Annotated in this window: 38 protein-coding genes and 7 pseudogenes (1 of these 45 running past the window's edge); 31 read left to right on the forward strand and 14 right to left on the reverse strand. The window is 69.7% G+C overall.

What is annotated here, in order from left to right:
* Positions 1-478: 478 nt before the first annotated feature.
* The 10 genes from ACFYNL_RS05680 to ACFYNL_RS05725 all read left to right on the forward strand — a co-directional run bounded on the left by ACFYNL_RS05680 (position 479) and on the right by ACFYNL_RS05725 (position 16,103).
* Positions 479-1,027, forward strand: a complete 549-nt coding sequence (locus tag ACFYNL_RS05680; RefSeq protein ID WP_388796879.1) for a hypothetical protein — start codon at positions 479-481, stop codon at positions 1,025-1,027.
* A gap of 77 nt (positions 1,028-1,104) precedes the next feature.
* The gene (locus ACFYNL_RS05685; RefSeq protein ID WP_388796882.1) at positions 1,105-3,237 is read left to right on the forward strand and encodes an FG-GAP-like repeat-containing protein; all 2,133 of its coding nucleotides are present in this window, start codon (positions 1,105-1,107) and stop codon (positions 3,235-3,237) included.
* A gap of 630 nt (positions 3,238-3,867) precedes the next feature.
* Positions 3,868-5,361, forward strand: coding sequence for an FG-GAP and VCBS repeat-containing protein (locus tag ACFYNL_RS05690; protein ID WP_388796885.1), 1,494 nt, complete (start codon positions 3,868-3,870; stop codon positions 5,359-5,361).
* Positions 5,362-6,050: 689 nt separating this feature from the next.
* Positions 6,051-7,097 (forward strand): LacI family DNA-binding transcriptional regulator, encoded by a 1,047-nt coding sequence (locus tag ACFYNL_RS05695; protein WP_388796888.1) that lies wholly within the window; start codon positions 6,051-6,053, stop codon positions 7,095-7,097.
* 125 nt (positions 7,098-7,222) lie between these two features.
* On the forward strand, positions 7,223-8,470 hold the full coding sequence (locus ACFYNL_RS05700; protein WP_388796891.1) for an extracellular solute-binding protein: 1,248 nt from the start codon (positions 7,223-7,225) through the stop codon (positions 8,468-8,470).
* A gap of 31 nt (positions 8,471-8,501) precedes the next feature.
* The gene (locus tag ACFYNL_RS05705) at positions 8,502-9,491 is read left to right on the forward strand and encodes a carbohydrate ABC transporter permease (protein WP_388796894.1); all 990 of its coding nucleotides are present in this window, start codon (positions 8,502-8,504) and stop codon (positions 9,489-9,491) included.
* Positions 9,488-10,321: a carbohydrate ABC transporter permease gene (locus ACFYNL_RS05710; protein WP_388796897.1), complete on the forward strand. Its 834-nt coding sequence runs from the start codon at positions 9,488-9,490 to the stop codon at positions 10,319-10,321. Before ACFYNL_RS05705 ends, ACFYNL_RS05710 begins: the two co-directional genes overlap by 4 nt.
* A 52-nt stretch (positions 10,322-10,373) precedes the next feature.
* Positions 10,374-12,137, forward strand: coding sequence for an amylo-alpha-1,6-glucosidase (locus ACFYNL_RS05715; protein WP_388796900.1), 1,764 nt, complete (start codon positions 10,374-10,376; stop codon positions 12,135-12,137).
* Positions 12,138-12,199: 62 nt separating this feature from the next.
* The gene (locus tag ACFYNL_RS05720; protein ID WP_388796903.1) at positions 12,200-14,080 is read left to right on the forward strand and encodes an RICIN domain-containing protein; all 1,881 of its coding nucleotides are present in this window, start codon (positions 12,200-12,202) and stop codon (positions 14,078-14,080) included.
* A gap of 169 nt (positions 14,081-14,249) precedes the next feature.
* Positions 14,250-16,103 carry an RICIN domain-containing protein gene (locus tag ACFYNL_RS05725; RefSeq protein ID WP_388796906.1) on the forward strand — a complete coding sequence of 618 codons (1,854 nt, stop codon included), beginning with the start codon at positions 14,250-14,252 and terminating at the stop codon, positions 16,101-16,103.
* Positions 16,104-16,384: 281 nt separating this feature from the next.
* Here ACFYNL_RS05725 and ACFYNL_RS05730 read toward each other — a convergent pair.
* Positions 16,385-16,708 (reverse strand): annotated as a pseudogene (locus tag ACFYNL_RS05730) (ATP-binding cassette domain-containing protein); the annotation flags it as partial.
* 493 nt (positions 16,709-17,201) lie between these two features.
* Here ACFYNL_RS05730 and ACFYNL_RS05735 point away from each other — a divergent pair.
* Positions 17,202-18,200: a YdcF family protein gene (locus ACFYNL_RS05735; protein WP_388796909.1), complete on the forward strand. Its 999-nt coding sequence runs from the start codon at positions 17,202-17,204 to the stop codon at positions 18,198-18,200.
* Between the two features lie 92 nt (positions 18,201-18,292).
* Here the strand turns inward: ACFYNL_RS05735 and ACFYNL_RS05740 are convergent.
* A pseudogene (locus ACFYNL_RS05740) lies at positions 18,293-18,544 on the reverse strand (nuclear transport factor 2 family protein); the annotation flags it as partial.
* Positions 18,545-18,672: 128 nt separating this feature from the next.
* Between ACFYNL_RS05740 and ACFYNL_RS05745 the strand changes: the two are divergent.
* Positions 18,673-19,251, forward strand: coding sequence for a PadR family transcriptional regulator (locus tag ACFYNL_RS05745; protein WP_388796912.1), 579 nt, complete (start codon positions 18,673-18,675; stop codon positions 19,249-19,251).
* Positions 19,252-19,294: 43 nt separating this feature from the next.
* Complete coding sequence (locus ACFYNL_RS05750) at positions 19,295-20,155, forward strand: SGNH/GDSL hydrolase family protein (RefSeq protein WP_388796915.1); 861 nt, start codon at positions 19,295-19,297, stop codon at positions 20,153-20,155.
* A gap of 1,161 nt (positions 20,156-21,316) precedes the next feature.
* Here the strand turns inward: ACFYNL_RS05750 and ACFYNL_RS05755 are convergent.
* Positions 21,317-22,342 (reverse strand): AraC family transcriptional regulator, encoded by a 1,026-nt coding sequence (locus ACFYNL_RS05755; RefSeq protein ID WP_388796918.1) that lies wholly within the window; start codon positions 22,340-22,342, stop codon positions 21,317-21,319.
* A gap of 206 nt (positions 22,343-22,548) precedes the next feature.
* On the opposite strand from ACFYNL_RS05755, the gene ACFYNL_RS05760 reads away from it, so the two are divergent.
* From ACFYNL_RS05760 to ACFYNL_RS05770, 3 genes are read left to right on the forward strand one after another with little or no spacing between them, the layout of a single operon-like run.
* Positions 22,549-23,673, forward strand: coding sequence for a TauD/TfdA family dioxygenase (locus ACFYNL_RS05760; protein WP_388796921.1), 1,125 nt, complete (start codon positions 22,549-22,551; stop codon positions 23,671-23,673).
* Positions 23,670-25,199, forward strand: a complete 1,530-nt coding sequence (locus ACFYNL_RS05765) for a long-chain fatty acid--CoA ligase (RefSeq protein ID WP_388796923.1) — start codon at positions 23,670-23,672, stop codon at positions 25,197-25,199. Before ACFYNL_RS05760 ends, ACFYNL_RS05765 begins: the two co-directional genes overlap by 4 nt.
* Positions 25,196-26,314 (forward strand): YeiH family protein, encoded by a 1,119-nt coding sequence (locus ACFYNL_RS05770; RefSeq protein ID WP_388796926.1) that lies wholly within the window; start codon positions 25,196-25,198, stop codon positions 26,312-26,314. Before ACFYNL_RS05765 ends, ACFYNL_RS05770 begins: the two co-directional genes overlap by 4 nt.
* Positions 26,315-27,127: 813 nt before the next feature.
* On the opposite strand, the gene ACFYNL_RS05775 is transcribed toward ACFYNL_RS05770, so the two are convergent.
* From ACFYNL_RS05775 to ACFYNL_RS05805, 7 genes are all read right to left on the reverse strand, one after another.
* Positions 27,128-29,122, reverse strand: coding sequence for an acetoacetate--CoA ligase (locus ACFYNL_RS05775; RefSeq protein WP_388796928.1), 1,995 nt, complete (start codon positions 29,120-29,122; stop codon positions 27,128-27,130).
* Between the two features lie 37 nt (positions 29,123-29,159).
* Complete coding sequence (locus ACFYNL_RS05780) at positions 29,160-29,762, reverse strand: RBBP9/YdeN family alpha/beta hydrolase (RefSeq protein ID WP_388796931.1); 603 nt, start codon at positions 29,760-29,762, stop codon at positions 29,160-29,162.
* Entirely contained in the window at positions 29,759-31,228 is a 1,470-nt protein-coding gene (locus ACFYNL_RS05785) for an MFS transporter (RefSeq protein WP_388796934.1), read from the reverse strand. The genes ACFYNL_RS05780 and ACFYNL_RS05785 overlap by 4 nt, the downstream gene beginning before the upstream one ends.
* Before the next feature lie 32 nt (positions 31,229-31,260).
* Entirely contained in the window at positions 31,261-32,175 is a 915-nt protein-coding gene (locus ACFYNL_RS05790; RefSeq protein ID WP_388796938.1) for a TauD/TfdA dioxygenase family protein, read from the reverse strand.
* A gap of 60 nt (positions 32,176-32,235) precedes the next feature.
* Positions 32,236-33,210 carry a quinone oxidoreductase family protein gene (locus tag ACFYNL_RS05795; RefSeq protein ID WP_388796941.1) on the reverse strand — a complete coding sequence of 325 codons (975 nt, stop codon included), beginning with the start codon at positions 33,208-33,210 and terminating at the stop codon, positions 32,236-32,238.
* Positions 33,211-33,402: 192 nt separating this feature from the next.
* Positions 33,403-34,611 carry a 3-keto-5-aminohexanoate cleavage protein gene (locus ACFYNL_RS05800; RefSeq protein WP_388796944.1) on the reverse strand — a complete coding sequence of 403 codons (1,209 nt, stop codon included), beginning with the start codon at positions 34,609-34,611 and terminating at the stop codon, positions 33,403-33,405.
* A 595-nt stretch (positions 34,612-35,206) separates the two neighbouring features.
* Complete coding sequence (locus tag ACFYNL_RS05805) at positions 35,207-36,460, reverse strand: hypothetical protein (RefSeq protein WP_388796947.1); 1,254 nt, start codon at positions 36,458-36,460, stop codon at positions 35,207-35,209.
* 473 nt (positions 36,461-36,933) lie between these two features.
* On the opposite strand from ACFYNL_RS05805, the gene ACFYNL_RS05810 reads away from it, so the two are divergent.
* Both ACFYNL_RS05810 and ACFYNL_RS05815 read left to right on the forward strand, forming a co-directional pair.
* Positions 36,934-37,119, forward strand: coding sequence for a hypothetical protein (locus tag ACFYNL_RS05810; RefSeq protein WP_388796950.1), 186 nt, complete (start codon positions 36,934-36,936; stop codon positions 37,117-37,119).
* A pseudogene (locus tag ACFYNL_RS05815) lies at positions 37,079-37,606 on the forward strand (RNA polymerase sigma factor); the annotation flags it as partial. The gene ACFYNL_RS05810 and the pseudogene ACFYNL_RS05815, both read left to right, overlap by 41 nt.
* A 138-nt stretch (positions 37,607-37,744) precedes the next feature.
* Here ACFYNL_RS05815 and ACFYNL_RS05820 read toward each other — a convergent pair.
* A pseudogene (locus ACFYNL_RS05820) lies at positions 37,745-38,702 on the reverse strand (IS481 family transposase).
* A gap of 322 nt (positions 38,703-39,024) precedes the next feature.
* On the opposite strand from ACFYNL_RS05820, the pseudogene ACFYNL_RS05825 reads away from it, so the two are divergent.
* Positions 39,025-39,656 (forward strand): annotated as a pseudogene (locus ACFYNL_RS05825) (transposase family protein); the annotation flags it as partial.
* A 92-nt stretch (positions 39,657-39,748) separates the two neighbouring features.
* Positions 39,749-40,090, forward strand: a complete 342-nt coding sequence (locus ACFYNL_RS05830; RefSeq protein WP_388796953.1) for a hypothetical protein — start codon at positions 39,749-39,751, stop codon at positions 40,088-40,090.
* 7 nt (positions 40,091-40,097) lie between these two features.
* On the opposite strand, the pseudogene ACFYNL_RS05835 reads toward ACFYNL_RS05830, so the two are convergent.
* Positions 40,098-40,193, reverse strand: a pseudogene (locus ACFYNL_RS05835) (IS5/IS1182 family transposase); the annotation flags it as partial.
* 18 nt (positions 40,194-40,211) lie between these two features.
* Positions 40,212-40,352, reverse strand: a pseudogene (locus ACFYNL_RS05840) (IS5/IS1182 family transposase); the annotation flags it as partial.
* 584 nt (positions 40,353-40,936) lie between these two features.
* On the opposite strand from ACFYNL_RS05840, the gene ACFYNL_RS05845 reads away from it, so the two are divergent.
* Entirely contained in the window at positions 40,937-42,781 is a 1,845-nt protein-coding gene (locus ACFYNL_RS05845) for an RICIN domain-containing protein (RefSeq protein WP_388796956.1), read from the forward strand.
* Between the two features lie 106 nt (positions 42,782-42,887).
* Positions 42,888-43,229 carry a hypothetical protein gene (locus ACFYNL_RS05850; protein ID WP_388796959.1) on the forward strand — a complete coding sequence of 114 codons (342 nt, stop codon included), beginning with the start codon at positions 42,888-42,890 and terminating at the stop codon, positions 43,227-43,229.
* Between the two features lie 747 nt (positions 43,230-43,976).
* On the opposite strand, the gene ACFYNL_RS05855 is transcribed toward ACFYNL_RS05850, so the two are convergent.
* Positions 43,977-44,744 carry a BTAD domain-containing putative transcriptional regulator gene (locus ACFYNL_RS05855; RefSeq protein WP_388796962.1) on the reverse strand — a complete coding sequence of 256 codons (768 nt, stop codon included), beginning with the start codon at positions 44,742-44,744 and terminating at the stop codon, positions 43,977-43,979.
* Positions 44,745-44,904: 160 nt separating this feature from the next.
* Between ACFYNL_RS05855 and ACFYNL_RS05860 the strand changes: the two genes are divergently transcribed.
* The 9 genes from ACFYNL_RS05860 to ACFYNL_RS05900 form a co-directional block, all read left to right on the forward strand.
* On the forward strand, positions 44,905-45,534 hold the full coding sequence (locus ACFYNL_RS05860) for a hypothetical protein (RefSeq protein WP_388796965.1): 630 nt from the start codon (positions 44,905-44,907) through the stop codon (positions 45,532-45,534).
* A complete protein-coding gene (locus ACFYNL_RS05865) occupies positions 45,531-45,845 on the forward strand; it encodes a hypothetical protein (protein ID WP_388796969.1) in 315 nt (104 codons plus the stop codon). Before ACFYNL_RS05860 ends, ACFYNL_RS05865 begins: the two co-directional genes overlap by 4 nt.
* Positions 45,846-45,848: 3 nt before the next feature.
* Positions 45,849-46,991, forward strand: a complete 1,143-nt coding sequence (locus tag ACFYNL_RS05870) for a hypothetical protein (RefSeq protein WP_388796972.1) — start codon at positions 45,849-45,851, stop codon at positions 46,989-46,991.
* Between the two features lie 42 nt (positions 46,992-47,033).
* Positions 47,034-47,531 (forward strand): phage baseplate assembly protein V, encoded by a 498-nt coding sequence (locus ACFYNL_RS05875; protein WP_388796975.1) that lies wholly within the window; start codon positions 47,034-47,036, stop codon positions 47,529-47,531.
* A 316-nt stretch (positions 47,532-47,847) separates the two neighbouring features.
* The gene (locus ACFYNL_RS05880) at positions 47,848-48,225 is read left to right on the forward strand and encodes a GPW/gp25 family protein (RefSeq protein ID WP_388796978.1); all 378 of its coding nucleotides are present in this window, start codon (positions 47,848-47,850) and stop codon (positions 48,223-48,225) included.
* Positions 48,222-50,852, forward strand: a complete 2,631-nt coding sequence (locus ACFYNL_RS05885; RefSeq protein WP_388796980.1) for a hypothetical protein — start codon at positions 48,222-48,224, stop codon at positions 50,850-50,852. Before ACFYNL_RS05880 ends, ACFYNL_RS05885 begins: the two co-directional genes overlap by 4 nt.
* Before the next feature lie 92 nt (positions 50,853-50,944).
* Positions 50,945-53,314, forward strand: coding sequence for a hypothetical protein (locus ACFYNL_RS05890; RefSeq protein ID WP_388796983.1), 2,370 nt, complete (start codon positions 50,945-50,947; stop codon positions 53,312-53,314).
* Entirely contained in the window at positions 53,311-55,539 is a 2,229-nt protein-coding gene (locus tag ACFYNL_RS05895; RefSeq protein ID WP_388796987.1) for a hypothetical protein, read from the forward strand. The genes ACFYNL_RS05890 and ACFYNL_RS05895 overlap by 4 nt, the downstream gene beginning before the upstream one ends.
* A 5-nt stretch (positions 55,540-55,544) precedes the next feature.
* Positions 55,545-57,671, forward strand: partial view of a DUF6519 domain-containing protein gene (locus ACFYNL_RS05900; protein ID WP_388796990.1) — the 5' portion only. Its footprint extends 1,500 nt past the window's final position; 2,127 of the gene's 3,627 nt are visible here — the first part of the coding sequence; it begins with the start codon at positions 55,545-55,547; its stop codon lies off the right edge, out of view.

Genomic DNA, 57,671 nt, shown 5'->3' on the forward strand with positions numbered 1-57,671 from the left:
GCGCATGCATCGCCTGCACATTGCAGGGACGATACCAACGGCATTTCACGCGACATCAGTGCGGTGCAGCGAGAAATTACGATGCGCCCTCAGAAGTGTCTTTTTCAACAAAGAGGGATCACTCCAATGTTCTTTACGGATCATTCACAAATTTTCATGCAACCCCCTCGCGGGCGTGAGGCAGACCACACAAGTACCGTGCTGTTTGCCGGACTTGTGCAAGTTTATTCAGTGGACAAAGATCAACAAGAGGAGGTTTCATGGCGAGACTGAAACTGCCTCCCGAGGGCATGGACTCGACTTTTTCCCTTGCGGGAGAAGGCGATTCTTCCCGCGTGTAGGGTGAAGCGGAAACCGTTGGAGAACGGTTATGCTCGCGTCGGGGAGTGGGGGGAAACGTTTCAATTCTGGTCGCCTTCACGCCCGTCTTGGACCACGTTTCGGCCATCGGCCGGCACCGGACAAATTTAGGACTGTGATGAAGGCACGTACCGCATATACGGCGAAGCCGCAGCGGAATAGATTCATAGGGCGGACGCTCGGCGCTGCGGCAGTCGCCGGCGCCCTGGCGTGGCTCACGCTGGCCGGCGGCATCAGCGGCGGGCACGGGGCAAAGGCCGAGGCGGTCACGCCCGTCGCCGGCGAGGCCCCCGGTTACGCGGTCGAGGACTTCAACTACCCGCAGGCTGACAAGATCCTCGCTGAGAAGAACATCGTCCTCAAGCGCGGCGACGGCCACATCACCCTCGCCGACTGCGCGAGCGGCACCGGCCTCCTCGAGGTCATGGCCCGCGACAAGGACGAGAAGATCTGCTTCAAGGTCGTCGGCGACTCGGGCTGGCTGACCATGGAGATCCCCGCAGTGTTCGCCGTCAGGGGCAACGACTACGCCACCCAGGTCGACATGACCGTCGGCACGGAGGAGAAGTCCTTCGACATCGCCAAGAACACCTGGACATCGGTGGGCGAGAGCGCGGACGAGCAGGGCCGCGACCACATGCTGGTGGAGATCAGGACCTCCAAGTAACACCGGCCAGCGCCCGAACGCCCGTACTCACGCGCTCCGGTGACGGTTGCGCGTACTGCATCAAGGAAACCGAGGCCATGAAACACACCAGACCCCTGCGCTCCCTCGTTGCGCCGGCGGCCGCAGCCCTGGTCGCAGCGCCACTGGCAGTTACCGCCGGCCCCGCCCACGCGGTCACCGGCCCCGCCGTCAGTGATACCGCCCACGCGTTCACGGCACGGCTGGAGATCGGCGAGGGCGATACCTACCGTGCCTGCTCCGGCGCCCTCGTCAGCTCGCAGTGGGTGCTGACTGCCACGTCCTGCTTCACCGGCGGGTCCGGCGAGCTCACGCCCGGCAAGCCCGCCGAGAAGACCGTTGCCACCATCGGCCGCGCCGATCTGACCGGCACCGACGGTCACGTCGCCGAGATCACCGACCTGGCACCCCATGCGGGCCGCGACCTGGTGCTGGCCCGACTGGCCACGCCCGCCACCGGCATTACCCCGGTCAAGATCGCCACGACCCCGGCGGCTCAGGGCGACACGCTCACCGTCCCGGGGTACGGCCGCACGAAGACGGAGTGGGCACCTCTCAAGCTCCACACCTCCGCCTTCCAGGTCAACTCGGTCACCGGAACGGAGGTGAACATCGCCGGCAAGTCCACCAACGACGCGATCTGCAAGGGCGACACCGGAGCGCCACTGCTGCGTGTGAACAACGGCACGCCAGAGCTTGTCGGAGTCAGCAGCCGCTCCTGGCAGGGTGGATGCTTCGGCACCGACCCCGCGGAGACCCGCACCGACGCGATCGCTTCGCGCGCCGACGACATCAAACTCGGCTCCCGCCTCAACGCCGGCCAGCAGCTGCTCCCCGGTGAGAGCCTCGTCTCCGCCACGGCACGCGTGACCATGCAGGCCGACGGCAACCTCGTCATCGCATCCAGGACCGGCAAGACCATGTGGTCCACCGGAACGGCCGGTAACGCAGGGGCCACTGCCAAGCTCGACGTCAACGGCAATCTCCTCGTCCGCAACGCCTCCGACTCGGCCACGCTCTGGGAGTCGAAGACGTCCGCTGCGGGTGGCTACGCCGTCCTGCAGGACCGCGGCAACCTGGTCATCCACAACGCCCAGGGTGGCTCCCAGTGGTCCAGCAACAGCACACCGCGCCACGACTTCAACGGTGACGGCCGCAGCGACATGGGCGCCTGGTACGCCTTCTCCGCCGGCACCGACGCCACGTACACATTCGCCGGCCAGACCGACGGAACACTCGGCGCGCCGCTGAAGTCGTACGCCGCCGACGCCGGTGGGTGGGACGCGCGTTACATGAAGCGGGTCACCGGTGACTTCAACGGTGACGGCCGAGGCGACATGCTGGCCCTGTACGGCTACAGCGACACCAGCGTGAAGGCATGGATGTTCCTCGGCAAGCCCGACGGTGGCTTCGCCGCTCCCTTCACCGCATGGACCGGCGCGGCCGGCAGCTTCCACATCAGCTACATGACGCCGCAGGCGGGCGACTTCAACGGCGACGGCCGCGACGACCTCGCCGTCTGGTACAACTACGCCGACGGCGCCACCAAGCTGTGGACGTTCACCACCACGCCCTCCGCGACGCTCAACACGCCCTTCAGCTCCTGGAACGCCCCTGCGGGCACCTGGCTGCGCGACCGCAGCAAGTTCACCACCGGCGACTTCAACGGCGACGGCCGCGACGACATCGCCAACTTCTACGGCCAGGGCGACAACTCGGTGAAGGGCTACGTCTTCCTCACCGCCGCGAACGGCGCCTTCTCCAACCCCGCTTCCTGGTGGCACAGCCCCTCCATGGACTGGAACCGCGCCACTGTCGAAGCCGGTGATTTCAACGGCGACGGCCGTGACGACACCGCCCTCTGGTACGACTACGCCGACGGCAGCGACAAGGTGTCCACCATCCTGTCCGAGAACGTCTCGGGCACGAACCGCTTCGGCTCCGCCTTCGTCACGCTCTCCAGCGCCGCCGGCAACCTGGACATCGCCCGCATGCAGCTCGTCATCGGCGATTACGACGGTGACGGCCGCGACGACATCGGCTCGATGTACCACCAGCCGGACAACTCCGTGAAGATGTGGACCTGGACCGCCAGGCCGGACGCCATGTTCAACGGCGCCCGCGCCGGTTGGACCGCGCCTGTTACCAGCTGGGTCTACGCCTCGACCAAGTTCTTCGAGTCCTACAGCTGATCCCCGGCGCACACGTGCCCGGCAGCCGGTCTCCGACTGCCGGGCATCGCGCTGTGTGCCTGCCGGAAAGTCGCGGTGACCGGGTCGGGAAGAGTACTCATGGTCGCCTGACCGATGCCTGAAAGCCCGAGGAGTTGGCGGCCTCATTGCAGGCCGGAGACGAAGGCCGCCGCCACGCCGCGCGAGGCGGGGCCAGGAAGCGAGCCCTCCGTGGAGTACAGGTACACGACTTCTCCTGCCCGCGACTCGGCCGAGGCGATCACCCACGTGTGCACGCACACGCCGGGTATGGGCGCGACGGTCGTCCGCTACTTCCGTGCTCACGTACTGGACCGTGATGATCTACAGGGCGCGGCAGTCCCGGCTGGGAGCAGCTGCCACCGGCGAGGAACCCACCGGGAGCGCCTTGCCCGGCGTCGGTGGTGCCGCCGTCGGCGGAGCCGGCCCGAGCCGGAGCTGGACGGCGCCCGGCCGCTCCGGCGGACGGTCGAGGGGCTCAATGGTTGTGCCGTGCTAGGCAATTGACCGCATGAGAACGATCACGCTCGAAGCGAGTGACGTTCCAGGAGGTCGGTCCGCTTGGTCGGACGGAGAGAGACAACTCTCCCGTTCTCCGAGACTGGAGCAGACTTGCGCGTACGCACCCTGGCCATCGCCGCGGCCGTAGCCGCGGCCTCCGCGGGCCTGTCCGTGACCCTCGTCCCCACGGCGAGTGCGGTCACCACCACGGCCGACGACTTCAACGGCGACGGTGTCGCCGACCTCGTCGTAGCCACACCCGGAGCCACCGTCAACGGAATCACCGACGCGGGCTCGGTCACCGTTCTCCACGGCTCCGCCGGCGGTGTCTCCCCGACCCGTTCGGCGACCATCACCCAGAACTCCTCCGGGGTCCCGAGCACCGCCGAATACGGCGACCGCTTCGGCAGCACCTACGCCACCGGTGACCTCGACGCCGACGGCTACACCGACCTCCTCGTCGGCGCCCCCGGCGAACGTCTGGACTCCAGCAGCGCCAACTTCGGCAGCCTCACCGTCCTGTGGGGCGGTGCGAACGGTCTGGTCAACGGCACAGAGATCGGCAGCCCGCTCGCCGGCAGTGAGTGGGAGGCCGAGAAGGACTTCGCCAAGAAGGTCGTCGTCGCCGACCTCGACGGCGACGGAACCGTCCAGCCGGCCGTGCTCAGCCGCAACAAGCTGTGGGTGTACGACGACCTCGCGGGCCGCACGGCGCCGACCGGGCCGAAGTACTCCAACTACTTCAACGCCTACATCGAGCCCCAGACCCTGACCGCGGGCGACTTCACCGGAGCCGGACGTGCCCAGCTGGTCGTCACGGGCACCCAGAGCTGTGACGGCACCGCGGACTGCCGGCACACCGGCGTCTACACCTGGGGTGCCGAGCGGCTCGACCCGGTCTTCCTCGCGGACCCGAGCGCCGGTGCTTCCGGCGAGAACGAGGCTCCCACCGTCGCGGCCGCCGCCGGGGACATCGACCACGACGGCTACACCGACCTCGTCACCGGCCACATCCCGTACTCGGCCACCACCACGGGCGAGTACTCGGACGCCGCGGGCTTCCTCCACGTCCGCTACGGCAGCGCGGAGGGCCTCGGCGCCCACCGCACCGCCACCCTCGACCAGGACACGTCCGGTGTCCCGGGCGTGAACGAGTCCGGCGACAACTTCGGCGCGTCCCTCGCGGTCGGCGACGTCACGGGTGACGGCTACGCGGATGTCGTGGCCGGCGTCCCGGGTGAGGCGGTCAGCGGTGTGACGCAGACCGGCTCCGTGGCCCTGCTCAAGGGCACGGCCACCGGCCTGACCGGCACCGGCGCCCAGACCTGGCACCAGGCCACCAGCGGCGTGCCGGGCACCGCGGAGACGTACGACTGGTTCGGCTCCGCGGTACGCATCGCCGACGTCGACGGCAACGGCGCGGCGGACGTCGCGATCGCCGGGAAGGGCGAGGACGTCTTCTCCGGGTCGACACGCGACGGCGGTGACTGGGTGCTGCGTGGCTCGGCGACCGGGCTGACGGCGAGCGGCGCGATCTCGTTCAGCGAGAAGGCCTTCGGGTTCACCTACCCCAACGCCGAGTTCGGCTCGGTCCTGGGCGGCTGACACTCCCTGTGCCGGGTACTGCGCGTACGTGCAGTACCCGGTGCCGGTGCGGTAGGTGCACGTACCGCGCCAACCAGCGGATCCGCTGTCAGAGCATCAGCTCCGACATCACGGTCAGCGGCAGCGACGAGTTGGCGGCCGCCGCTTCCACCGCCCGTCATGGTCGTCGGTGAGCAGGTCGACGATGACGGGCGGTGGCAGAGCTGGGTGGCCCGCTGCTAGGGGCGTCGAGGCGTACGAGGACCCGGACTTCCGTGCCCACCTCCTCGGCGGGATCAACTGGTCGGCGAAGCCGGCCACGACGTGACGCCTCGGTTCAGCGAGCAGCGTCTCCAGTTCCGTGTCCTCGAAGGAGCCGCCGTAGGCCTTATGGCCGAGAGGCTCCGCATCACAGGTGGTGTCGAACCGGTTCGCAGGAACCTAGCAGCGAGCAAAGCTCCCAGCAACACCTCCGACGCGAGCCCGGTCCGCAGAACATCCGGGTTACGGGATGGTTTCGAGAAGTTCCGCCACAGGCGTTGACAGCCCTCTGCGTCGTTTCTATCTTCGCTTCACCGAACCGGTTCGACGACCGGTGATCGGTTGAGTTGCCACCGAAGTGCCGAAGTGCCGAAGTGCCCCCTCCACCATCTACGCGTTTCGAGGATCCGTTGCACGGAACATCGAATCGGTTCGACGAAGGAGTCGCCGTGAACATCGGTGAGATCGCCAAGCGGGCCGGTGTCTCGCGCTCCACCGTCTCGTACGCGCTGAGCGGCAAACGCCCGGTGTCGGACGACACGCGCCGGAAGATCCAGGAGGTCATCGACGAGCTGGGCTACCGCCCGAACGCCAGCGCCCGCGCCCTGGCCAACGGCCGGACCAGCACCATCGGCCTGGTCTTCCCGCCGGCCGGGAACCACTACACCGGGATGCAGCTGGACTTCATCGGCAGCGTGGTGGAGGCAGCCGCGGCCCAGGACTACGACGTACTGCTGTCCCCGAGCGGCGTGGACAGCGACCGCTCGTTCCAGCGGCTCCTGGGCGAGCGGCGGGTCGACGGCGCGATCCTGATGGAGATCAGGCTGGAGGACGACCGGGTCGACCACCTGGCCGCCCTGGACTTCCCCTCGGTTGCCATCGGCCGCACCGCCCATCCGGAGAGTGGCTGGTGGGTCGGCCTGGACCACACCGCACTCGCGGCGGCGTGCGTCCACCACCTGGCGGACCTCGGCCACAGCCGGATCGCGCTCGTGAACCGGCCCGAACAGCTTCTGCGGGCCGGCTACGAGTCCGCCCACCGCGGCCTGGACGGCTTCACCAAGGCCGCGGCCGAGCGCGGGCTGACCGTGCGGACCTACTGCTGTGGCGACGACGCCGCGTCCGGCCAGGCATGCCTGGAGCGGATCCTGCACGACGATCCGGCCACCACGGCCCTGGTCACACTGAACGAGGCCGCGCTCGGTGGCCTCTACCGGGGGCTCGCCCAGGCGGGCCGTCATGTGCCGCGCGACTTCTCCGTCACCGGGGTCGTGGCCAGCCGCTGGGCGGAGACGGTGACTCCGCAGCTCACCGCGGCCGATGTACCCGCGGAGGAGATGGGCCGCCGCGCCGTCGAACTGCTGGTGGAGCGGCTCGACCATCCCGACGCACCGCCCCGGCACCATCTCCTCGCACCGCCGATCTCCCTGCGGGCGAGTACGGGGCCCGCGCACGCCACGCCCACCGCGGGCGCCGGGCCCGCCACCACCCTCTGACCCCTCCACGCACACCACCCCTCACCACCGCGCCCGAACTGCTCGGCGGCGCCGTTCTCCGTGCCCGCCTGCCCTCCCCACCCCGCGCCCTCGGCACCCGCATGTCCAGAACAAGGGAACCCTCAATGAACCGCTTCTCCAGACACCGCCGTCTGACCGCCGCAGCCCTGACCGTCCTGACCGTGACCGCCGGGGCCACCGCCTGCGGCTCCGGCTCGGGCAGCGCCGACGCCAAGGGCGCGGACAGCGGCACGTACACGATTTGGGACCCGTACCCGCAGTTCGACAAGACCTCGGCCTGGGCGAAGCTGCTGGACGACTGCGGCACCAAGGCCGGCGTGAAGATCAAGCGGACCGCCTTCGACACCAGCGACCTGTCGAACAAGGCCCTGCTGGCGGCGCAGCAGGACAACTCCGCCGACATCCTCATCGTCGACAACCCGGTGGTGTCGACGCTGGCCGAGGCGGGCGTGCTCACCAGCACCGACGAGAACAAGCTGGACACCTCGAAGGTGGACCCCAACCTCCTCGCGGCCGGCCAGTCGGGCGGCAAGACGTACGGCACGCCCATCGGCGCCAACACCCTGGCGCTCTACTACAACAAGAAGGTCCTGAAGGACGCCGGGGTCGACGTCGCCTCGGTCAAGGACTGGAAGTCGCTGACGGCGGCCCTCGCGAAGGTCGAGAAGGCCGGCAAGAAGGGCATCACCTTCTCGGCGATCGGCACGGAGGAAGGCAGCTTCCAGTTCCTGCCGTGGTTCTGGGGATCGGGTGCGAAGCTGACCGAACTCGACTCGGCCGAGGCCGCATCCGCGCTGGAGCTCTGGACCGACTGGCTGAAGAAGGGGTACGCGCCCAACTCGGTCATCAACAACACCCAGACGACCAGCTGGCAGGAGTTCGCCGGCGGTGACTACGCCTTCGCCGAGAACGGCACCTGGCAACTCGCCAACGCGAAGAAGGCCGGCTTCGACTACGGCGTCCTGCCCATCCCCGGCGCCGACGGAGGCAACGCCGCGGCCCCGACCGGCGGCGAGTTCGTCACCCTCCCCGTCCAGAGCGACACCGGCCGCTACGCCACCGCCCAGAAGCTGGCGACTTGCCTGACCAGCACCCAGAACCTGTACGACACCGACACCACCCTGTCCTACGTCGCCCCCACCGCCGAGGTCCAGGACAAGCAGGTGGCGGCCGACCCCGACCTCAAGCCCTGGGTGGAGGCGGTCAAGGCCGCCAAGGGCCGCACCAGTGACGACCTGGGCACCAAGTACCCGAAGATCTCCGAGCAGTTGTGGAAGGCCGTCCAGTCCGCCCTCAGCGGCTCCAAGTCGCCCAAGGACGCGCTCACCGCGGCACAGGAAGCCGTCAAGTAAACCGTCAGGCAACCGCGACCCAGGGCCTTTGATGAAGCGCACGACACAACTGGCGGACCCCCGGCCGGTGCGTGACCGGAACGGGGCGGCGGCCATCGCCGCCCCGCCCCCGGCCCCCACCCGCCCCCGGCGCCGCCGCCCCACCTCCCAGCAGTGGGCCGCCTGGGCCTTCCTCGCCCCGGTGACCCTCTACCTCGTCCTCTTCTACGCCTATCCGCTCTACCGCAACCTCGACCTGAGCCTGCGCAACTACACCGTCCGCTCCTTCGTGCAGGGCGACGCTCCGTTCACCGGCCTCGCGAACTACCGGACGGTCTTCGACGCCCCGACCTTCGGCCCGGCCCTGACCCACACCGTGGTGTTCACCGCCGTGTGCCTCTTCTTCCAGTACGCCATCGGCCTGGCCCTCGCGGTCTTCTTCAACCAGCACTTCAAGCTCTCCGCGACCCTGCGGGCGCTGTTCCTGGTGCCGTGGCTGCTGCCGCTGATCGTGTCGGCGTCCACCTGGTCGTGGATGCTCAACAGCGACTCCGGCATGGTCAACGCCGCCCTGAACGCCCTCGGCCTGGGACCGGTGAACTGGCTGACCTCACCGGACTGGTCGCTCACCTCGGTGATCATCGCGAACATCTGGATCGGCGTCCCGTTCAACCTGGTCGTGCTCTACAGCGGCCTCCAGTCGATACCTGGCTCACTGTACGAGGCGGCGGCCCTCGACGGCGCGAGCGCCTGGCGACGCTTCTGGAGCATCACCTTCCCGCTGCTGCGTCCCGTGTCCGCGATCACCCTGCTGCTGGGTCTCGTCTACACGCTCAAGGTCTTCGACATCATCTGGATCATGACCAAGGGCGGCCCGGCCGACTCGTCCACCACCTTCGCCACCTGGTCCTACCAGCTCGGCTTCGGCAACCTCCTGCCCGCCTTCGGCCCCGGCGCGGCCGTCGGCAACCTGCTCGTGGTCGCCGCCCTGGTCTTCGGCCTGGTGTACCTGAGGGTCCAGAGAAAGCAGGCATCGGCATGAACGACCTGCCGCGCCGGTTCCGCGCCACGGGGTGGAAGACCGCCCTCGGCCTGGTACTCACGGCCGTCATGCTCTTCCCGGTCTACTGGATGCTCAATGTGTCCTTCACTCGCGACCAGGACATGCGCAAGTCCCCGCCCGACCTGTTCCCCGTGGACGGCACGCTGGCCGGCTATCGCGCCGTGTTCGACCAGCAGTTGCCCTACCTGGGCACCAGCCTCGTCGTGGGTCTCGGCACGGTCGTGCTGACCGTGGCGCTGGCGGCGCCCGCCGGATACGCGCTGGCGAAACTCCGCCCCCGCGGCGGGGGAGTCCTCAGCTTCCTCTTCCTGGTGGCCCAGATGATCCCCGGCATCATCATGGCGATGGGCTTCTACGCCATCTACCTCCAGCTCGGCCTGCTCCAGTCCGTTCCCGGACTGATCGTCGCGGACTCCACTCTCGCCGTCCCCTTCGCGGTACTGATCTTCACCGCGTTCATGTCCGGCATCCCCGGCGAACTGCTCCAGGCCGCGCAGATGGACGGCGCCGGCCCGCTGCGTACCTTCCGGTCCGTGGTGCTGCCGATGAGCCGCAACTCGGTCGTCACCGTGTCGCTGTTCGCGTTCCTGTGGTCGTGGTCCGACTTCGTCTTCGCCAGCACCCTCGCCAACGGCGGCGCCCACGAGCCGATCACCCTCGGCATCTACCACTACATCGGCAACAACAACCAGGAGTGGAACGCCATCATGGCCACCGCCGTCGTGGCCTCGCTGCCCGCCACGGTGATCCTCGTCCTCGCCCAGCGCTATGTCGCCGCCGGCGTGACGGCCGGAGCCGTCAAGGACTGACCACCGCACGATCCCCGTCGGTCACCCCTGCTGAAGAAACGAGTCACACCACATGACCGCCGCCCGATCCGGCCCGGCCTTCTCCATCCATGACATCCCGTTCAGCACGCACGGCTCCTGGTTCGGCATCTCTCCCGTGCTCGCGGAGAAGACCCGGGCCGAGGACCTCCATCTCGTCTCGCACCAGAACGGCATGCACGCGGTCCTGCGCTTCACGCCTCTCGACGCGACGACGGGCGAGCGTGCGGGGACCCGCGTCGAGGCGACCGCGGGCCTGCTCAGCTGGACCGGTGAGCAAGGGCGCGTCCGTCTCGCCTACGCCTCACCGGACACCGTCCGCCTGCGCGGTGAAGGACTCGGCCTGCGCATCACCGCGGCGGCGGACACCCTGACCCCCTTCACGGGCACCTACTTCTACCGCGACCCGGTGGACGGGGCGTACGTGTTCACCTCGTACGAGACGGGGCGCCGTTACCGGGTCACCGTGCTGTCGGGTTCCGTCGCCGAGGTGTCCGGCGGTCAGGCCCTCGGCACCAGTGCACGAGGCGTCACCGTCACCGTGGACCTGGGCGGAGTCTGGGAAGCGGCGATCGAGGAACTGGACAGCGCACGCCTGCCCTGCACGTCCTCGGAGACGTTCGACGCCGTCGTGGCGAGCGCGGAGCACGCCTTCGCCGCGTTCGTCGACGCGGTGGCCCCCTGGCGCTCGTCCGCCACGCCCGCCGCTGAACTCGCCGCGTACGTGGTGTGGTCGGCGACGGTCCGTCCGGCGGGGCTGGTCACCCGGCCCGCGGTGCTGATGTCCAAACACTGGATGGACAAGGTGTGGAGCTGGGACCACTGCTTCAACGCCCTGGCCCTGGCGCCCGGCGCCCCCGCCCTGGCCTGGGACCAGTTCTCCCTGCCCTTCGACCACCAGGACGTCACCGGTGCCCTGCCCGACTCGGTGACCCACTCCGAGGTCCTCTACAACTTCGTCAAGCCGCCCATCCACGGCTGGACCCTGTCCCACCTGCGCAGACGACTCCCTGAGCCCCTCACCAGGACCGAACTGGCCGAGATCTACCGCAGGTTGGCGCGGTGGACGGACTTCTGGCTCACCGCCCGCCGCGCGCCCGGCGCCGCCCTGCCCCACTACCAGCACGGCAACGACAGCGGCTGGGACAACGCCACGACATTCGACACCGAGCGCGTGATCGTCACCGCCGACCTGGCCGCCTTCCTCACCCTCCAGCTGCGCGAACTGGCCGTCCTGGCCACCGAACTGGGTCTTGCCGACGAGGCCCGCCACTGGACCCGTACCGCCGACGCGACCCAGACCGCGATGCTCGACGAGCTGTGGACGGGGGAGCGGTTCGTGGCCCGCGGCGTCGACACCGCTGCGACCTGGACCACCTCCAGCCTGCTGGACCTGATGCCGATGGCTTTGGGCGAGCACCTGCCCGAGCACATCGGCAAGACCCTGGCAGCCCGGATCGAGAGCCACCTGACCTCGTACGGCCTGGCCACCGAACTGCCCACCTCACCCTACTATCTCTCCGACGGCTACTGGCGCGGCCCGATCTGGGCCCCCGCCACCGTCCTCATCGAGGACGGCCTGCGCCGCGCCGGCCACCACCGCCTCGCGGACGAGATCAGCGCCCGCTTCCGCGCCCTGTGCGAAACCCACGGCTTCGCCGAGAACTTCGACGCCCTCACCGGAACGGGCCTGCGCGACCGCGCCTACACCTGGACCGCCGCCGCCTACCTCCTCCTCGCCGAAGCCCACACACTCCGGCACACCGCGCCCGCACCGGCCGCGCACACCGGCGGCTGAACGACCCCCTGGGCACCCCTCCTCCGCCCAGGCAGCACCCACCCCTCCCCGGGAGACCCGCCATGCACCACGTACCTCGCTCCCTTCCCCGATCCGGACACGCGAGCAGACTCGTCCGGACCGGTTCCCACCCGCGCACGGCCACCGCGCTCGCAGCCCTGCTGGCGTCGGTCGCGGCCGTAGCCCTTCCCGGTACCTCGGCGCAGGCCGCCGACACGACCGTGGCCGTGGACTTCGCCACCGCCGGGGGTGCCCCCACCTACCGTGCCTCGGGCACGATCTACGGGATGTCCGAGAACGGTTCGCTGCCCCAGGAGCACTTCTACAAGGACATCAAGTGGAAGTTCATGCGGGCCGGCGGCGCCCAGCTCGACAACCCGGGCGGCTGGGTCGCCGGCAAGTACGACCGCCGCTGGAACTCCACCCTGGCCCAGTACAAGCGCACCAAGGCGTTGGGCGGAACCTTCGTCATCCTGCCTCACGACCTGTGGGGCGCCGACGGCACCACCGACCCCACCTACCCCGGTGACAACGGCGACTGGTCCCGCTTCGACGCCTTCTACGACCGTCTGCTCGCCGACGCACAGGCGGCCGGCATGAGCGACATCCAGTGGGACATCTGGAACGAGCCCGACTGGCACCCCTTCTGGGACCGGTCCCAGGCCCAGTACCTGGAGATGTGGAAGCGTGCCTACCAGAGGATCCGCGCGGTCTTCCCGAACGCGGTCGTCGTCGGCCCCAGCAGCGCCTTCAAGCCGGGGTCGAACGGCTCGGCCTGGTGGGACACGTACCTGGACTACGTCAAGGCCAACAACGTCGAACCGGACATCTACAGCTGGCACAACCTCCCCGGTGACCCGGTCGCGGACGCGGCGGCGGTCCGGGCCAAGCTCGCCGCACGGTCGATGACGACGAGCCGTCCGTTCCAGGTCAACGAGTACGAGAGCCCCACCGAGCAGAACCCGGGCCGGGGCGGCTGGTACATCTCCCGCCTCGAGCGGGCCGGGGCCGACGGCCTGCGCGCCAACTGGGCGTCCGCGAACAACCTGCACGACTTCCTGGCGAAGCTGCTCACCAAGAACAGCGCCGGCCAGTACCTGCCGCTGGGCGAGTGGTTCCTCTACCGCTACTACGGCTCGCAGACCGGGAACGTCGTGAAGGTGACGGCCGGGACGAACACCGACGCCCTGGCCACCAAGGACAACACGGCCCGCAACGCCAAGATCCTGCTGGGCAGCAACGGCAACACCGGCAACGTCACCGTCGCCCTCAACCGCCTCGACACCACCTCCCTGGTGGAGAGCGGCCGGGTCCGCGCGATCGTCCAGCGCATACCGAACAACAACGGCGGCGCGGTGACGGGTCCGGTCACCGTCTCCGACCAGACCCTGACCGTCAGCGGCGACTCGGCGTCGGTGAGCGTGCCGTGGACGAGCGCCGTCGACGGCTACACGGTCACCCTGCTCCCGCCGTCGAACACCACCGTCTCCACGGTCGCCGTCGCTCAGCACAGCGGCCAGTGCCTGGACGACACCAACCTGTCCACCGCCAACGGCACGCAGTACCAGCAGTTCTACTGCGAGGGCGGCTACCAGCAGATGCTCGACTTCAAGCCGGTCGCCGGACGGACGAACACCTACACCATCGTGAATGAGCACAGCGGCAAGTGCCTGGACGTCTCAGGCGCCTCCACCGCCGACGGCGCCGCCGTCATCCAGTACACCTGCAACGGCTCCACGAACCAGATGTTCACCCTGAAGCCCGTCACCGCACTGGGCAACAGCAAGGACTACCAGCTGGCCGCCGTCCACAGCGGCAAGTGCGTCGACGTCAGCCAGATCTCGACCGCCGCCGGAGCCAAGATCCACCAGTGGACCTGCGACCCGGAGAGCGCGATGACCAACAAGAGGAACCAGATCTGGCGACTCCAGGGCATGGGCTGACCCACGCCCTCCGTCCCCCAGGGGGTCCCGGCCGGCCACAGCCGGGCCCCCAACCCCCTCCTCGCCGAGGCTCACGCACACCGAGAGAACCACTGACCGGCTGTCTCCCCACACCCCCGGGGGCGTTCCGATCCGGGCCGTCCCCCCCCACTCACCAAGGAGCCGCAGTATGAAATCTCGATGGACACGTCCCGAATTCGCATCCCGCACCGGACGCCGAGCGACCTCGTCCGTGGCCGTCCTCCTGGCCGCCCTGGCCACGACCCTGGTGCCGGCCGGCCCGTCGCAGGCCGCGGACACGAGCGTCACCGTCGACTTCGCCACCACCAAAGGTGCCCCCGGTTACCGCGCCTCCGGCATGATCTACGGGCTGACCGCCGACGGGTCGCAGCCGCCGGACCACTTCTTCACCGACATCAAGTGGCGCTTCATGCGGGCCGGCGGCGCACAGCTCAACGGGGGCGGCTACGCCACCAGCCTCGCCGACTACCAGACCCGCTGGAACGCCACCCTCGCCCAGTACAAGCGCACCAAGGCGCTCGGCGGCACGTTCGTCATCCTGCCGCACGACCTGTGGGGCGCCGACGGCACCACCAGCCAGCCCTTCCCCGGCGACAACGGCAACTGGACGCAGTTCGACAATTTCGTCAAGCAGCTCATCTCCGACGTCAAAGCCAACAACATGACGGTGGAGTGGGACCTCTGGAACGAGCCGGACCTCAGCGGCTTCTGGGATCGGCCCCAGAGCCAGTACCTGCAGATGTGGTCGCGGTTCCACGCCGCCGTGCGGGCCGACCTCCCCGGACAGCTCATCGTCGGCCCCAGCACGGCGAACCCGCCCAGCTCCTCCAACACCTGGTGGACCACCTACCTGAACCACATCAAGGCCAACAATGCCGCCCCTGACATCTACAGCTGGCACGCCATACCCCACGACCCCGTCCAGGCAGTCGGCAACGCCAACTCGACCCTTGCCGCGGCGGGCCTGACCAACACCCGCCCCTACCAGATCAACGAGTACGCCGGGCGCGAGCAGCAGCACCCCGGTGGCGGCGCCTGGTTCATCAGCCGTCTGGAGCGAGCCGGCGCCGACGGCATGCGCGCCAACTGGGGAGGGGGCCCCAGCCTGCACGACTACGCGGCCAACCTGCTCACCAAGAACAGCTCCGGCCAGTACCTGCCGCTCGGTGAGTGGTTCATGTACCGCTACTACGGCTCGCAGACCGGCAACGTCGTGAACCTCACCGCCGGTACGAACACCGACGGGCTGGCGACGAAGGACAACTCCGCGCGCAACGCCAAGATCCTGATCGGCAGCAACGGCAACACCGGCAACGTCACCGTCAACCTCAACCGCCTCGACACCACCTCGGTCGTGGAGAACGGCCGGGTCCGCGCCGTCGTCCAGCGCGTTCCGTACGACAGCGGCGCCGCCGTGACCGGCCCGACGACCGTTTCCGACACCACCCTGACCGTCAGCAACAACGCCGCCTCCGTGACGGTCCCCTACAGCAACGCTCAGGACGGCTACACCATCACCCTGCTCCCGCCGTCCGACACCACCGTCTCCACGGTCGCGGTCAGCGAGAACAGCGGGCAGTGCCTGGACGACACCAACCTGTCCACCGCCGACGGCACGCAGTACCAGCAGTACTACTGCGAGGGCGGCTACCAGCAGATGTTCGACTTCAAGCCGGTCGCCGGACGCCCCGACACGTACACGGTGGTCAACCAGCACAGCGGCAAGTGCCTGGACGTCTCCGGCGCCTCCACCGCCGACGGCGCCGCCGTCATCCAGTGGACCTGCAGCGGCACCACCAACCAGATGTTCACCCTCCGTCCCGTCACCGCGCTCGGCAACAGCAAGGACTACCAACTCGTCGCCGTCCACAGCGGCAAGTGCGTTGACGTCTCCGGCGTCTCCACCCAGCCGCGCGCCGTGGTCCACCAGTGGACCTGCGACTCCGGCGGCACCCTCAGCACCAAGAAGAACCAGATCTGGCGGCTCCAGGGCATGCGCTGACCCATCCCTTGAGCACGGGGCTCCCAGCAGGACAGGGAGCCCCGTCATCTTCTTCGCGGTCCTGGAAGAGGGCTGCCGGCCTCAGGGCTCGGCATGACTTTTTCGTGGCCGCGAGCGCATGCCATGCGGGGCTGGGGGAGAGGGCTCGAAGGGTGCGTCGGTTCTCATCGGCGTGGGCCCGTAGGTGTGCGAGAGCTTTGGGCCGGGCCTGATGTGTGGCGGCGGCAGTTACGTGCGACAGCGGCAGGTGAAACATCATGGCCATGGGCGGGGCCGTCACCTCACGCCGGTTGCCAGATCTGGGCGAGCGTCGAGGCGGTGAGAAGTTGCTCGGGGCGACCCTGCCCCACCAACTGGCCGTCGCGGAGCAGGAGGCAGGCGTCCGCCGAGCGGGCGGCTTCCAGGTCGTGTGTGGCCTGGACGACGGGTTTGCCGTCGGCGACCAGCTCCGTCAGCAGCACGGCGATCCGGTCCCATGCCTCGGGGTCCAGGCCCGTGGTCGGTTCGTCCAGGAGGAGCAGGTCCGACTCCTGGGCGAGTCCCTGGGCGATCAGGGCGCGTTGCCGCTGTCCGCCGGAGAGCTCTCCGAGTTGAACGCGGGCCACTGAGAGGTGGTCCGAGCGGACCCGTCACCTGGGATCCGTCGCTGCGAGGGGCAGGCCACCGGGGGTTCCCCGGTTCCCGGAGGCCGTGAGTTCACGTCCAGGACGAACGCCGCGTACACCCAGCCGGACCACGTCCCGTACACGTCATGTCCGCCACCCCGCGTTGGTCCGGGCGGCGGCCGTGAAATGGCGGCGACCACGCCCTGCGGGTTTCTGGGTTCGGTGTGGACTGCGGCATCTACAACCGGCACCCAGGAGGCCCTCAGCTGCCCGCAGTGCGTGGCGTCGTGAACGGTCGGGGTCGTACGTCCTGCCTCGGCAACGTGCGACTTCCCGTCCGCCGCAAACAGGCCTGGCACAGGCGGCGCACCACTGCAGGTCTGAGAGGATGGTCGGCGGCCGTCCGTACCGGGTCCGTGAACCCGCGGGCGGCGAGAGGCAGGCGAGGTACGGGCAGCGGCCCGGCGGGCGGGAGAGCGGAGCGGTGCGGCACATGCCGGAGTACCCGGAGTACCTCGCCGCGGTCGTGTTCGCCGTGGGCGGCGTCTTCAGCGCCTGGCGGGCACCGCACCGGTTCTCCACCGCCGTCCTGTTCTGCCTCGCGGTGACCTCTGTCGGCCTCGGCGTGGCCGGTCGCAGTGCGGCAGCCCACCCGACCATCGCCACCGTTCTCGCCGTCGCCGCTGTGCTCCTGGCGCTCGTGCTGGGCCTGCTGTTGCTGGTCGACGGTGCCCTCCTGGTCCGGCGCTACGGACCGCAGGCAGCCCTGCTGGCGACCGGGGCCGCCGGCTGCGCGGTGCTGGCGGTGCTCGGTCTCAACGCGGTCTTCCATGTGGTCGGCGGTGAGGCGTTCGGTTCCCTCCTGGTCGCGGTGAACGCGGTCGCGGGATACCTCACTTTGCTCTTCCTCGTCTTCGCCGGCTACGTGTGCGTCCGGGGCCGCAGCACCCCCCTGCCGGATACCTCCCATGTCGTCGTCCTGGGCGCCGGGCTCGACGGCGACCGGCCCGGCCCGCTGCTGGCCCGCAGGCTGGAGCGTGCCCTTGCGATCGACGCCGCCCGCGCATCGGACGCGCAGCGTGTGGTGTTCGTCGTCTCGGGTGGCCAGGGAGAGGACGAGGTCCGCTCCGAGGCGGAGGCGATGGCCGACTATCTGCGCGGGCGCGGAGTGCCCGCCGACCAGATCGTTCGGGAGGACCGCTCGGTCAACACCGGGCAGAACCTCCGTTTCAGTGCGGCCCTCGTGGACGGCACCGCTCCGGGCCACCGTGCCACGGTGGTCACCAGCGGCTTCCACGTCTACCGCACGACCCTGTTGGCCCGCCGCGTCGGCGTGTCGGTGCACGTCGTGGGCGCGCCGACCTCCCCCGCCTACTGGCTGGCCGCGACGCTGCGCGAGTTCGCCGCCGTCCTGTGGCTGGACCGCCTCCCTCTGGTCGGACTCAGCCTGCTGCTGACGGTGCCGGTGGCGACGGCGGTCTTCGAGCACTGAAGCGCCGGCTGCAGACCTCTGAGAGGTCCTGACCAAGGCGCCGTGCCTGGCGAGGGTGAGGCGGTGACTCTAGGGTCCAGTCGACGGCGTAGAACCATCCCCCTGAAGTCGTCGATCTTGCCGGCCTCGTCGAGGTGTAGGAGTCGCAGCCCTGGAGCTTCTTCCGGCGACGCTCTGAAGTTCTCGAAAACCTGTGTCACAGCGCGCAGGATCGCGGTGGTGATCGCCTTGCCCGGATCCGGATACGGCTTGAAGGCGACGGTGCTGAAGACGACGTCGTCGGCCAGAAGGGCGGCCACAACGTCCAGGTCACCGTTCTCAACGGCCTTGCGGAAGGGGTGCATGATCGACCCCTGTACTCAACAAGTTGAATAGGTGTAGAGGTGGGTGGAGGCGACTCCGGTGGCTTGTCGAGGGTGCGGTGCTCGGGAGGGCTCATCAAGGAACACTCGCTGGGCCGTACCTTGCTCCTATGGCATTGCGGAACGCGGTGATGGCCGCGCTGCTGGAGGGCGAGGCGTCCGGTTACGACCTCGCAAAAGGCTTCGACGCGACGGTCGCGAACTTCTGGACGGCGACGCCTCAGCAGCTCTATCGGGAGCTGGAGCGTATGGAGGCCGAGGGGTTGGTCACGGCTCGCCTCGTTGAGCAGCGGCGTCGTCCCAACAAACGGCTGTTTTCCCTGACGGAGGCTGGGCGGGAAGCGGTGTGTGCATACACGGCCGAGCCGCCGGGTCGGCCCGCGGTCATCAGGGACGAGCTGCTGGTCAAGGTGCAGTGCGCGGACGCCGGCGACGTCGAGGCAGTGCGCGCCGCAGTCCTCGAACGCATGGAATGGGCCACGGCCAAGTTGGCCCGCTACGAGAGAATCCGGCAACGACTGCTGGGCGGCCGCTCAGAGGAGGCGTACTTCGCCGAGGCCGAGCGTATCGGCCCGTACCTCACTCTGCTGCGCGGGATGTCGTTCGAGCGGGAGAACCTCCAGTGGGGTGACATGGCGTTGCGCAGGCTCGACCAACGCGCCAAGACTATTATTCAAAAAATTGACTAGAGTGGTGGCTCTTCCGGTGATCGCAATAAGGAGCCAGCCGCTCATGTCAGGCACTGAGACCCGCTATCTGCGCTTCGTGGCCCTGGGTGACAGTCACACCGAAGGGGTCGGCGACGGCGACGATGTGACAGGCCTGCGCGGGTGGGCCGACCGGCTCGCCGAGCACCTGGCTCGGCACAACCCGCAGCTCCGGTACGCCAATCTCGCTGTACGGGGCCGTCTGGCCGGGCAGGTCCACGCGGAGCAGTTGCCCGCGGCGCTCGCGCTGCGGCCGGACTTCGCGACGGTCGTGGCCGGAGTCAACGACATGCTGCGCCCCCGCTTTGATCCGGATGAGGTGGCCGCGCATCTGGAGGCGATGTTCGCCGCGCTCACCGGCCAGGGGGCGCGCGTGGCGACGCTCACCTTTCCCGACATCGCGCGGGTCACTCCACTGGCCCGTCCGCTCCGGCCGCGTCTTGAGGCGCTGAACCACCGTGTTCGCGCGGCGGCGCACCGGCATGGTGTCGTCGTCGCCGACGTCACCCTGTATCCGGTGGCCACGGATCCACGCCTGTGGAGTCAGGACCGCCTCCACTCGAGCCCACTCGGCCACCAGCGGATCGCGGCGGCGCTCGCTCACTCGCTCAACGTGCCGGACACTGACGACTCCTGGACGCACCCGTTGCCCGTCCTGCCTGTTGGTCGGGCACGATTCTTGCGTGCCGCCTCAGCCGAGGTGCGCTGGGTCGCCGGATTCCTGGGTCCGTGGATCGGCAGGCGCGCGCGTGGGCGTTCCTCCGGAGACGGTCGCGTGGCCAAACGCCCGGACCTCCTGCCCGTCGGCAGCTCCGGCCAACACTTCGGCCGTGGCTTCCAGCGTGGACAAGAGCCCTCCGTCGACCTGGCAGACGCCTCGGAGTAGCGAGATCCGCTTGTCCGAGCATGAGTAGCGGTCGGTGCCTGCCCGAGTCGGGAACGACGCACCACGCCCACTGCGTTCTTCAAGAGCACGCGGACGCCCACGGCAACCTGCTGTGCATCCAGGTGGCCAAGAGCAAGGACGACCCGAACCGGTTAAGGTTCCACGGCACCGGCTCTACCTCAAGACCGCCGCTGGATGGGGGACCTGTTCGTCGAACTGCCCGAGACGTGCGACAGCACAAACGTCTTCTGCAGCGCGGACATCACCTAAGTCACCGTTCTGGATGCCCTGCCGTACGCGGGGCATGTCGAGAACCTGGGGGAGGCGTTCCTCGACCCCCAACTGAACTTCGTCGAAGGCAACATCCTCGACGCCGAGCTGGTGGACCGCCTCGTCGACCGGCACAGGGGCCACGGGCGGAAGAGACGTGTGAGCCCTGGTCGCCGTGCTGCCGTCGCCGTCTTCCTGATCCTGGCGGCGACGGTCGTGCTGTACTTCGCCGCTCTCTGGCTCGTCCCGCAGTTCTGAGACGCGGTCGCGGGGGAGGGGTCGGGGCGGATGCGGTGCCGGCGTGCGGGAAGGCGCCACCGGCCGGAGGCGTCGCGGGTGAATGTGACGCTGACTTCTCCCACTGGCGTCCAGTGTCTCCCGGCTGCCTCACCCGGCCGAGGACGACCTGCTCGTCCGCGGATGATCGCGCCGCAGCGGGCAGGCCACCGTCCGCAGCACCTGCCGCTCGAGTGAGGGCGGTGGTACGGCTGACGTACTGAAGGCCCTCGGTCGGGAGAGGAGCCAGGTGGCTGATGGCACGGGCGACGGCCCTGGCGCACGAACTCCTGCCGGCCGCTTCGCGGCACTCTGACACGGTGCTGGTCTCGTACGGTTATGGCCGGGGTGGTGTGGAGTCCCGGGTGATGTCGAGGCGTGGTCCAGCCGGCTGTCAGGGTTCGGCGTCGGTAAGGGTGTTGACGTGGTCCGACCGCATGCCGGGGTCTGCCGGTAGGCATCGTTCCCGGCAGACCCCGGCCGGCGTTGGCAGGCGGTGGGCAGCCGCAGGCCGTAGTGGCCGAAAGCGAGGCGGCCGACAACGGCCCATGTCAGAGCCGACGGCTCATCGGTCCGGGAGCCGACGGATCTCCGTGCCCGCAAGCCCCTCCGGGGTCACCGTCCCTCCGGCCCCGTCCGTTCGGCGCGCCGGGCGCGCCACTCCCGCGCGCTGCAGCCGAACTGCTCGCGGAACCAGCGTGAGAAGGCGCTCGGCGCGGAGAACCCGAGCAGGCCGGAGATCTCCGTCAGCGAGCGCCTCGGGTTGGGCACGAGCTGTTCCGCCAGATGTGTGCGCGTCGCGTTGAGGACGGAGGAGAAGGTCTCGCCCGACGCCGCCAGGTGCCGGTGCACGGTCCGACGGTCGACGCCCAAGCTTCCCGCGACCTGTTCGATGGAACACCGGCCGGTCGGCAGCAGGACCTCGATCAGGTCCCGCACCCGGTCCAGCACCGTCGTGTCCCGCGAGGTCGCGATCGCGTCGAAGAACTGCCGCGCGTAGGTCCGCAGCATCGGGTCCCCCATGGGGTTGGGGGTGTGGAGGTCGCTGGCGTAGAAGACGATCCCGTCGAACTCGCTGTCGAATTCCACGACGGGACCGAAGAGGCGCTGGTGGCTCTCGGGATCCTTGGGCGCGCCGTGCGTGAGGCACACGGACAGTGCCTGCCAGCGCGCGCCGAGGAACGTGCGCAGCACCTGATGGAAGGCACCCACGGCCAGCTCCACGGCCTGGCGGGTCGTCGCCGTCTCCGTCGGCTCCAGGCTCACCTTGAGCGTGGCCAGGCCGTTCACCTCGGACAGCCTGCTGTGCAGCAGCTCGTTGTACATGTGCTCGTGCCGGACGAGGAGTTCCAGCGCGCTGCGGAGGTCCGGTTCCTCGCGAACGACCAGGCTGATGGGCCCCAGGCTGGAGAAGCGGCGCCGCTCGGCGAGGAGCAGGCCGAAGTCCTCGCGGCGGGCGGCCGCCGCCGACAGCTCGAGCAGCTGGATCACGGCCAGGCCGGAGATCCACCGGTCCTGGACCGCGAGACCGGCGGGGTCCAGGCCGACCCGCTTCATCAGGGCTCGCGGGTCGATGCCGAGCGACTGGCTCAGCTCCACGTAACCGCTCAGGGCGGCGTTGCGGACGAGGGGCTTCATCATGGGCGCGCTCCCTGGCGTGTGTCCCTGATTGATAAGTCAGACGTCACGCCACGTCAAGCGACGCGATACGGGCTGCCCTACTGTGGCACCACTCGCGATGGAGTGAATCCCCCGGAATCCGGCGCCGAGACAGCGGGGGACGCAAGGACATCCGTATCGCTCCGTCGAAATCCATCAGACGCTCGAAGGGGAGAAGTGTGTCCGCGGTGCACACGAACGTGATCGAGGTGCTGCGCCGGCCCTGCACGGGACCGGCCGTGTGGAGCGGGGCGGACCTGGCCGACCGTGAGGAGTGGGTCCTGCGGCTGTCGCCCGAGCAGATCGACGAGCTCGAGTCCGCCCTGCGCACGGTTCGCGAGCGCGGTGTCCCGCTGCTGAAGGTGGGCTCCGCCGACTTTCCGCTGCCGACCCTGGCCGGTGTGCTGGAACGCGTCGTCGACGTGCTGGAGAACGGCCGGGGGTTCGTCCTGGTCAGACGCATCCCCGTCGAGCGGTACAGCCGGGCGGCGGCGAGCACGCTGTTCTGGGGGCTGGGGCAGCACTTGGGCGTCCCGGTGTCGCAGAACGCGGCCGGCCACATGCTCGGGCACGTCCGCGACACCGGACGCACCCTGGCAGACCCGTCCGCGCGCGGCTACCAGACGAGAGCGGCGCTGCCCTTCCACACCGACGGGTCCGACGTGCTCGGGCTCCTGTGCCTGACTCCGCCCCGCGCCAGCGCGCGCACCTCGCTCGTCAGTGCCGGCGCGGTCCACAACGCCGTCCTGGCGCGCCGCCCCGACCTCGTCGAGCGGCTGTACCGCACCCACTACCTCGATCGCCGGGGTGAACACGCCCCCGGCGAGCGCCCCTACCACGCGGCCCCCCTCGCCACCTGGCACGGGGGAAAGCTCAGCATGCGCTACCACCGCCCCTACCTGGAGTCCGCCCAGCGCCTGTCCGGGGTCCCGCGACTGGATCGGGCCGACCTGGAGCTGTTCGACCTCGTCGACGAGGCGGCACGCTCCCCCCGGCACCGCCTGGACCTCGACTTCGAGCCCGGTGACCTGCTGCTGGTCAACAACTATGCGGTCCTGCACTCCCGCACGGAGTACGAGGACTTCGCCGAGCCCGAACGCAAGCGCCACCTGCTGCGGCTCTGGCTGACCCTGCGCCAGGGACGCGACCTCCCCCCGCACTTCTGGGGCGACCTCCCGCACGCCGAGGACGGCTCCGGCCGCGGCGGAATCACCCCCCGCGACGTGGTCACGATCCCCGGCACCGGCGACACCGGCGGCTCCTGCCGTCCCCACACCCACCCCTCAGGCCCCGACGGAACGGACGACGAATGAACAACCTTGCGGCAGCCCTGGCGGAATCGGCCGGAGCCCACGGCGACCGCATCGCCGTACGCCAGGACGACACCGTCCTCACCTACGCCCAACTGGACGACGCCGCCGCGCGCGTCGCCGCCCTCCTGCGGGAGCGGGGCGTCCGGCCCGGCGATCGCGTCGCGCTGGTCATGCCCAACGTCACCCTCTTCCCGGTCACCTACTACGGCATCCTGCGGGCCGGCGGCGTCGTCGTCCCGATGAACCCGCTGCTCAAGTCCCGCGAAGTGGCCCACACCCTGGCGGACTCCGGCTCCCGGATCGTGCTGACCGCCCCCCTCTTCGCGGCGGAGGTGACGAAGGCCGCCGCCGAGACCGGCGTGGAATGCCTGGTGACCGACGCGGAGTTCGACGCCCTGACCCGGGCGGCCCAGCCACTGGCCGAGGTCGTCGAGCGGGCCGACGGCGACACCGCCGTCATCCTCTACACCTCCGGGACGACGGGCACCCCGAAGGGCGCCGAACTGACCCACCGCAACCTGTCGTCCAACGCGGTCACGACGGTGGAGACGCTGATCCGGATCGGGCCGGACGACGTCCTGTTCGGCGGCCTGCCGCTGTTCCACGCCTTCGGGCAGACCTGCGCCCTCAACGCCGCCGTCGTCGCCGGCGCCACCTTGACCCTGCTGCCGCGGTTCGAGCCGGCCGCGGCGCTGCGGATCCTGCACCGGGACCGGGTCACCGTCTTCCTCGGCGTCCCCACCATGTACACGGCCCTGCTCAACGCCGGGGTGCCCGGGGACCACGACCTGTCCCGGCTGCGCCTCGCCGTGTCCGGCGGCGCCTCCCTGCCGGTGGAGGTGCTGCACGGCTTCGAACGGGAACTCGGCGTCACGGTGCTGGAGGGCTACGGGCTGTCGGAGACCTCGCCGGTCGCCGTGTTCAACCCCCCGGACCGTCCCCGCAAGGCCGACTCGATCGGGGTGCCCATCCGCGGGGTCGAGGCCCGGCTCGTCGCGGACGACGGCACCGACGTGGGCCCCGGCGAGGTGGGGGAGATCGCGATCCGCGGCGAGAACGTGATGAAGGGCTACCGCAACCGCCCCGAGGCGACCGCGGAGGCTGTCCGCGATGGCTGGTTCCACACCGGCGACCTCGCCCGCGTCGACGAGGACGGCTACTACTTCATCGTCGACCGCAAGAAGGACCTCGTCATCCGCGGTGGCTACAACGTCTACCCGCGCGAGATCGAGGAGGTCCTCTACGAGCACCCGGCCGTCGCCGAGGCCGCCGTGGTCGGTGTGCCGCACGACGTCCACGGCGAGGAGATAGCGGCCGTGGTGGCCCTCCGGGACGGTGCGGAGGCCACCGCCGAAGAGATCCGGAACTTCGTCAGGGAACGGGTGGCCGCCTACAAGTACCCGCGGATCGTCACCTTCACCGACGCGCTCCCCAAGGGCGCCACCGGCAAGATCCTCAAGCGGGAGATCGTCGTCGTGGAGCAGGCGGCCACGGGGCACACCGGCGGACGAGAGTCGGACTCGTGAGGAAGGAGACGGACGCCCGGGGCCCCCGGTCCACCCCGGACCGCGGCCCCGGCCCGGCCGACCCTGCCCCGGCCGACCCCGCCCCGGCCGCGGCGGCCGCCGCCCGGCCGGTGCGCGGGTCCTGGATACCCGGGCTGGCCGTGGCCCTGGTCGTCGCGGTGGTGGCCATGGCGGTGGGCGAACGGCTCCCCGTCCTCGGCGGTCCGGTGACCGCCGTGATCCTCGGCGTTCTGGTCGCCGCCGTCCGCAGACCGGCCCCCCGCCTCACGCCCGGCCTGCGCCTGGCCGGCAAACCCGTCCTCCAGATCGGGGTCGCCCTGCTCGGCGCCCAACTGTCGCTCTCCCAGGTGCTCCACGTGGGCGGCAGCTCCCTCCCGGTCATGCTCGGCTCCCTGGCCGCCTGTCTGCTCGCCGCCCGGGTCATCGGACGCCGGCTCGGTGTCGGCGGCGATCTGCGCACCCTCATCGGGGCGGGCACCGGGATCTGCGGCGCGTCGGCGATCGCCGCGGTCACCCCGGTCATCGGCGCCGCGAGCGCGCAGGTCGCCTACGCCATCTCGACGATCTTCCTCTTCAACATCGCCGCGGTCGTAGTCTTCCCCTTGGTCGGCCACCTCTTCGGCATGGATCCCCAGGTCTTCGGCCTGTTCGCCGGGACCGCGGTCAACGACATGTCGTCCGTGGTGGCCGTCGCCACCGCCTACGGCCCCGGCGCGGTCGACGACGCGGTGGTCGTCAAGCTCACCCGCACCCTGATGATCATCCCGGTCTGTCTGGGCCTGGCGCTCCTGACCGGACGCCGCGCCCGCTCCATGCCCTCCGCCCCCTCCGCGCCGGTGCGGTCGGCCGGGCTGGTGCCCTGGTTCCTCGTGGCCTTCCTACTGGCGGCCGCAGCGAACAGCGCCGGTCTCGTCCCCGCCGCGGCGCATCCGGGCCTCAAGGAGCTGTCCGTCTTCCTCATCACCGTCGCGCTGTCCGCCGTCGGCCTGTCCACCGACCTCACGGCCTTGCGCCGCACCGGCCCCCGCCCCCTGCTGCTGGGCGCCTGCCTGTGGGTGGTCGTCTCCTCCTCCAGCCTGGCCCTCCAGTACGCCTTCGGCGGCGGCCTGTCGTAGCGGCCTCGCCGATACGGATCCGGCCGCCGGCACCCCGGCCCGCGCCCCCACCGACAGGGCCGGGTCTCCGGGGTGCCGGCGGCGCGGTCGTGACGGAGCCCGCCCTTCGGTTACGAGACGTCATGGCTCGCGGTGCGGGACGCAGGGCCGGAGAAGGTGGCCGACGCCCTCGGCCTCCGGCACCGGCCGAGCATCGACCGGACGGCACCGAACTGGCCTACCGACAGGGGGATTTCGTCGCCAGACCCGTCCCTGGCGGGACCCCCGCCCATGGCCGGATCCATCTGACGCCGGAGACAGACGCCACTCGCCCGGACTTCCCCGCCTGCCTGCGGACGCCGGCCGCACGCGTCGGGGACCTCCAGTACTTCGGCACGCACCGCATCGTCGACCACCACGCCTGGGCCAGGGGCGTCTCCGGTGAGCTGACCCGCGCCTACTGCTACATCGGCTACATCGGCATGAGTGGCGCAGTCCCGCTGCGTCTCGGGGAACCCACCGCCGTCGAGAGGGAACTCGGCGTCGGACTGGTGGGGCGCGAAGAGGTCCGGCAGGACTGGGGAGACGCCGAAGGGGACGTCTGGCGCGCCGCCATGCCCACCGGACAGCACGTGATGTGCATCGCCGCGGTCTGGAGCGTCAGTCCCCCCGGCCATCGCGGATGGCGCCGTCGGCACCCAGGGATCCACGGATTCCCGGGGTGCCGACTGTCGAGCCCGAGCGCACCTCCTGACCATCACCCGGCGACCACGAAGACGCCTCGGCCCATGGGTGTGGGCCGAGGCGTCTTCTCCGTCCGCGGGAGGGCGCGGCTCACCCGCCCGTCGCGGAACGGCCCGCGAACTCCGCGAACCAGGCCAGCATCTCGGGATGGGTGACGGCGCCCGCGCTGCTCACCTCGTCGACGCGGGCGCCCTGGAGGATGCGCTTGACGGGCACCTCCAGCTTCTTCCCGGTCAGGGTGCGGGGCACGGCGGCGATCGGCAGGATGACGTCGGGCACGTGGCGGGGGGACAGCCGGCGCCGGACGGCGGCCGCGATGCGCTCGCGCACTGCGTCGTCCAGGTCGGTCCCCTGGGCCGGGACCACGAACAGGGGCATGAAGTAGCCGCCGTCCGGGCGTTCCACGCCGACGACGAGGCTGTCGGCGACCTCGGGAAGCTGTTCGACGACCGCGTAGAGGTCGGCGGAGCCCATGCGCACGCCCATGCGGTTGAGCGTGGAGTCCGACCGGCCGGAGACGACGACCGACAGGTCGTGATGGACGGTGACCCAGTCGCCGTGCCGCCAGACACCGGGATACGTGTCGAAGTAGCTGTCGCGGTAGCGCGCCCCGTCGGGGTCGCCGACGAAGTGGAGCGGCATGGACGGCAGGGGCGAGGTCAGCACCATCTCGCCCTGCTCCTCGGTCAGCGGCCGCCCCGCGGGGTCCCAGGCGGCCAGCGCGACGCCGAGCGCGGGGCACTGGATACGGCCCACTCGCACGGGCAGCAGCGGGGAGCCGCCCGCCAGCACGGAGCACACGTCGGTCCCGCCGCAGACCGACTGGAGCCAGACACCGGGCGCGAGCCGGTCGTGTACCCAGCGCCAGGTGCCGGGCGGCAGCGACGAGCCGGTCTGGAGGATCGAGCGCAGTGCCCCGAGACCGAGTTCGGCCGTCGGGTCCCCGCCCGCCTTCTCCCCGGCGGCGAGGTAGGCGGCCCCCACCCCGACCATCGTGGCGCCGGTCCGCTCGGCGACCCGCCAGGCGCCGTGGACGTCGGGGAACGTGGGGCTGCCGTCGTAGAGGACGACGGTGCTGCCGTGCAGCAGTCCGCCTACCAGGAAGTTCCAGACCATCCAGCTGGTGGACGTGACGAACAGATAGCGGTCCTCGGCGCGCAGGTCGGCGCCGAGCCCGAGGGCCTTCAGCAGTTCCACGACGATGCCGCCGTGTCCCTGGACGATCCCCTTGGGCACCCCGGTGGTCCCCGACGACCACAGGATCCACAGGGGGTGGTCGAAGGGCACGTCGGCGAACTCCAGGGGCCCCTCCGCGGCCGGCAGCGCGGACCAGGAGTGCTGCCGTACGTCGGCCCGTGGTGCCCAGGGCTCGTCCGGCGCGGGGAAGAGGTGGCCGACCGCGAGCACGTGCCGTACGGAGGGCAGCCCCTCGACGAGCTCGGCGACCACGGGGCGTTTGTCGTATTGCTTGCCGCCGTGGCGGTAGCCGTCCGCCGCCACCAGGACGGTCGGGCGTGCCTGCCGCAGTCGGGCGAGGACGCTGGGCGTGCCGAAGTCCGGGGAGCACACCGTCCACACCGCGCCGAGGGAGGCCGTGGCCAGCAGCGCGACGACGGTCTGCGGCAGGTTGGGAAGCCAGCCCGCCACGCAGTCGCCGGGCCCCACACCCATCCGGCGCAGTGCCGCGGCGACGTCCGCGACCTGCTGGCGCAGCTCCTCCCAGGAGGTCTCCACGGGGGCCCTGCCCTCGTCCACGAAGACCAGGGCAGGGCGGTCGGGGGTGGCGTGCGCGAGGCACCGTTCGGCGAAGTTCAGCCGGGCGCCGGTGAACCACCTGGCGCCCGGCATGGAGGCGTCCGCCAGCACCTCGTCGTAGCCGGACACGGCGTCCAGGCCGTAGAACTCCCATACGGCGGACCAGAAGCCGGGCAGGTCGGTGGAGCTCCACCGCCAGAGCTCGGCGTAGTCGCGGAAGTGCAGCTCCCGGTGGGTGCCGAGCCACCGCAGGAAGGACGCGACGTTGGAGTCCCGCGTCTCGCGGAGACCGGGCGACCAGAGGAGATCGGGGTCGGTGTCGGTGTTCATCGATGCCTTTCCGGGAGGCGCCGGCCGGGGCGGTGTCTCAGCCGTGCTCGGGGGCGGGGTCGGGGGCGGGGTCGAGTTCGCGGAGCAGTTCCTCCGCCTCCGGCCACGGGCCGTAGCCGGAGGCGGGGTTGAGGTGCCCCACGGCTCCCAGCTCCACGAACCCGCTCTTCCAGGCGAGGGCCAGCGCACGGACGCGGTCCAGGCCGCCCAGCGGGTCGTCGGAACTGGCCGCCACGATGCTGGGGAAGGGCAGCGCCGACCGGGGGACGGGCGTCCAGCCGTTCTCGGCCAGCACGTCGGGGGCCGGGTAGCCCTCGGGCAGCGGGGTGTCGAAGTCCGGCGGGGTGACCAGCAGTGCGCCCCGGACGTCGGCCCGGTGCTCCTGGGCCCAGTGCACGGTGGTGATCACGCCGGCGCTGTGGGCGATCAGGACGACGGGTCCCGCGAGCCGCGAGACCACTTCGTCCAGTGCGGCCACGCGGGCCTTGCGGCTGAGTCCGTCATGTGTCAGCGGCGGCACCGTGCGGACGGTGCGGCCCGCCTCGGCCAGCCGGCCGGCGAGCAGGGTCTGCCAGTGCCCGTCCACGTGGTCGCGCAGGCCCGGGACGATCACGATCGCCGGGGTCGCGGTGCGGGTCATGAGGACACCTCCGTTCGCGTCCGCTCCGGGCCGGCCGGCCCGGACAGTTCGGTGATGCGGAGCAGATCCCGCTCGTAGTGGTGCCGGCCGACCACGAAGGCGACGGTGGCGCCGAGCGCGACGAGCGGGACGAGCCGGAGGGCGTCGAGCAGGCTCGTCCGGTCGGCGAGCATGCCCGTGACCGCGGGGCCGGGAGCCAGGCCGAGCAGGCTGTTGGCCAGGGTGAGGGTGGCGAATGCCGTGGCGGCGATGGTCGCCGGGGTCAGGTTGGCCACCATGGCGGCGGCCGGGCCGGCCGTGCCGGCCGACAGCATCGCTCCCGCCGCCAGCGTCATGATCTGGAGTGGGCCGGTGGGGAGATGGAAGGCGGTCAGCAGCAGGACCAGTGAGCCGAGGCTGCAGAAGATCGCGACGGACCACTTCCTGATCGGCCGCGCCTTGCTGATCCGGTCCGAGACGATCCCGCCGCCGATCATCCCCACGCCGATGATCAGGGCGAAGACCCCGGCGGCGGCCCCGGCCTGCGCCGTGGGCAGGTGGTAGTAGCGGTCGAAGTAGCTGGGCAGCCAGGCGATGAGGGCGCCCGCGATGAACAGCTGGAGTCCGCTGCCGACGTACGCGCCGATCACCGAGGCGGAGGAGAACAGCCGCGGCAGGAGGGCCCGCAGATGCTCGCGCGGGGCGGTGGCCGCGTCCTCGCCGGTGTCCGCCTTCGGCCGGGCGCCGGAGGCCGCACCGGCGTCCGCCGCGTTCCTCGTGTCCGGGTCGGTGTCCGCCGCGTTCCTCGCATCCGCGTCCGTCTCCGCCGCGTTCGTGCCCGCGTCCGTCTCCGCCCGCGGCCGCAGCCGCTTCTCGGTGACCACGACGCCGTAGCACGCGGCGAGCACCAGCCCGAAGACGCCCATCACGCCGAACGCCCAGCGCCAGCCGAACGCCTCGGCCACCGCGCCGCCGATCGCGACGCCGAGGACGGAGCCGAAGGCGCCGCCCGCGATGAAGGCGCCGGAGAGCGTGGCCCTCAGTACGGGCGGGAAGACGCTCAGGACCACCGCGATCCCGACGCTGCCGTAGGCTGCCTCACCGATGCCGACGAAGAGCCGTCCGATCATCATCTCGCCGTAGCCCGCGGACACCGCGCACCCCAATGTCGCCAGGCTCCACACGGTGGCGGCGATCAGCAGGCTCCGCACCCTGCCCCAGCGGTCCGCCAGCAGGGACAGCGGGAAGGCCAGCACGCCGACCGTCAGCGCCACGACCCCGCTGAGCGAGCCCAGTTCGGCGTCGGACAGCAGCCATTCGGCCTTCAGCATGGGAAAGACGGCGTTGAGGACCTGCCGTGACATGTAGTCGGACAGCAGCAGGCCGAAACTCAGGGCGAAAACGACCCAGGCATAGCGCCGGGACACCGGCCAGACGGACGGGGACGTCGTCTCCGGCGGGGACTGCTCAGTGGTGGGAAACGCCATTGTCATCACCTCGCGAGCTTCTGAAGGAAAGGTCAGAACGGTCTGTCGCCCGTGATCCCGGCGCGCTCCATCTTGCGGACGGCGGGCCAGTAGTCCTGGACGGCGTAGTGCTGGGTGGAGCGGTTGTCCCAGATGGCCACGCTGTTCGGCTGCCAGCGCCAGCGCACCTGGTACTCCGGGACCGCGGCCTGGCTGAGCAGGTAGTTGAGCAGCAGGTGCGCGCCGGGGGCGTAGTCCTGCCCGAAGCGGACGTTCCCGGGCGTGTGGAAGTTGACGAAGTGCGTGGTGAAGCTGTTGACGAAGAGGATCTGCTCCCCGGTCTCGGGGTGCGTGCGCACCACCGGGTGTTCCGCGTCCGGGAAGCGGGCCTTCAGCTCGTGGCGCTTCTCCTGCGGCATGACGGCGCCGAAGGACGCCTCGATGCTGTGCCGGGCGCGCAGGCCCTGGATCTGGGTCTTGACGTGGTCCGGCAGCCGGCGGTACGCCTCGACCATGTTGACCCAGATGGTGTCCCCGCCGACCGGGGGCGACTCCACACAGCGCAGCACGGCTCCCATGGCGGGCGCCTCACGCCAGGTCCCGTCGGTGTGGAGGGCGTTCTCGTAGTGCTCGGCGGGGGAGTCGAGGTCCTTGTAGATGCGGACCAGGCCGGGGTGGTCGGGGTCGCTGCCGGCCACCGGGTGGTCCTCCAGCGCGCCGAACCGCTCGGCGAACGCGACGTGTTCGGCGCGGGTGATGTCCTGGTCGCGCAGGAACAGGACCTTGTACTGGAGGAGCAGGGCCTTGATCTCGGCGAACAGGTCCTCGTCGCGCGCGGCGTCGCCGAGGTGCACGCCGGACAGTTCGGCGCCGATGGTGCAGGTCAGCGGCTCGACCTTGATCGAGCCGAGGGAGTGGGCGCGCACCGTTGCGGGTGCGCTCTCCACCGGGGCAAGGGTCTTCTCCACGGGACTTCCTCCTGGTGAGGGACGTGAACGGGAGTCAGGTGATCTGCGCGAAGGGCGTGTTCAGAGGACGAAGACGGACGACCCCGTGGTCCGCCCCGCCTCCAGGTCGCGGTGCGCCCGGGCGGCGTCCTCCAGCGCGTAGCGCTGGTTGACCTCGACGGTGATCCGTCCGGAGGCGACATGGCCGAAGAGCTCGCCGGCCAGCTCGGCCCGTTCGGCGGGGTCCGCGATGTAGTCGGCGAGGGCGGGCCGGGTCACGAACAGCGAGCCCTTGACCGCCAGTTGCATGGCGTCGATGGGCGGCACCGGCCCGGAGGCGGTGCCGAAGCACACCAGCAGGCCGCGCCGCCGCAGCGAGGCGAGGGAGCCGGCGAACGTCGTGGCGCCGACGCTGTCGAAGACGACCGGCACCCCGACGCCGTCGGTCAGTTCGCGCACCCGCTGGGCGACGTCCTCGCGCCGGTAGTGGACGACGTGGTCGCAGCCGTGGGCGCGGGCCAGCTCGCCCTTGGCCTCGGTGGAGACCGTGCCGATCACGGTCAGCCCCAGCAGTTTCGCCCACTGGCAGAGGATGAGGCCGACACCGCCCGCCGCCGCGGTGAGCAGGATCGTGTCGCCGGCCTTCAGGGGGTGGATCCTGCGCAGCAGGTAGGCGGAGGTGAGGCCGCGCATGGTCATCGCGGCGGCCGTCTCGAAGCCGATCGCGTCCGGCAGCCTGATCAGGGAGTCGGCCGGCATCACCCGCTCCGTGCTGTACGCGCCCAGCGGGCTGCCGGTGTACGTCACCCGGTCGCCCTCGGCGACGTGCGTCACCCCCTCGCCCACGGCCTCCACCACACCGGCGGCCTCGACACCGAGCCCGGCGGGCAGCGGCGCCGGGTACAGGCCGGTACGGAAGTAGGTGTCGGCGAAGTTGAGTCCGACGGCCGCGTGCCGGATCCGCGCCTCGCCCGGGCCGGGGTCGCCGACGACGACCTCTTCCCAGTTCAGGACGTCGGGACCGCCGGTCTCCTGGAAGCGAATGGCGTGTGCCACGGGGTTGCTCCGTTGTTCGTCGCGGACGCCTGCCGGGTGTGCGGGGCACGGCGGCCGCGGGGAGTGGGATGGGAGGAGGGGGCCGCCGGAGTTAGGGGATTGCTCCGGCGGCCCTGGGGCCGCGCGCGCCGAGCGGAGCGCTGCGCGGTGGTCCGGTGGGGTGGTGGCGTGCCCGGAGGCGAAGGGACGCGATCAGACGTCGCGGAGCATGAAACCGCGCTGTCCGGGACGGCGGTTCGGCACCATGCCGAGCCGGGCCAGGGTCTCGTCGGCGTCCGCGTAGTACTCCCCGAGCCGGTAGATCTTCTTGGCTTCGGCGCCGGTGGCAATGTCACGGCCCAGCGCCTCGGAGATCTGGACCATCTGCTCGATCTGCTCGACGGTGGTCATGCGCTCGCCCTTGCGGCGCCACAGGTTGTCCTCGTTGCCCACGCGCACATGGACGCCGAGCGCGATGCCGATCGCGTTCATCGGCGCCACGGCCCGCATGGAGCTCTCGATGGTGAGGACGGCGCCGTCCGGGGTGCGGCGGACGAACTCGATCAGGTCCGCGGGGTGCCGGCCGGCGAAGCCGCCGCCGATGGCGACGTAGTTGAGGATCAGCGGACCGGTGTGGACGCCGGACCGGATCAGCCGCTCCACGGTCTCCAGCTGGGCCAGCGTGGCGAGCTGGAAGTGCGGCTGGATGCCGCTGGCGTGCAGGCGCTTCAGGTGCTCCAGGTAGAAGTCCGGGCCAGCCTCGACCACCATGTCCCGATAGGCCTTGTAGTACTCCGGCTTGGCGATCGAGGTGCCCTCGAGGTCGTCGTCGTTCATGATCTCGACGATGTTCATCTGGCTGGTGTTGATCGCGATCGTCACCTGGTCCGGCGCCGGTGTGAGGTCGGCCAGCAGGTGACGGGTGTCGTAGCTGAGCCACTTGGCCTCGCTGCCCTCGTCCTCGGGGGCGAACGAGATCGAACCGCCGATCTGGAGGACCATGTCCGGCACGGCCTCGCGCAGCCGTCCCAGCAGCTCGTTGAACATGGACATCCGCTTGGAGCCCTTGCCGTCGAGCTCGCGTACGTGGATGTGCAGCACGGTCGCGCCGGCGTTGTAGCAGTCGACGGCCGCCTGTACGTGCTCGTCCATGGTGAGGGGGAGGTCGTCGGCGTCACCGGGCAGCCACTCCGGCCCGTAGGGAGCGGCCTGGATCACCAGCTTTTCCTGGTTCTCGGGGAAGAGTGAGTCGTCGTGGAAGTGCACGGTCCGTACTCCTGTCGGATCGGTGGTCACCCACCTCGCGGGCGACCCGCGCGAGGTGTGCGCGGGCAGCGACTCGGGGCTAGGGGTCGATGCGGGGCCGAGGACGCGGGCCGTGGTGAGCCGGTCGTGACCGGCCCGTGCGAAGGGGACGTGCACGGGGGAGTGGTGTGGCCCCTCCGGTGGCCGGCCGCGTCTCTGCGGTGGTGCCACGGTAGGGCTGGACGGCCGGGACCGCTTGACCGAAGGAGACACGAGACTTGTCATTTGGGGACACCGGACAGGCGTCACCGGACAGCGGACACCTGTCGGCGGTGACCGGCGTTCCGGAAGCGGCCGGACGTACCGGCAAGCCCCGTCGGCCATGCGGTGCGCACTGCGGGTGATGCCGCAGTCTGGGCCTGACCAGCTGTGCTACGAACACCGCCGGCACGGACGTCGCCCATGGGACGGTCCGCTGCAGGTGTGCGACCGGTCGACCTGCGGCCGCTGCCTACCACTGAAGGCCGCTGCGGCAGTTGCTGCGGCGCGCGCTCACGATCCCGCCGCAGCAAGACCATCGCTGCTGGCCGGGATCAGCAGTCAACCCTCAGTCAGTCGAACAGGGCGTGGTCGGTGTACTTCGCCGCCAGGGGGTCGTCCCGAACCGAGCACACCGGCAGGGGTCGGACTAACCACCCACCGATCGGTTTTGTGGTAGACGCAGCGAAGGTCTGGATGTGCGAAGGAATCGCCCCATCCGTTCCCCGTGGTCTCAGAATCTGTGCGGCCAAAAGAACGAGCCAGGGATACGAACGGCGGGCGGCCGCCGTGGGGTGACGACGCCGATGGCGTCTTCGGCGGCCCGCAAGGCCTGTTCGTGGCTCCCGCTGCCGAGGTGGTGAGCAGCGCAGTTCTTGCAGTCGCCGGTCCGGGCGTGCGCACGGGGGCTGCCGCTGAGACCGCGTACATGGGCGAAGGCGTGCTCGGGGAAGTCGGCCCGCACCGTGTGCCAGGTGCCGGGTCGCTCTTCCTCGGTGAGGCCCGCGACTACCTCTGGGTGCATCGGCGCGTACACCTGGCCGTCGTACTCGCGGAGCATGAAGACGCGGTCGACGTAGTCGACGGTATCCCCCTTCGGCTGCTCTGCATCTAGCCAGGCCAGGGCGTCACTACGGCTTCCGGGCCCCCACAGGTACTCGGTGGGGAACTGCGTTGTCTCGAACCGGGCGTCGAACGCCGACCAGTGCGCGTCCTCGTACCGGCTTCCGGGGCGGGAAACGCTGCGGATCAGGATGTAGCGGTATCCGTCGGCATCGGTATCCTGCCGCAGGGCATCGGCGTGGGCCATGTGGACGCTTCCCTCGTCGTTCCAGGCCATGACGACAATGTCGCGTTCCACTGGGGCGGGGTACAGGCGCCCGCCAGGCGTCGGGTGTCCCCACAGCTGATTGATGAGCTCTGCCAGGTCGTGCAGGGTCCGGGCCGTCTCCACGGGCGTCGTGCGGCGGTAACCGGTCGGGTGGGCCACGGCATCGCGCAGCTTCGACATCGCGTGCTCGATGCCACGCGTGCGCTGACCACGCAGCAGACCGGCCGCTCGCGCCCAGGTCCGCAGCCCGGCCAGCATGCCGTTGAAGTCGATCAGGGTGCTGTCGACCTTCAACCGCCACTGCGGCGCCGGCTGCTGCCGCGGGCTCCGCCGGCTCTTCCTGCCCACCTTCTTCACCGCGGCGAACACATCGTCGTAAGTGCGCACGTCCTCGATGAGTGGAGACTCCAGACCGCTGGCGTCCTCGAACGTGACCGACCCGGCGCACCACTGGACGAACCGCTCGCGCAGCGCCTGCTCCATCACCAGCAAGGCGCGGTCGTCGACCACGGTGAAGACGTCATAGTCGAGCAGGCCAAGGGCGAAGAGCCGCTGAAGCCGTTCGAACTCTCGGCGCGTTCCGTCCGCCACGTCCGGAGCGAGCACGCAGTCCGCGACCAGCCGTTGCAGAAACTCGGCTGCCCTCTCGGTCGGCATCGCACCGCCCAGCCCGAACGGAGTGAAGACGAGCGCTGTCCTGTCCGGTGACCGCAGCTCCTCCAGCGAGCGGATCTCTGACACGGGTACGACCTCCTGAGTGAGCAACTCACCAGAGTGCATCAGGCGTTCATCCTGTGCCACTGCTTTGCTGATGCCGGACGAGGGACCCGATGCACAAGCCGCCTACCCCCTGCGGTGTCCGCCTGTGCGCTCGCTGCATGGTCGGGATGACGGCGTCATGCAGTTGCCGGGGGAGCGATCTGAAAGGTGATCCAACTCATCGAGGAGGAGAAGGGCCGCCGACGAAGGTCTTCTACCTGCGGTCTTGCGGTCCCGGGCTGGTGAAGATCCCCTGTTGACTTCACCGCATTCCCTCGAGAGACGCCCCTGTACGGAAGCGCCGCGCCGGTCCCTGAAGTGCCGGCCCCGCCTGGGGTGCTGAGGAGCCGCATACTGGAGGAGGTTACTCAGTGGAGTTCGTCGCTATTGCGCTGTTCGTTGCTGCCGTGCTCGCACCCGGGATCCGATCCTTGCTGGACAGCATGGCCTACCGGCATCGGGCCCGGGGGAAGGCCGAAATCATCCGCGCCAAGGGTGAAGCGCGGGAAGTCGCAGGTGGCACGGTTGGGGAAAGCCGGGGGCGGAGCGGCGGCTGAGGCCCGAACGACCCAGCAGGTAAACGTCGCCACGCTAGATGCCGTCTACCGAGATCACCGGGACGAGATGACCGCAGTGGCAGCTCGTCTGCTGCACAGCCGGGCCGTCCCCGAGGCCATGATCGGCCGGGAGGACGTTGTACATCTGGCATTCGAGGGAGCGCTGCGTGCTCCAGAGAGGCTGCGCGAGCCCCGCGCCTACGTCTATACGGCGCTGCGTCGTGAGGTCGTCCACCAAACAGAGCGGCTGCACCGGACGCGGGAGCGGGAGGCTGAGCATCTGATGGATGAGCACTTCTCCGCGAGGCACTGCCAGGACATTGCCTACCTGGTCGCCGAAAACATGATCGTGTGGGACGCGCTGCGCGACGAGCTGCCGCTGCAGCAGCGCACCGCGCTCGTGGCCACCAAGATGTACGGCCTTACCCAGAGCGAGATGGCACAGACCGCGAATGTGCACTCCGGCACGGTCTCACGGTCGGTCAAGCGAGCAACCGCCCACCCGAAGCAAATCCTGGCGAAGCGGGTCGAGACGCATTGTGCGGATCACTTCGCCGCCTTCGCCACTTCGATCGCACCAGCCAAGGCTGCCTTCCGGCGCGATCCTCTCTTCGGCCGGTGGGCGCTAGCTGTATTGACCCGCAGGGTTGTTTACGCGGCTGATGGCCGGGTGGCCGCCGAGTGCGGTGTGGCAGCGGCGGTGGTTGTAGGTGAGGAGGAAGTCTGCCAGGGCTTCGGTGCGTTCGGTGTTGCTGGTGTAGGGCCGTTGGTGGGCCCATTCGTCGAGCAGGGTGCGGTTGAAGCGTTCGACTTTTGCCGTTGGTCTGCGGCCGGTAGATGCGGGTGAGCTTGCCGGTCGCGCCGAGGTCGGCCAGGGCTTGGCGCCACACGAAGCTTTTGCGGTAGGGCCAGGCGTTGTCGGTCAGGACCCGCTCGATGCGGTCGATGCCGTGTTCGGTGAAGAAGGCTGCGGCCCGGCGGAGGAAGGCTGCGCAGGTGGCGGCCTTCTCGTCCGGGTGGACTTCGCTGTAGGCGAGGCGGCTGTGGTCGTCGACGGCGGAGTGGAGGTAATCGAAGCCCGCGCGGTTGCGGGTGGCGCGGCCGGCCTGGCGGCCCAGGACCTTGTGGCCGCCGCCCTCGGGGATGCGGCCGAGTTTCTTGACGTCGACGTGGATCAGTTCACCGGGCCGGTTGCGTTCGTAGCGGCGGATGACCTGTCCGGTGGGCCGGTCCAGGTGGGCCAGGCGTTCAGGCCGTGCCGGGTGAGGATGCGGTGCACGGTCGAGGCGGGCAGGCCCAGGATCGGTCCCAGGCGAGCGGGCCCCGAGCTTGCGGCTCTGCCGCAGCCGGCAGCAACGGGCTTCGGTTGCGGCAGTGGTTCGGTGCGGGGTCGTGCGCGGGCGGCTGGAGCGGTCGAGGAGTCCGCTCTCGCCCTCGGATCGCCAGCGCCGGATCCACTTGTGGGCGGTGGGACGGGAGATGCCCATCTCCGCGGCGACGTGCGCGACGGGACGGCCGGTCCGGACGCGGTCGATGAGCAGTCGCCTGCCGTGAACGGTCAGCCGGGCATTACGGTGGGACACGGAGGCCTCCGTGCGGTGAAGACTCGACACCTCCACCACACACGGAGGCCTTCGCCATGATCAAGCCCGGCCAGCGTTAACAACGCTCGTGATCAATACAGCTAGGCCCTCGTCGTCGCTGTTGGGCGGCTGGCGGGATGCTGGTCGCGGGGCCGGTGTGAAGTTGTTCCACGGACAACGCCCCATTATCTGCGGGAGCTTGGTTCGTCACCTGCGGTGACGTTCTCCGGGCCGTACGTGAAGCGGCCCTGTTATCCGTGGCAAGGGGGAAGCAGTGCCAACCGTCGTGCAACTGCCGACCGGGAAAAAGTTGACCGTCCTCCGAGCGGCACTTGAGCCGCGTGTTGCTGGGGACGACGTACTGTGCACGTACCTCACACTGCGGCAAGCGGCGCCGCTGTTCGGGGTCTCCAAGCTTGCAGCCGACCGCATCCTCGATCACTTGGCGCGCCCCTGCTGGCCATCTCGTCGGCCCGCCGGCCACGCAAAGACACCGTCTACATCGTCGACGGCCCCTCGTGCCCACCTTGATCGCAGCGTGGCCACCTCCGGCAAGAACCAGCGTGTCTCTACGAACCTGCACGTGATCGACGCCAACAGCCGCCTGGTAGTGGCCATCGGCCTGCCACAGCCCGGCAGCCCGCAACGACTGCCTGGCGTTCGCGGAGTCCGGCTTCGACGTCGGCCTGCCGCGGCGCCGGACCGTCGCCGACGGCGGGTACCGAGGCACCGGCCAGCGCAATCCCGCACCGCAAGCGACGATGTCAGACGTACCTCACCCACACCAGGAAGCACAGCATGCCGTCCAGCGCCGGGCGCGAGCCCTGGTGGAACACGCTTTGTCGCGGTTGAAGGACTGGAAGATCCTGCGGGACTGCCGGCTCATGGGCAACGGCCTTCACCAGGCACGTGCTGGACATCGACCGGATCCACAATCTCGCCCTCACCGGATAACTCACACCCCATACGGGACTACCTCTAGGTCATCTGCCGCACCGACCTGCAGGTTGCGTCATACTCCACGAGTGACTGCGCCGATAGGTCCCGTGATCCTCTTCGATGACGATTACCACATGTACGTCCTCCAGGACCGGGCGTCCGCCGAGGCATGGTGGGAGATGCCGGACGAGTACGTCTGTGGGTTCGACGCCCTGGCCAGGCCGTTGCGCATGACGGGTGAGCCACATCGGGTCGCCCTCGAGCTCAGTGGTGATGAACCAGCCGAGGCAGACCTGCGCCGTCTTGTCGCCGACCATTACCAGCGGTTCCTGTATGGGCAGGTGCCGCCCCAGGCGTCCGATCTTTCGGAGTTCGTTGCGGGGCTGCCTGTCGAGGGCTCGTCACCCGAATCCGTTCGTCCGATAGCGCTCTGGCGAATCGGTAAGTGAGTCCGCGTTAGCAGATGAGGGTGCGAGCGATGCTGGTGAAGGCGAGGAAGTGATCGGCTTTGCGTTCGTAGCGTCGGTGGAGGCGCCGGCAGCCGACGAGCCAGGCGTCCGGCTTGCGTCACCTGTGTCCGCGGCGGGACCAGAACGACGGTATGCCCCTCACCAGCGGGACCACGGCCTGACTGTCGTGCGGGCTCGCCGCCGACGTTCCGCTGGAGACGGGCGGACCGGGCCGCTCCCTGATCAGATGGATCTTCGAGCCGTACTGTCGGCAGCACAGACCCGCGGGCCGGACGAGACCAGCCCTCGCAGGGTGCCTGCGACTCAGACGTCGGCCCACAGAACGTAGCCGCTCATGATCGCGCCTACGCAGAAGCTCGGATAGGCCACCTGGCGCCTGGCCGCCTCGCACTCACGCAGCGTACCGAAGGACGCGATGGGTGAGCACCCCGCCACTTGCTCACGGATACCGGCAGCTGTGTGGGTGGCAGAACCGGGGCAGCACTGTCAGCAGCATTCAACCGTTCAACAAAGCAGGTTCGTCTTGGCCGTTGGTGCTGCCAGGTCAGACCGCCGCAACCGATTCGCGCTGTTTCGAGGCATATGCCACCCTGATGGAGGCACGTTCCTTCATCTCCATCAAGACGTGCAGCCGGCGTGGACGCCCGACGGGCTCCCATGGGTCTGCAATCCCGGCGTCCTTCCTCAACGGTGCTGCCGGTCCTCTTCGTTCAGCGTTCGCCTATAAGGCGGCGGACGGGCTCATCTGGCTTGCGGGGGCTCTGGCGTGCCACTTCCGACCCCGGCTGCTTCAGCGCATACCCAGCCGCAGTACTGGAGGTCCACATGACCAGTCGCGACGACATCTATGTGGCGGAGAATCCGTCTACACGGCGGGAGCCCGCGCAGCCGACTCAAGGCCGTACGATTCATCGATTCGGGCGGCTCAACATCGTGGCCGAAGTCGATCACCAGGCTCCGGCTGCCGATTTGCCGTCGGCGTCAGACCTCGGGAAGACAGTGACCGACCTGGCGGAGATTGAGCAGGTCGGGCTGGCGGCACTGCAATTGCGCGAGTCGGACGACTTCCGTGCAGTCAAGAGTGCCCGTCCCCGGGCGGGCGAGCGGTGGGACATGCCTGGTTGCACCACCGTGGTTCCCACGCCTACGGCTGCCACCCATCCGGGAGCGGCCGCCTTTGCTCCACCGACGAGTGCTTACCTCGAAGGCAGCGTCGCGGTAGGCATCGTCATCGTAGAGGGGCCCACCGACGCTCTGCGATTCTCCGAGGCCGAGCGTACGAAGGTCGTCGCGGAGGTCCAGAGCGGGCTGGGGTGGCTGGCGAGCGTGAATCCCTCTGCCGGCGTCAGCTTCGCGTACGACATACAGCATGTCACGCTGGACGCTCAAGCAGACCCGGATGCTCCCGACCTGGAGGCACACTGGCGGGACCCTGCCATGTCTGCCCTCGGCTATGACGCCAACTGGAACGGGGTCCTGGCCTATGTCGAGGCCATACGGAGTCGGCTGGGGACCCGGTGGACGTACTGCGGCTTCTTCACCAAGTATCCCCTCCCGGCCCCATTCTTCGCATATGCGAGCATTGGCGGGCCGCGCCTCGTGATGCACTACGACAACGACGGGTGGGGACCCGACAACATCGACCGGGTGTTCGCCCACGAGACCGGGCACATCTTCGGTTGTCCCGACGAGTACGCGAGCAGCAACTGCAACTGCGGCGGGCGGTGGGGACGGTTCGGGGTCAACAACGGAAACTGTGCGAACTGCTCCTCCGGCGGCGGCACCGCGTGCATCATGAAGGCAAACGACTTCAGCTACTGCGAGTACACGGCGAGCCACCTCGGTTGGTCGGTCGTCACCCCGCTGTTTGCCAAGCACAGTGGCAAGGTGCTGGACGTGTCGGGGGTCTCGCCTGACAACGGTGCCCCGGTCATTCAGTGGGACTGGTGGGGCGGCGACAACCAACGTTGGCGGCTCGAGGCAGTGGGCGACGGCTATGTCCGGGCTGTGGCACAGCACAGTGGCAAGGTGCTGGACGTGTCGGGGATCTCGCCTGACAACGGTGCGCCGGTCATTCAGTGGGACTGGTGGGGTGGCGACAACCAGCGTTGGCGCTTTGAATCGGTCGCCGATGGTGTCCATCAGCTGACGGCCAAGCACAGTGGCAAGGTGCTGGACGTGTCGGGGATCTCGCCTGACAACGGTGCGCCGGTCATTCAGTGGGACTGGTGGGGCGGCGACAACCAGCGCTGGGAGTACCAGTTCCAGCCTCTCTTCGTCAAGCACAGCGGCAAAGCGCTGGACGTGTCGGATATTTCCCTCGACTTGGGCGCCCCTCTCATCCAGTGGGCCTGGTGGAGCGGCGACAACCAGCACTGGCGCCTGGAACCCGTGGGTGATGGCTATGTGCGCATCATCGCCAAGCACAGCGGCAAGGTCCTCGATATCGAAGGGGCTTCCCAGGACAATGGGGCCCGCGTGATCCAGTGGGACTGGTGGGGTGGCGACAATCAACGGTTCCGTGTGGAGTCCGTCGAGAACGGCTACGTCAAGTTGACGGCCAAACACAGCAACAAGGTGCTGGACGTCTTCGGCGCTTCAGGGGACGACGGCGCACCGATCATCCAGTGGGACTGGACGGGCGGCGACAATCAGCGCTGGCGCTGCTGACTGCGCCCAAACCGCTCTCTTACCTTTGCTCGCCGGGCTGGCAAAGGCCCGGCGAGTGATGGGTTCCGAAACCGTCCGAAAATGATCTCAGTGAAGCGCGGTGGACATGGACAGGGAGAAGCGTGAGGCACTCGTGCTGGTGGAGACCGGTGACTACGAGACTGCCCTCGTCGCGCTGCGTGCGCTCGCCAGGGTCACCCAGGTGATGCCGCCGCGGCTGGCTCTGGTTCTTGTCCCTCCGGGATCGCGCACCGAGGCTTCCGCCCTGCCCGGCACAGCATGGTTCGAGGAGGACCTACCACCTGAGGTCTACTCCGGCCTCTCACCGCAGGAACGGTTGTTCGTCGACGCCTGGGCGGCGCGCCGAATGCCGAAGGAGCGACCGGGTGACCAGCTGCCATGGGACGCCCCAGGACACATTCCTCCCGACTCGACTTCGGACGGTTGAGCCGGATCGACAGTGCCGCGATACCGGTAGGGCTGGGCAGGGTGGGTCCGCAGGTCGTGCAGGTATTGGTCCAGTACCTCAGCAGGTCCTGAGGAATGCCGAGGACTTGGTGGAGAGTCAGGCCGGCGTGGGGCCACGGTCTCAGCGACCGTCTCCCGGTGCACCACGTCCCCTCGGGGACTTCTGCCCTGCGACATCGGTCCGGCTCGTCCGTCCACTCACGCGACAGATACAACTGCCACTCCAACGCACACGAGGCCGGTGTCGATGGCGGCATGGACACTGACCGCGCCCTGGCAGTTCGCCCGTTTGCCGACCTTCCCCGCAGTACCGGCGGGCCACCCCGACCGAGCCACCCCCGGGGGAGCGGCACGTCGTCAGGGCCTGCTTGTTCCCGTCCGGTGGACGCTCGGCCATCGGCCGAATCGACTTGCGCCGGCCGTCGAGCATCAGGCCCCGTGGGCAGCGCTCGCCCCCACCGCTGCTGATCCCGCCGCGGAACGACCCGAACACATCAGCAACGACGTCCGCCAAGTAGCCTGGGAACCGGTTCACTTCCCCCCCGACCTCACGCCGGGAAGCGGCCACGAGCAGTCGAGAGCACCCACGTAACGAAGCACCAATAATCGGCCGTGGCTGCCGCTGCTGCATGCGACGGCCACCGATGCGTGGTTTTGGTCGGTTACACCCGTACAACTCTGGGGGGCCAGAGCAGGGTGCCGCCACAGCCGATGAAGGTCGGTCTTTTCAGCGTCGTGATCGCATGTAGGGAGAGTTCGAGAGCGCCGTAAGCAGGCGTCTGGTGTCGGCTGTGGGTGGCACCCCCAGTTCCCGTTCGAGCACCCTTCGGCAGGTCTCGTAGGCCGACTTGGCCTCGCTGACGTTGCCTTCGGCCAGGTGGATGCGGATGACCGAACGGTGGGCGCTTTCTCGCAGCATGTCGCAGCGGAGTGCGGCGAGCGCCAATTCCAGGGCCAAGCCGTATCGCCCCTCATCGGCCAGTCGAACGGCGAGTTCCTCCTGGCCGTGCAGGCGCAGTTGGCGCAGGCGCTCGCGTTCCTGAGCGAGCCATTCGTCGTCCCAGTCGGGTAGCAGGTCATCGTCGACGTCGGGAAAGGACTCGGCCAACAGACCCGATTCGCCTTCCCCTCGTATCGCGGTCTTCGCCGTCTCGACCAGGGAGCGGACATCGACCGCGACGGACGTGTCCAGGGCGATGGCCTTTCCGCTGCCGTTCAGCAGCCACGGAGCGGCGCTGTTGGTCCGCCAGATGGCGGTGCGAAGGCTTGCCAAGGCCCGTTTCTCCGTGTTCTCGGGCCAGAGCGTGCCGGCGAGCCGGCTCCGGGTCATGCGGCCGCGGAGAGCCAGCAGTGCCACCAGGCGTTGGGGACCTTCGGCCAGAAAGACTTCCGTGTCACCGGCCTGGAGCTGGAAGGAGCCCAGCAAGTGGACGGAGGCCGAGTTGTCGAAGTGCGGTGTCCGGGCTGCATGTCCAGCCGTGTCGCTCTGCCTCATCGCCCTCCCATCGAGCCTAGAAGGGAGTAACACAGAAAATAATCGTGCCTAATTGGATCAAAGCTGTCAAAAGCCGCAATCAGGGGTGAGCAGGTCCGTCGCTCGACGATGTGACGCAGTGGTGACGGACCGGTGATGCCGACGCTCTCATTCTTCGTACATGAAGAGCTTCTCGGGCAGCCCGCGGATCTTCCGGGGGGCCGTCGTGGCAGTGGACCCGACCGGCCCCTTCGGGCATCACATCGCCTTCCAGTACAACCCCGACCAAGTCACGCGCAAGCTTCAGCCACGCGGCCTCCCCGAGCCCCGCGCCGTGGCGCCGACGGACGCAGGACGGCTGTACGGCGCGCCGGTCGAGACGGTTTCCCTGACGATGGACATCGACGCCACCGATCAACTTGAGCAAGGGGACGCCATGGCCGCAACCACCGGCATCGCGCCCCAACTGGCCGCCCTGGAACTACTGCTGCACCCCAGGACCGCGGCGGTGGTCGAGAGGGCCGCTCTCCTTCTTGCGGGGACCATGGAGATCCTTCCGCCCGAGGCACCACTGACCCTGCTGATCTGGGGGCCCGGCCGGGCCGTACCCATCCGCATCGAAAGCCTCAGCGTCACCGAGCAGGCCTTCGACCCGCTGCTGTTCCCCACCCGGGCGACCGTGGAACTGTCCGCGCATGTGCTGTCGTACAACGATCTGCCGGTCGGCCACCCCGGATATGCCCTCTACCTCGTCCACCAGGTGATGAGAGAGACGATGGCCGCGGCCGCCGTCGGATCGGCGCAGACATGACCGTGCCGGTCGGGCGGAGCCGTTACGAGGGCATAGAGATCGTCACGTCCACCGTCCATGAGCCGAACGGCGACGTGCGCCAGGTCCGCCACCTGCGCAGGCGCCTGCCGCCCGAGCACGGCCCCGACCGGCCGCTCGCCGTCCACCGGATCAGCGCGGGTGACCGGCTGGACCTGGTGACGCATCGCCACCTCGGCGACGCGCTGGCCTTCTGGCAGGTGGCCGACGCGAACACGGCCCTCGACCCCGACGGTCTTCTCGCTCCCTGGGCCGAGGGCGGGTTCCTGGTGATCCCCGTACCGGGAGTGTGACGAATGCTGATGGCCCCTCTGCACCTCAGTGTCTTCGCAGGCACGACGCTGCCCGTGCCGCTCCCGCCCGATCTGACGGCGCGGCTCCGCTCCGTCAGGGTCCGGGAGACCGACTCGGATCGTTCCGTCTTCACGCTCGTGTTCGACGCCGGCCGCTCGGGTCCAACGGCCGCGGTGGACACTCCGGTGACACAGCGCTCAGTGATCGCGCCCTTCTCCCGGATCTGGGTCGTGGTGACGTTCGGTTCCCTGTCGCGCGTCCTGATGGACGGCATCGTCACCGCTGTCGAACTCACACCGGGAGACGCGGCCGGGCAGGCCACTCTCTCGGTCGCCGGCGAGGACGTGTCCTATCTGCTCGACCGCGAGGAGAGCGACGTCGAGCACTGTGCCCTCAACGCCTATCGGCAGGTGCTCAAGATCCTCGCGCCCTATGTCGCCAAGCGGATCGTTGAAGACGCCACCGAGCCGATCGCCTCGAGCACACCCTCGCCCGTCGACTGGATCCCGACGCAGCACGCGACCGACCTCCGCCACCTCACGGATCTGGCCAGGGCTCATGGGTTCGTCGCCTACGTACTGCCGGGCCCCAGCCTCGCCAGCAGCAGGTTCTACTGGGGTCCTCCGATACGGGGCGCCTCGCCGCAGCCTGCCCTCTCCGTGGATCTGGGCCCCGACACCAATGTCACCTCCATCCGGTTCCGCACCGACGCGCTCGCACCGCTTCTGGTCGAAGGCGACCTGGAGGATCCGACGACCGGTGTGGACATCCCCGTGACGACCGCCGGGAGCACCCGCATACCTCTGTCCGCTCAACCCCTGTGGGCCAGGCACTTCGGCGACATCCGGCGTCGACGGCGGGTCCGCGACAGCGGCATCGGCCCGGTCACCGCCTTCGCCCGGGCCCAGGCCGAGGTCGACCACAGCAGTGACGCCGTCGTCGCCGAGGGCGTGGCCGACGGGGGCCGATACGGCGAGGTGCTGCGCTCGCGCGCCCTGGTCGGTCTGAGGGGCGCCGGATGGTCGCACGACGGCCTGTGGTACGTCCGGCAGGTCGAGCACGAACTGGCCCCGGGCCAGTACACCCAGAAGTTCACCCTGGCACGCGACGGCCATGGGTCAACGACTCCGGTGGTACGGCCATGACCGCTCGACGACGCCCCGGCACGACAACGAAAGGGCTGTGAAGTGACTCGCTTCTTCGGAAAGTACCGCGGGCGCGTCACGAACAACGTCGATCCGCAACACCGCGGGCGGGTCCAGGTCAAGGTCCCCGCAGTGCTCGGAAAGGGCCGCCTGAGCTGGGCCGAACCGTGCGTGCCGTACGCGGGCAAAGGGGTCGGCTTCTTCGCCGTGCCGCCCGTCGATGCGCACGTGTGGGTGGAGTTCGAAGCAGGCGATCCCGACCACCCCGTACTCGCCGGTTGTTTCTGGGGCCTCGGTGAGGCTCCGGTCCCTGCGACGTCGCCCCTCGTCAAGGTGTGGAAAACGGACAGCGTCAAGATCACCTTCAGTGACGTACCGCAGAAGGGCGGCCTCACGATCGAGGTCGGCCCACCCGCCGCCTCGGTTCCGATGACTATCTCGTGCACCGCCACCGGAATCGAACTGTCGATGGGGAAATCCAGCGTGAAACTGAACGTCTCCTCGGTATCGGTCAACAACGGCGCCCTGGAGGTGACGTGATGCCCGGACTCCTCGCCCATCAGGGCGTGACGGCCCTGTGCGCGCACGCCGGCCAGGCGCGCCCCACCGCGCTCAACCCACGAGTGAAGGTGTCCCGACAACCCACGGTGTTGGCCGGTACGCCGTGGACCGTGGCCCTCTGCTCCCTGCCCCCAGCTGCGGGAGGACCCTGCACGGCCGCACAGTGGAAGGTAGGCACCACGCGCGTGACCTCGTTCGGGCAACCCCTGGTCCTCCAGGGAGGCACGGCACTGTGCACACCGACCGGGGTCCCCCTCACACTGACCGCCGTCCAACCGCGAGTACGGGGGACGTGATGATGCACCTGGGATTCCCCCTGCGCCTCGACGAACGGGGGCGGCTGGCCTTCGCCGACGACGAGGAGTACCTGCGTGGCCTGGTCGAGGCCGTCCTCCTCACGCGGCCCGGAGAGCGGGTCAACAGGCCCGATTTCGGCAGCGGTGTGGATCAACTGCTGTTCGCACCCGGCGGCGACGAACTCGCGCGCACCACCCAGGTCCTTGTCCAGGCCTCAGTCCAGCAGTGGTTGGGCGACCTGCTCAGCGTGGAAGAGGTGGCCGTCGAGGCCGTCGACACCGTTCTGACGGTCACGGTGGTGTATTCCCCGTTGCACCAGGGCGCCCCGACGGGAGAGCGACGGGTTCTGCGGATCAGCAGTGGAGGTGCCCGATGAGTCGGTCCACGGGTGCCTCCTCCGAGCCCGGCCACGAACCTGCGCTGAGCACGGGGGTGGACCGCGCCGCCCGCATCGCCCTGGTCCGCGGTGTGGCGGAGCCACGCTTGAACGGAATCGACTTCGTGGAGGTCCTGTCCAACCACATGGGCACGCCCGGACACGTCCAGGACACTCCTCAGCAGCGCACACTCGCTGTTCATCTGCTGCACGCTCCGGTGCCCCCCGAACTCGGCACAGGGGCCGGCGATCCAGCCGTCGTCATCATGGGCGGAGTCCGGCCCGATCCGCGGGTCAACCCGGTTCTGGTGGAGTGGGCCTATCCCGCGGTCGCCCTCGCCGGCGACACCATGCATTCCGCTGAAGCGGGGCTGCCCGGAGTGACGGACGGCGACCGAGCCCTCGTCGCGACCTCGGTCCCCGAGCCCGCCCGGGCCCGGGTACTGATCGTCCGCACTACCACGAGCGGTGACCGGTCGACGTACGTCCTGCGCCTACGCGGCCGACTGGGTGCCGCGGCCCCGCCGCACTTCGACGAGCCGCTGTCGCTGGCGCCGTTCGCTTTCGGAGTGGACTGCCCGAACGAACTCGACTGCCGGGAACAGCCTCTCGACGTCGACCGGTACCCGCCCTCTCCGGTCCTCGACTACCTCGCGCGGGACTACGAGGCACTGCGTGTGCGTCTGCTCGACCGGCTGGCGGTGCTTCTGCCCGACTGGACCGACCGGTCACCCGCCGACATCGGTATCACGCTGGTGGAGCTGTTCTCCTATCTCGGCGACCGCCTGGCCTACTGGCAGGATGCGATCGCGAACGAGGCCTACCTGGGTACCGCTCGGCGCCGCACGTCGGTCAGCAGGCACGCACGGCTCCTCGACTATCGGGTCCACGAGGGCTGTTCGGCCCGGGCCTGGCTGGCCTTCACCATCGAACGGGGACAGCCACCGAGGAAGCTGCCCCGCGGCACGCCGGTCGCGGACGTCCCGGCTGGCCAGGAGGCCGGCCCGGCGGGGACCAAGAACACCGTTCAGGAGGCGGTGCACAGCGGTGCCGTCGTCTTCGAGACCTGCGACCCGATCACCCTGGTCCCCAGCCGCAACCGTGTGAACCTACACGCCTGGGGCGACCCCGACCGGGTGCTTCCCGCCGGATCCACCTCGGCCTTTCTCGTCTCCGCCGAGCTGGACGACCCTCCAGAACTGCGAGCCGGTGAGGTCCTCGTCCTCGCGGAGACCGGCCTTTCGGGGGAGCCGGCCGACGGTGATCCGGGCCGACGCTTCGCGGTCCGCCTGATCCGGGACCCGGTCGAGCACACCGACCCTCTCTCCACCCCCTCCAAGGTGCTGGAAGTGCACTGGCACCGTGACGACGCGCTCCCCCTCTCACTCCGGGTCTCCCGGCGGGGCGCGGACGGTGCCGCCGAAGTGGCGGCGATGGCCTGGGCCAACGTCACCCTGGCCGATCATGGAGTGACCCTCTCCGACGAGACGCTCAACCCTCCCCGCGTGCCCCAAGGGTCCAGGTACCGGCCGCGATTGCCACGCACGGGCCTGGCCTGGGCAGAGCCCGTGTCCGCCACCCCGGCGGAACGGGCGGCCGACCCGTCCGGCTGGGAGAGTGCCGCGGCGGCACTGCGCCCGGACCCGTTGCGCGCCGTACCCCAGGTGGAACTCGACGACGGCGCACGCCGCTGGGAACCCCGTCTCGACCTGTTCGGCAGCAGTCGGGTGGCACCCCACCTGGTCGTTGAACAAGAACCGGACGGTGTGAGCGTGCTGCGCTTCGGCGACGGCACGACAGGACGTCGACCTGCTCCCGGCACCGTCTTCACCGCCCGCTATCGCCTCGGCGGAGGCACACGCGGCAATGTGGGCGGTGACAGCCTGCGCAGGTTTCTGTCGCATCCCGGTGCCACGGAACTGACGGGCGTCGCCGTCACCAACCCACTTGCCGCGTCGGGCGGCACGGCCCCCCAGCCCTTGGCTGAAGTCCGCGAACTGGCGCCGCAGACCCCGCGCAGCGGGCAACGTGCGGTCACTTCCGTCGACTACGCCCGGATCGCCATGCGCGACAGCGCGGTGCAGGGAGCGGTCGGCAGGCAGCGCTGGACCGGCTCGTGGTACGCCCAGGAAGTCGCACTCGATCCGGTCGCGGCACTGGCAGAGGATCCGGACGTCCCCCTCCTGCTGGCCAAGGCGCTGGAGACACGTCGCATGGCGGGGGTCGACGTCGAACTGGCGAGGGCCGTCGCGGTCCCCCTGGACATCCGCATGACCTGCTGTCTGGCCGCCGGGTACCTGCGGGGGCAGGTGGAGCGGCGACTGCGTGACGTGTTCTCCTCCCATGACCTCGCCGACGGCGGGCGGGGCTTCTTCCATCCCGACAATCTCGCGTTCGGTCGGCCGGTCTTTCTGAGCGATCTGCTGGGGCGGGCCATGTCGGTGCCTGGTGTCACCCTCGTCGAAGTGGACCGGTTCGCGCGCGTGGGCGCTCATCCCAACGAGACGGCCCAGGCATTGGCGCGAGGACGCCTGGAGGCGGCGGCGCGTGAGGTGTTCCGTTGCGACAGCGACCCCGACCGCCCTGAATCGGGCAAGGTGGACCTCGTTCTGCGGGGCGGAACATGACGCGCCCCGAGCGGGACGATTCCACGCCACCGACCGCGTCCCCACCTGGCCGACAGGTACTCCGGCGCCGTGCCAGCACCCACGGCCAGGCCATGGCGAGGATGCGTGCGACGCTGGCGGGGGAGCGGCAGCCGCTGCGCGTGCGAGCGCTGGCCCGTCGCCCGGCAGGCGAGCCGGCACTCGCCCTCCTCGACAACTGGGCGATCGTCGCGGACATCGTGGCGTTCTACTCGGAACGCATCGCGCAAGAGGGATACCTGTGTACGGCCACCGAGTTGCGCTCCGTCGAGGAGCTCGCCCGCTTTCTGGGCCATGAGCTCAGGCCAGGCGTCTCGGCGGAGGCGGAGATCGCCTTCAGCGTGGAGGAGACCGATGGGGCACCGCCCCTCGTCAAGGTCCCGCGCGGCATGCCCGTGCAGAGCATCCCCCGACAGGACGAACTGCCGCAGATCTTCGAGACGGACGCCGAACTCGAGGCGCGTGCGGTGTGGAACGCCATGCACGCCGTTGACAGAGACCCCCAACTGCTGCGGTTCGACAGTGATCACGTGTGGCTCGCTGATCTCGTGCCCGACGTACGGCCGGGCGACGGGATCCTCGTAGTCGGTGACGAGCGCTGGGCGTCGGACTCCGGCGACGGCGCACGACGGTGGGCCTTCCGAAGGGTGAAGGCCGTCCTGTCCGAGCCACAGCGACGATCCGGCTGGAGTCGGCTCGAACTGGCTGCCCGGGAGAGCACCGCCTCGGACCCGGTAGCGGACGAGGGCGTGAAGGTCCTCCGGTTCACCGAACGGTGTCACGCCTTCGGCTGGAACGCGCCGCAACCGGCGTTGATGACCCGTCCGGACGGGACCGAGCCGCCCGAGTCCTCGAACGGCGACTGGGACGACATCGGTGTGCCGAGCGGCCCCGACGGCGACATCGTCGAGATCGACGGTGACAACCCGCGCATCACGCCCGGGTCCTGGATCGTGCTGGAATCAGCGACTGCTGAGCCCGCGTTGTTCAAGGTCCTCTCGGTGGCTCCGTCAGGCGCAGCCCGCTTCGGACTCAGCGGCCGCACCACCAACGTACGCGTGGACAACAAGGACGCCCTCGGCGCATTCGAGCGGCGCGGCACGTTGGCCCACTGTGTGCCGGTCGACCTGCCGGCCGGACACGCTCCCCGCATCGCCCCGCTCCGTGGTCCGGCACTGCAGATGCACCGCACCACACCGCTGCCGCCCCCGGGACGGCTGGTCCTCGTCCAGGGGCACGACGTGTGCGACGGCACCGAGGTCGTGGAGGTGACCCGCGTGGTCGTCAGCGAACGAGACACCGCCGACGCGACGGCCATGACCGTCAAGCTGGAGGACAAGCTGACGCACGCACTGGACCCGGCTTCCGTGGTCGTACACGGCAATGTGGTCACCGCGACGCACGGCGAGACGGTGACCCAGGTCCTCGGGAGCGGCGACGGCCGCGGCGCGTTTCCTCGCCTGAGCACTCGCCGGGGCCCGCTGACATACGTGCGAGCGGCCACAGCGGAAGGCGCTGCCGGCACCCTGACCGTCCACGTCGACGGGGCGGAGTGGAGGGAAGTGCCCTCCCTGAAGGAAGCCGGGCCGCACGACCGTGTCTTCACAGTCCGCAACAGTGCGGACGGCACCGCTCACGCGGTCTTCGGCGACGGTGTGCACGGTGCGCGCCTGCCCACCGGCGCGGAGAACGTGACCGCGGTGTACCGCGTCGGAACGGGTGTCGACGGTGCGGTGGCGGCCGGTCAGCTCAGCCTCCTGCCACAGCGGCCGTTCGGCATCCAGGAGGCGACGAACCCGGCTCCGTCCCACGACTGGGCGCCACGGGAAGAAATCGAGGACATGCGCCGCAACGCCTCCTTGCGCCTGCGCACGCTCGACCGGGTGGTCTCCGTCCGGGACCATGAGGACTTCGCCCGTGGCTTCGCAGGCGTAGGAAACGCTCGCGCCGACGTGGTCTGGGACGGCCAACGGCGTGTCGTCGTCGTCTCGCTCACGGGGACGGATGGCGCCGACGCCGGAGAAGGACTGATCGACGCCCTCGGGACCGCGCTTGCCGCGGTGCGCAACCCCGGAGCGCCTCTCGTCCTGCTGCGTGGACAGGTGCTGCCCTTCGGTGTGCGGGTCGGAATCCACGCCGACCACGCGTTCGAGCGGGACGCGGTGTCGGAAGCGGTGACCGCTGCCCTGGCCCGAGACTTCGGCGCCGCGCGGCACGCTTTCGCCGCGCCGGTCACGGCCGCCGCCGTACTGCTGTCAGTCCGCACGGTGCCGGGCGTCATCGCCTGCACGATGCCGCGGCTGCGGCGCCTGCCCGTCGTGGCCGGCACTTCGGAGGGGGAGGTTCTCACAGCGGCGCCCGCCCTGTACGAGAAGGGGATGCGCGCCGCCGAGTTGTTGAGCGTGGAGCCCGACGCCGTGGAAACAGAGGTGATGGCGCCATGACCGACACGGCGTCGTCCGGCACCCACCGCGAACAGCGGCTGCTGGACCTCCTGCCTCAGCACCTCCGCAAGCGTGACGAGGCCTCGGGCGGCACCCTGCGCGCCCTGCTGACCGCCGTCGCCGACGAACTCACCGTCCTCGAAGAGGATCTGGAGGACCTGCTCGACGGCTGGTTCGTGGAGACGTGTGCCGAATGGCTCATCCCCTATCTCGCCGACCTCGTCGGCATCGACGAACCGCTGCCCGACCTCGGCTCCGGCGCGAGCTGGCGGACGGTCGTGGGCCGAACGGTCGCCTACCGCCGGCGCAAGGGCACCGCCGCTGTGCTGGAGCAGGTGGCCCGGGACGTCACCGGCTGGCCCGCACGGGCAGTCGAGTACTTCGGTCTGCTCGCCGCCACGGCGCATGTGAACCACCTACGGCTGGATCGCCCAGCAGTCGTCTCCTTGCGCGGTCGGGACAGGCTGGACCTCACCGGCTCCGCTCACGACCTCCGTGCCGACCGGTCGACACCCCCGCCCGAACTCGTCGACCTGACCCGCGGCGCGCTCGACCCGCTGCCACGTACCGCGGAGGTGCGCGGCATCGAGCGAGGCCGCGGCCGCCACGGAATCCCACGCGTGGGCATCTTCCTCTTCCCCTGGCACACGTACGAGGTGGGAGAGGCCCGTCCGACGGGCAGCCTGGAGGACGCCGGGTGGGCGCAGGCACGGCCGGTGGACCGGGGATTCTCGGTGGATCCGCTGGGACGGCACTCACCCCTGTTCGCGGGGTCGCGGCACGGCACCGGCATCGAGCACCTGGCCCAGGAGGAGGACCTGCCTCTGCCCCTGCGCCCACGACGCCTGTTGGCCCTCCTCGAGGCAGCTCGGTCGGACGCCCTGCAGCCTGAGGACCTGCCGGTCGCCGTGCGGATCGGGCGCACCGCCCAGACACTTCCGCCGGACCGGCTGTCGGTGTGCGGGCTGGAGAACCCGCCGACGCTCGCCGGTGACCGGGTGAGCATCGACACGCTGACCGGCCACCTGCACGTCCACCACGACAACGCGCCGGCGGGCCCCGAGACACAGGTCTTCGTGCGGTACGCCCATGGCGGGGTCGCGGACGTCGGCGCCGGTGTCTACGACCGCTCGGAAGTGCTCGAACGAGTGCTCGCCAGTGATGCGTTCGACGAACGTGAGGGCGTCATCGGCCAAGTCTCGGTGCGATCCGGCGCGGAGACTGGGCCCCATGTCGTCCCGTCCGTCTCGGAAGCCCTTGCACGCGCCGAGGCAACGCTGTCCAGGGGCCCCGGGGGAGCGGGCCGCTCCGCGGCAGGAGCGACCTTCGTGGTGTCCATCGGTGACAGTGCCCGATACGAGGGCGAGTTGAACCTCGACGTTCCCGAGCGCACGAGGCTGCTGCTGGTCGCGGCCGCATGGCCGCGGCGCCAGGTTCCCGGTGGCGATCCTGCGCGCCCGAATGTCGGCACATACGTGCCCGACGGCCTGCGGCCCCATGTTCGCGGTTCCCTCCGGGTGAAGGGCGCTCGCGGCTCCTCCGTGGTCCTGGACGGCCTGGTCCTCGACGGAGATCTGCGCGTGGAACCAGGACAGGCCGGCAGTATCACGCTCTCGCAGTGCACCGTGGGCGGTCGGCTCTCCGTGGCGGGCGGCGACGCACCTGACGTTACCAACGGCGACCTGAGGGTGAACGTGGTGCGCAGCCTCGTCGGCGGTGTCGAGCTGGCGCCGAGCGTGCCGGTCCTGGCGATCAGTGACAGCGCCCTCGGCCCTCTGCCGGGTCACGACGGACTCACCCTGTCAGGAGAAGGCGCTCATCTGTCGCTCCGGGGTGTCACCGTGCGCGGCGGTGCCACCGTGCGTTCCATGGACGGCGAAAGCTCCGTCCTGGACGGCCCCGTGCGGGTCGAGCACCGCCAGACCGGGTGTCTGCGGTTCTGTTACGCCCGCCTCGATTCCCGGGTGCCCCGCCGATTTCGCTGCGTGCCCGGAGAGGGCGACCGGCCGGACATCGCCCCCGTCTACGCCTCCGAGAACCCGGGCTCCCCCCTTTTCCTGTCATTGGCCCGTACCTGCCCGCCCGTCATCGTCCACGGCGGTGAGGGAGGCGCGGAGATGGGCGTGCACCACCACCTCGGGCGGCCACTGCGACTGAGCGCGGCCGGCAAGCACCTCGCCTCGTATGTCCCTGCTGGACTGGAGATCGGGATCTTCGGGAGTTGATTGGCATGCACGGTGACTTCACACGGTGGACCTTCTCCCCGCGACACGGGTATCGCTCGGTGCTGATGCAACAGGGCCGTGTGCTGCTCGACGCCGACTGGAACGAGCAGGCCGAGATCATCGCCCACCACGATCACATGCGTACGAAGGACAGCGTCGGAGTCAGCGGCGGCCCAGCCGACGCTGCCGGATTCGCCATTACCGCAGTGGACGGGTCCGAGCCGCGAGAGGCGGCGTGGGGCGATCTGCGCATCGCCCCGGGGCAGTTCTACGTCGACGGCGTCCTGGTCGAGGCCGTACCACCGCCGACCGCCGGGCCCGCCCCCTTCCGCGGTTGGCCGCTGGGCGACCAGCCGCACGTACGACCGCTCCCCAAGACACCTCCCGCAGGTGTTCCAGGCGAGAAGACGCCGTCCGTGGAGGAGCCTCCCGACGGCACGTACGCCGCCGTGCTGGACGTGTGGACGCACCACGTGACCGCCGACGAACTGCCGTCGCTGCGCGAGCCCGCCCTGGGCAGCCCGGACACCACGACCCGGGCCCAAACGGTCTGGCAGGTACGTCTGATCGACGTCGACCCCGACGCAACCTGCACCGATCTACACACATCCGAGCGCTCTCCCCGGGCACTCGGACACATGGTGGCGCAGCTGCGGGAAGCGGCCGGCAGCTCAGACCCGTGCCGGATCACCGCGTCCGGCGGATACCAAAGGCTGGAGAACCAGCTCTACAGGGTGGAGATCCACCAAGCGGGGCCGGGTCCGGCGACGTTCCTGTGGTCGCGGGAGAACGGGAGCGTGGTGGCCGGCCTGACGGGACTGGACAACGCGACCGCCCCGGGGATGGCGGAGCTGACGCTGGACCGCGTCGGCCGGGACGAAGAGCTGTCGATCGGAGAGGGCGACACCGTCGAGATCACCAGCGTGGACCGGCAGCTGAGGGAACTGCCCGGGTTCGTGGCGACCGCCGAAGTGCCCACAGGGCTGCGGTTGCCCGTGCGGTGGGCGGACCCCGAGCAGGCCCCCACCGATCTCGCCCAACTCGGCCGGACGCCTCTGATACGCCGTTGGGAGGGCCCCCCACGCTCAGTGAGCAGCGCCCCGCAGGACCTGGAGGACGGCCTCCAGGTCGGCTTCCCGGACGACGGCGTCCACGCCACGGGAAACTACTGGCTCATCCCCGCCCGCACGACTCGTCAGGTGTACGGGATGACAGCACAGGCCGGCACCATCGACTGGCCCACCGCGGGCAACGCACCGCTGGCATGCCCGCCGCTCGGGCCGCGCCACCACCTCACGCCGCTGGCGATCCTCGTGCGTGACGGTGGCAGGTGGACGCTCCGTTCCGACTGCCGGCGGCTGTTCCCCAGCCTCACCGAACTGGTCACCCTCAACCTTCTGGGCGGTGACGGCCAAGAGGCGCTGCCCGGTGTGATGCTGCCGCAGCCGGTGCGGGTCGCTGTGCGCAACGGCGGACGGCCGGTGGCCGGAGCGCGGGTCCGGTTCACGACCTCCGGGGGGCAGGTGACCGGCACCGACGGCGTACTGGTCGACGAGGCGGTCGTCACCGGTCCCGACGGGGTCGCTGCCGTCAAGTGGGCGCTCGCCAAGGACGGCGGGACGACGCAGACGATGGAAGTCCGTCTCCTGGACGGGCCGATGCGGGAGTCGGCCGCCCTCACGGTCACCGGCCGCCTCAGTGTGGCGTCACAGATCGCCTGGGCCCCGGCTGCCGGGTGTGCGGGGCTGTCCGGCGAGGCGACGGTCCAAGCCGCCCTGGAGCGGTTGGCGGGCGGTGCGGAGTTGCGGCTGTTGGGGGGTGACGGGCAGCATCTGCGTGCTCCGGCCAGGGTGTTGCCGCAGCCGGTGCGGGTGATCGTGGACAGTGCGTGTGGTCCGGTCGGGGGCCGGACGGTCACTGCGTCTTCGGTGGGTCAGGGCGGGATCGTGAAGGCCAAGGCGTCCGGGGAGTCGACGGCCCCGGCGGAGCTTCAGGGGGGTGCGTCGGCGGACGCGGTGACGGCGGGGGACGGTTCGGCGGCCTTTTGGTGGCAGCCGGATCCGGCGGCGTTGAGCAGCACGCTCACAATCGCTCTGCAGGGCGACACCACCCGGGCACCCGTCACCGTCACC

This window comes from Streptomyces sp. NPDC007808, from assembly GCF_042868655.1.
In the GTDB taxonomy this organism is placed as follows: domain Bacteria; phylum Actinomycetota; class Actinomycetes; order Streptomycetales; family Streptomycetaceae; genus Streptomyces.

Bases quoted from the DNA above. Each gene is read 5' to 3' on its own strand.
- ACFYNL_RS05680 (WP_388796879.1), top strand. From the start codon at position 479: ATGAAGGCACGTACCGCATATACGGCGAAGCCGCAGCGGAATAGATTC.
- ACFYNL_RS05685 (WP_388796882.1), top strand. From the start codon at position 1,105: ATGAAACACACCAGACCCCTGCGCTCCCTCGTTGCGCCGGCGGCCGCA.
- ACFYNL_RS05700 (WP_388796891.1), top strand. From the start codon at position 7,223: ATGAACCGCTTCTCCAGACACCGCCGTCTGACCGCCGCAGCCCTGACC.
- ACFYNL_RS05705 (WP_388796894.1), top strand. From the start codon at position 8,502: ATGAAGCGCACGACACAACTGGCGGACCCCCGGCCGGTGCGTGACCGG.
- ACFYNL_RS05710 (WP_388796897.1), top strand. From the start codon at position 9,488: ATGAACGACCTGCCGCGCCGGTTCCGCGCCACGGGGTGGAAGACCGCC.
- ACFYNL_RS05715 (WP_388796900.1), top strand. From the start codon at position 10,374: ATGACCGCCGCCCGATCCGGCCCGGCCTTCTCCATCCATGACATCCCG.
- ACFYNL_RS05720 (WP_388796903.1), top strand. From the start codon at position 12,200: ATGCACCACGTACCTCGCTCCCTTCCCCGATCCGGACACGCGAGCAGA.
- ACFYNL_RS05725 (WP_388796906.1), top strand. From the start codon at position 14,250: ATGAAATCTCGATGGACACGTCCCGAATTCGCATCCCGCACCGGACGC.
- ACFYNL_RS05735 (WP_388796909.1), top strand. From the start codon at position 17,202: ATGCCGGAGTACCCGGAGTACCTCGCCGCGGTCGTGTTCGCCGTGGGC.
- ACFYNL_RS05745 (WP_388796912.1), top strand. From the start codon at position 18,673: ATGGCATTGCGGAACGCGGTGATGGCCGCGCTGCTGGAGGGCGAGGCG.
- ACFYNL_RS05750 (WP_388796915.1), top strand. From the start codon at position 19,295: ATGTCAGGCACTGAGACCCGCTATCTGCGCTTCGTGGCCCTGGGTGAC.
- ACFYNL_RS05755 (WP_388796918.1), bottom strand. From the start codon at position 22,342: ATGATGAAGCCCCTCGTCCGCAACGCCGCCCTGAGCGGTTACGTGGAG.
- ACFYNL_RS05765 (WP_388796923.1), top strand. From the start codon at position 23,670: ATGAACAACCTTGCGGCAGCCCTGGCGGAATCGGCCGGAGCCCACGGC.
- ACFYNL_RS05775 (WP_388796928.1), bottom strand. From the start codon at position 29,122: ATGAACACCGACACCGACCCCGATCTCCTCTGGTCGCCCGGTCTCCGC.
- ACFYNL_RS05780 (WP_388796931.1), bottom strand. From the start codon at position 29,762: ATGACCCGCACCGCGACCCCGGCGATCGTGATCGTCCCGGGCCTGCGC.
- ACFYNL_RS05785 (WP_388796934.1), bottom strand. From the start codon at position 31,228: ATGGCGTTTCCCACCACTGAGCAGTCCCCGCCGGAGACGACGTCCCCG.
- ACFYNL_RS05805 (WP_388796947.1), bottom strand. From the start codon at position 36,460: ATGCCGACCGAGAGGGCAGCCGAGTTTCTGCAACGGCTGGTCGCGGAC.
- ACFYNL_RS05845 (WP_388796956.1), top strand. From the start codon at position 40,937: ATGACCAGTCGCGACGACATCTATGTGGCGGAGAATCCGTCTACACGG.
- ACFYNL_RS05850 (WP_388796959.1), top strand. From the start codon at position 42,888: ATGGACAGGGAGAAGCGTGAGGCACTCGTGCTGGTGGAGACCGGTGAC.
- ACFYNL_RS05855 (WP_388796962.1), bottom strand. From the start codon at position 44,744: ATGAGGCAGAGCGACACGGCTGGACATGCAGCCCGGACACCGCACTTC.
- ACFYNL_RS05860 (WP_388796965.1), top strand. From the start codon at position 44,905: ATGAAGAGCTTCTCGGGCAGCCCGCGGATCTTCCGGGGGGCCGTCGTG.
- ACFYNL_RS05865 (WP_388796969.1), top strand. From the start codon at position 45,531: ATGACCGTGCCGGTCGGGCGGAGCCGTTACGAGGGCATAGAGATCGTC.
- ACFYNL_RS05870 (WP_388796972.1), top strand. From the start codon at position 45,849: ATGCTGATGGCCCCTCTGCACCTCAGTGTCTTCGCAGGCACGACGCTG.
- ACFYNL_RS05880 (WP_388796978.1), top strand. From the start codon at position 47,848: ATGATGCACCTGGGATTCCCCCTGCGCCTCGACGAACGGGGGCGGCTG.
- ACFYNL_RS05885 (WP_388796980.1), top strand. From the start codon at position 48,222: ATGAGTCGGTCCACGGGTGCCTCCTCCGAGCCCGGCCACGAACCTGCG.
- ACFYNL_RS05890 (WP_388796983.1), top strand. From the start codon at position 50,945: ATGGCGAGGATGCGTGCGACGCTGGCGGGGGAGCGGCAGCCGCTGCGC.
- ACFYNL_RS05895 (WP_388796987.1), top strand. From the start codon at position 53,311: ATGACCGACACGGCGTCGTCCGGCACCCACCGCGAACAGCGGCTGCTG.